This window comes from Taibaiella lutea, from assembly GCF_008629695.1.
Classification (GTDB): Bacteria; Bacteroidota; Bacteroidia; order Chitinophagales; family Chitinophagaceae; genus Taibaiella; species Taibaiella lutea.
The window spans coordinates 665,797-723,467 of the sequence record NZ_VWSH01000002.1; the positions used below are offsets into that span (position 1 = coordinate 665,797).

At 38.0% G+C, this 57,671-nt stretch carries 44 protein-coding genes, 1 tRNA gene and 1 pseudogene (2 of these 46 only partly in view); 24 read left to right on the forward strand and 22 right to left on the reverse strand.

Annotation, left to right across the window (positions count from 1 at the left end):
* The 4 genes from rseP to F0919_RS09995 form a co-directional block, all read left to right on the forward strand.
* Positions 1-1,096: the 3' portion of an RIP metalloprotease RseP gene (gene rseP / locus F0919_RS09980; RefSeq protein ID WP_150032598.1), read on the forward strand. The gene continues 260 nt to the left of window position 1, outside the view; the window shows 1,096 of its 1,356 coding nt (coding positions 261-1,356); its start codon lies off the left edge, out of view; the stop codon is at positions 1,094-1,096.
* A gap of 106 nt (positions 1,097-1,202) precedes the next feature.
* On the forward strand, positions 1,203-3,071 hold the full coding sequence (locus tag F0919_RS09985) for a tetratricopeptide repeat-containing sensor histidine kinase (RefSeq protein ID WP_150032599.1): 1,869 nt from the start codon (positions 1,203-1,205) through the stop codon (positions 3,069-3,071).
* Positions 3,072-3,080: 9 nt separating this feature from the next.
* A complete protein-coding gene (locus tag F0919_RS09990; protein WP_150032600.1) occupies positions 3,081-3,809 on the forward strand; it encodes a LytR/AlgR family response regulator transcription factor in 729 nt (242 codons plus the stop codon).
* A gap of 217 nt (positions 3,810-4,026) precedes the next feature.
* A complete protein-coding gene (locus F0919_RS09995) occupies positions 4,027-5,124 on the forward strand; it encodes an SMI1/KNR4 family protein (RefSeq protein ID WP_150032601.1) in 1,098 nt (365 codons plus the stop codon).
* Between the two features lie 242 nt (positions 5,125-5,366).
* Here F0919_RS09995 and msrA read toward each other — a convergent pair whose 3' ends face one another.
* Positions 5,367-5,915, reverse strand: coding sequence for a peptide-methionine (S)-S-oxide reductase MsrA (gene msrA, locus F0919_RS10000; protein ID WP_150032602.1), 549 nt, complete (start codon positions 5,913-5,915; stop codon positions 5,367-5,369).
* 268 nt (positions 5,916-6,183) lie between these two features.
* On the opposite strand from msrA, the gene F0919_RS10005 reads away from it, so the two are divergent.
* From F0919_RS10005 to F0919_RS10035, 7 genes are all read left to right on the forward strand, one after another.
* A tRNA-Ser gene (locus F0919_RS10005) sits at positions 6,184-6,268 on the forward strand.
* Positions 6,269-6,498: 230 nt separating this feature from the next.
* Positions 6,499-9,984, forward strand: coding sequence for a leucine-rich repeat domain-containing protein (locus F0919_RS10010; protein ID WP_150032603.1), 3,486 nt, complete (start codon positions 6,499-6,501; stop codon positions 9,982-9,984).
* A gap of 575 nt (positions 9,985-10,559) precedes the next feature.
* Positions 10,560-11,432 (forward strand): hypothetical protein, encoded by an 873-nt coding sequence (locus F0919_RS10015; RefSeq protein ID WP_150032604.1) that lies wholly within the window; start codon positions 10,560-10,562, stop codon positions 11,430-11,432.
* A gap of 1 nt (position 11,433) precedes the next feature.
* Complete coding sequence (locus F0919_RS10020; RefSeq protein ID WP_190277338.1) at positions 11,434-11,895, forward strand: hypothetical protein; 462 nt, start codon at positions 11,434-11,436, stop codon at positions 11,893-11,895.
* A 65-nt stretch (positions 11,896-11,960) separates the two neighbouring features.
* Positions 11,961-13,964 (forward strand): AAA family ATPase, encoded by a 2,004-nt coding sequence (locus F0919_RS10025; RefSeq protein ID WP_394349711.1) that lies wholly within the window; start codon positions 11,961-11,963, stop codon positions 13,962-13,964.
* Between the two features lie 50 nt (positions 13,965-14,014).
* Entirely contained in the window at positions 14,015-14,806 is a 792-nt protein-coding gene (locus F0919_RS10030) for a S1 family peptidase (RefSeq protein ID WP_150032607.1), read from the forward strand.
* Between the two features lie 78 nt (positions 14,807-14,884).
* Positions 14,885-16,780: an alpha/beta hydrolase gene (locus tag F0919_RS10035; RefSeq protein WP_150032608.1), complete on the forward strand. Its 1,896-nt coding sequence runs from the start codon at positions 14,885-14,887 to the stop codon at positions 16,778-16,780.
* A 274-nt stretch (positions 16,781-17,054) separates the two neighbouring features.
* On the opposite strand, the gene F0919_RS10040 is transcribed toward F0919_RS10035, so the two are convergent.
* A complete protein-coding gene (locus F0919_RS10040; protein ID WP_150032609.1) occupies positions 17,055-17,363 on the reverse strand; it encodes a hypothetical protein in 309 nt (102 codons plus the stop codon).
* Positions 17,364-17,670: 307 nt separating this feature from the next.
* Positions 17,671-17,841 carry a phosphatase domain-containing protein gene (locus F0919_RS18730; protein ID WP_449459608.1) on the reverse strand — a complete coding sequence of 57 codons (171 nt, stop codon included), beginning with the start codon at positions 17,839-17,841 and terminating at the stop codon, positions 17,671-17,673.
* 811 nt (positions 17,842-18,652) lie between these two features.
* Between F0919_RS18730 and F0919_RS10045 the strand changes: the two genes are divergently transcribed.
* Positions 18,653-24,418 carry an Ig-like domain-containing protein gene (locus tag F0919_RS10045; RefSeq protein WP_190277339.1) on the forward strand — a complete coding sequence of 1,922 codons (5,766 nt, stop codon included), beginning with the start codon at positions 18,653-18,655 and terminating at the stop codon, positions 24,416-24,418.
* Positions 24,419-24,644: 226 nt separating this feature from the next.
* Here F0919_RS10045 and F0919_RS18435 read toward each other — a convergent pair whose 3' ends face one another.
* Entirely contained in the window at positions 24,645-24,794 is a 150-nt protein-coding gene (locus tag F0919_RS18435; protein WP_190277340.1) for a hypothetical protein, read from the reverse strand.
* Between the two features lie 369 nt (positions 24,795-25,163).
* Here F0919_RS18435 and F0919_RS10050 point away from each other — a divergent pair, with 369 nt between their 5' ends.
* The 7 genes from F0919_RS10050 to F0919_RS10080 all read left to right on the forward strand — a co-directional run bounded on the left by F0919_RS10050 (position 25,164) and on the right by F0919_RS10080 (position 32,337).
* Positions 25,164-27,545 (forward strand): hypothetical protein, encoded by a 2,382-nt coding sequence (locus F0919_RS10050; RefSeq protein ID WP_150032611.1) that lies wholly within the window; start codon positions 25,164-25,166, stop codon positions 27,543-27,545.
* A gap of 307 nt (positions 27,546-27,852) precedes the next feature.
* Positions 27,853-28,542 carry a helix-turn-helix transcriptional regulator gene (locus F0919_RS10055; protein WP_150032612.1) on the forward strand — a complete coding sequence of 230 codons (690 nt, stop codon included), beginning with the start codon at positions 27,853-27,855 and terminating at the stop codon, positions 28,540-28,542.
* Between the two features lie 171 nt (positions 28,543-28,713).
* Positions 28,714-29,211 (forward strand): DinB family protein, encoded by a 498-nt coding sequence (locus F0919_RS10060; protein WP_150032613.1) that lies wholly within the window; start codon positions 28,714-28,716, stop codon positions 29,209-29,211.
* Positions 29,212-29,487: 276 nt separating this feature from the next.
* Positions 29,488-30,375, forward strand: a complete 888-nt coding sequence (locus F0919_RS10065) for a helix-turn-helix domain-containing protein (RefSeq protein WP_235903489.1) — start codon at positions 29,488-29,490, stop codon at positions 30,373-30,375.
* 243 nt (positions 30,376-30,618) lie between these two features.
* Positions 30,619-31,050, forward strand: a complete 432-nt coding sequence (locus F0919_RS10070) for a DUF983 domain-containing protein (RefSeq protein ID WP_150032614.1) — start codon at positions 30,619-30,621, stop codon at positions 31,048-31,050.
* An 88-nt stretch (positions 31,051-31,138) separates the two neighbouring features.
* Positions 31,139-31,891, forward strand: a complete 753-nt coding sequence (locus F0919_RS10075; protein WP_150032615.1) for a HEAT repeat domain-containing protein — start codon at positions 31,139-31,141, stop codon at positions 31,889-31,891.
* Complete coding sequence (locus F0919_RS10080) at positions 31,891-32,337, forward strand: hypothetical protein (RefSeq protein WP_150032616.1); 447 nt, start codon at positions 31,891-31,893, stop codon at positions 32,335-32,337. The genes F0919_RS10075 and F0919_RS10080 overlap by 1 nt, the downstream gene beginning before the upstream one ends.
* A 31-nt stretch (positions 32,338-32,368) precedes the next feature.
* Here the strand turns inward: F0919_RS10080 and F0919_RS10085 are convergent, their stop codons facing one another.
* The 5 genes from F0919_RS10085 to gyrA all read right to left on the reverse strand — a co-directional run bounded on the left by F0919_RS10085 (position 32,369) and on the right by gyrA (position 38,642).
* Positions 32,369-32,950 (reverse strand): TMEM175 family protein, encoded by a 582-nt coding sequence (locus F0919_RS10085; RefSeq protein WP_150032617.1) that lies wholly within the window; start codon positions 32,948-32,950, stop codon positions 32,369-32,371.
* A 143-nt stretch (positions 32,951-33,093) separates the two neighbouring features.
* Positions 33,094-34,866 carry an ABC transporter ATP-binding protein gene (locus F0919_RS10090; RefSeq protein WP_150032618.1) on the reverse strand — a complete coding sequence of 591 codons (1,773 nt, stop codon included), beginning with the start codon at positions 34,864-34,866 and terminating at the stop codon, positions 33,094-33,096.
* 356 nt (positions 34,867-35,222) lie between these two features.
* Positions 35,223-35,414 carry a cold-shock protein gene (locus F0919_RS10095; protein ID WP_150032619.1) on the reverse strand — a complete coding sequence of 64 codons (192 nt, stop codon included), beginning with the start codon at positions 35,412-35,414 and terminating at the stop codon, positions 35,223-35,225.
* An 83-nt stretch (positions 35,415-35,497) separates the two neighbouring features.
* The gene (locus F0919_RS10100) at positions 35,498-35,743 is read right to left on the reverse strand and encodes a hypothetical protein (protein WP_150032620.1); all 246 of its coding nucleotides are present in this window, start codon (positions 35,741-35,743) and stop codon (positions 35,498-35,500) included.
* A gap of 172 nt (positions 35,744-35,915) precedes the next feature.
* Positions 35,916-38,642, reverse strand: coding sequence for a DNA gyrase subunit A (gene gyrA / locus F0919_RS10105; protein WP_150032621.1), 2,727 nt, complete (start codon positions 38,640-38,642; stop codon positions 35,916-35,918).
* A 284-nt stretch (positions 38,643-38,926) separates the two neighbouring features.
* Between gyrA and F0919_RS10110 the strand changes: the two genes are divergently transcribed.
* Complete coding sequence (locus F0919_RS10110; RefSeq protein ID WP_150032622.1) at positions 38,927-39,475, forward strand: glutathione peroxidase; 549 nt, start codon at positions 38,927-38,929, stop codon at positions 39,473-39,475.
* A gap of 80 nt (positions 39,476-39,555) precedes the next feature.
* Here F0919_RS10110 and F0919_RS10115 read toward each other — a convergent pair whose 3' ends face one another.
* From F0919_RS10115 to F0919_RS10130, 4 genes are all read right to left on the reverse strand, one after another.
* Positions 39,556-39,909, reverse strand: coding sequence for a hypothetical protein (locus F0919_RS10115; RefSeq protein WP_150032623.1), 354 nt, complete (start codon positions 39,907-39,909; stop codon positions 39,556-39,558).
* 299 nt (positions 39,910-40,208) lie between these two features.
* Positions 40,209-40,478 (reverse strand): hypothetical protein, encoded by a 270-nt coding sequence (locus tag F0919_RS10120; RefSeq protein WP_150032624.1) that lies wholly within the window; start codon positions 40,476-40,478, stop codon positions 40,209-40,211.
* A gap of 41 nt (positions 40,479-40,519) precedes the next feature.
* Positions 40,520-41,284 carry a 5'/3'-nucleotidase SurE gene (gene surE / locus F0919_RS10125; RefSeq protein WP_150032625.1) on the reverse strand — a complete coding sequence of 255 codons (765 nt, stop codon included), beginning with the start codon at positions 41,282-41,284 and terminating at the stop codon, positions 40,520-40,522.
* A gap of 32 nt (positions 41,285-41,316) precedes the next feature.
* The gene (locus F0919_RS10130; protein ID WP_150032626.1) at positions 41,317-42,090 is read right to left on the reverse strand and encodes an ABC transporter permease; all 774 of its coding nucleotides are present in this window, start codon (positions 42,088-42,090) and stop codon (positions 41,317-41,319) included.
* 163 nt (positions 42,091-42,253) lie between these two features.
* On the opposite strand from F0919_RS10130, the gene F0919_RS10135 reads away from it, so the two are divergent.
* Positions 42,254-42,814, forward strand: a complete 561-nt coding sequence (locus F0919_RS10135) for a hypothetical protein (protein ID WP_150032627.1) — start codon at positions 42,254-42,256, stop codon at positions 42,812-42,814.
* Positions 42,815-42,863: 49 nt separating this feature from the next.
* On the forward strand, positions 42,864-43,520 hold the full coding sequence (locus tag F0919_RS10140; protein ID WP_150032628.1) for a hypothetical protein: 657 nt from the start codon (positions 42,864-42,866) through the stop codon (positions 43,518-43,520).
* Positions 43,521-43,605: 85 nt separating this feature from the next.
* Here the strand turns inward: F0919_RS10140 and serC are convergent, their stop codons facing one another.
* From serC to radA, 3 genes are all read right to left on the reverse strand, one after another.
* Positions 43,606-44,673: a 3-phosphoserine/phosphohydroxythreonine transaminase gene (serC, locus tag F0919_RS10145; RefSeq protein ID WP_150032629.1), complete on the reverse strand. Its 1,068-nt coding sequence runs from the start codon at positions 44,671-44,673 to the stop codon at positions 43,606-43,608.
* A gap of 66 nt (positions 44,674-44,739) precedes the next feature.
* A complete protein-coding gene (locus F0919_RS10150; protein ID WP_150032630.1) occupies positions 44,740-45,159 on the reverse strand; it encodes an aspartyl protease family protein in 420 nt (139 codons plus the stop codon).
* A 43-nt stretch (positions 45,160-45,202) separates the two neighbouring features.
* Positions 45,203-46,576 carry a DNA repair protein RadA gene (gene radA, locus F0919_RS10155; protein ID WP_150032631.1) on the reverse strand — a complete coding sequence of 458 codons (1,374 nt, stop codon included), beginning with the start codon at positions 46,574-46,576 and terminating at the stop codon, positions 45,203-45,205.
* A 139-nt stretch (positions 46,577-46,715) separates the two neighbouring features.
* Between radA and F0919_RS10160 the strand changes: the two genes are divergently transcribed.
* Positions 46,716-47,345, forward strand: a complete 630-nt coding sequence (locus F0919_RS10160; RefSeq protein WP_150032632.1) for a hypothetical protein — start codon at positions 46,716-46,718, stop codon at positions 47,343-47,345.
* Positions 47,346-47,658: 313 nt separating this feature from the next.
* Here the strand turns inward: F0919_RS10160 and F0919_RS10165 are convergent, their stop codons facing one another.
* Together F0919_RS10165 and icd are read right to left on the reverse strand one after the other, a co-directional pair.
* Entirely contained in the window at positions 47,659-48,648 is a 990-nt protein-coding gene (locus F0919_RS10165) for a potassium channel beta subunit family protein (protein ID WP_150032633.1), read from the reverse strand.
* A 187-nt stretch (positions 48,649-48,835) separates the two neighbouring features.
* Positions 48,836-50,149 (reverse strand): NADP-dependent isocitrate dehydrogenase, encoded by a 1,314-nt coding sequence (icd, locus tag F0919_RS10170; protein ID WP_150032634.1) that lies wholly within the window; start codon positions 50,147-50,149, stop codon positions 48,836-48,838.
* A gap of 571 nt (positions 50,150-50,720) precedes the next feature.
* Here icd and F0919_RS10175 point away from each other — a divergent pair.
* Positions 50,721-51,680, forward strand: a complete 960-nt coding sequence (locus F0919_RS10175) for an MlaD family protein (RefSeq protein WP_150032635.1) — start codon at positions 50,721-50,723, stop codon at positions 51,678-51,680.
* Positions 51,681-51,762: 82 nt separating this feature from the next.
* Here the strand turns inward: F0919_RS10175 and F0919_RS10180 are convergent, their stop codons facing one another.
* From F0919_RS10180 to F0919_RS10200, 4 genes and pseudogenes are all read right to left on the reverse strand, one after another.
* Positions 51,763-51,957 carry a cold-shock protein gene (locus F0919_RS10180; protein WP_150032636.1) on the reverse strand — a complete coding sequence of 65 codons (195 nt, stop codon included), beginning with the start codon at positions 51,955-51,957 and terminating at the stop codon, positions 51,763-51,765.
* Positions 51,958-52,102: 145 nt separating this feature from the next.
* Positions 52,103-52,705: a 2OG-Fe(II) oxygenase gene (locus F0919_RS10185; protein WP_150032637.1), complete on the reverse strand. Its 603-nt coding sequence runs from the start codon at positions 52,703-52,705 to the stop codon at positions 52,103-52,105.
* Between the two features lie 290 nt (positions 52,706-52,995).
* A pseudogene (locus F0919_RS10190) lies at positions 52,996-54,666 on the reverse strand (DUF4419 domain-containing protein).
* Positions 54,667-54,792: 126 nt separating this feature from the next.
* A protein-coding gene (locus F0919_RS10200; protein ID WP_150032640.1) for a DUF7619 domain-containing protein crosses the window boundary here: on the reverse strand, positions 54,793-57,671 show its 3' portion. Its footprint extends 469 nt past the window's final position; 2,879 of the gene's 3,348 nt are visible here — the last part of the coding sequence; its start codon lies off the right edge, out of view — the gene reads right to left on this strand; the stop codon is at positions 54,793-54,795.

Here is a 57,671-nt window from a genome sequence, read left to right on the forward strand (position 1 = left end):
AAGCATGGACAAAGAACAATTGGCCAAGCCACCGGAACCATGGGAATTTCGTTCTAAAAAGCCCTGGCAGCGATTATTGATAATGCTTGGCGGTATTATTGTAAATGTGTTACTGGCATTCGTGATTTATGCCATGATTTTATTTGTGTGGGGAGAAAAAAGATTACCGCTTTCAGAAATGAAAAACGGTATAATGGTTACGGATTCTTTGGGTTATGAAATAGGTTTTAAAGACGGCGATAAAATTGTTTCCGTTGACGGCAAAACATTTAAATATTTTGATGAAGCAAGATCTGAATTGCTTTTTGCAAAAACAGTAGAAGTAAACAGGAATGGTGTTTCAAAGACTATTCAAATGCCTGAAAAATGGATTGGCAAGCTTAAAGACAATCCTGTAATTGCCGTGGCTTTTCCTACAGTCATAAGTAAAATAACATCAGGTACCGGCGCTGAAAAAGCAGGCTTACAGCCGAAAGACGTTCTTGTAAAAATTGACACTGTAAATACGCCTACTTTTATTGCTTTTAAAGAAGAACTCAGAAGGCATAATAAGCAAATCGTAGATATTTCTTTTATCAGAAATGGTACGATGCAAACTGCAAAAGTACAGGTAAGTGATACCGGAACACTTGGTTTTCAGACTACCAATGACATGGATGACTTTGTTAAATTGAATCTTTTCAAGGTGGATACCCGTAAATACGGTTTCTTTGAGTCTTTTCCTGCCGGCGTCAACCTTGGAGTTGAAACTATTCAAAAATATTGGAGGCAATTAGGATTAATTGTTCATTTTAAAAACGGTGCTTATAAACAAACAGGTGGTTTTGCTTCCATGGCAAAAATCTTCGGAACGGAATGGGATTGGCTTCATTTCTGGAGTATTACCGCTTTCATTTCTATCGCATTAGCCATCATGAACTTATTACCAATTCCGGGACTTGATGGTGGTTATGTAGTATTTACATTAATTGAAATGATTATAGGCAGAAAAGTAAATGAAAAAGTAGTGGAAGTAGCTACCACAATTGGTCTGGTGTTATTACTCATTTTAATGGTACTGGTGAATGGTAATGATGTTTTAAAGATGTTTAAGTAACGATATAATATTAATAATAGTGTATTTTAGGAATCCTGCCGCAAACGGCAGGATTTTTTGTTAATAATGATTAATTTAGCTTGAATTGAACCACCACTTTAATCGAATGCCATCTACTTTAAGATCCTTTTTGGTGCTTTTATTTCTTGCTATTGCTTCTCATGCAACTGCACAGGACTATGCTGCCACCTTAAACGAATTGAGGAATCAGAAGAGTACAGATGCCATGAATCAGCATAATCTTCCATTGTATCTGAAATTAGCACATGAAGAATATGATTTAACGAGCCGGCATTATGATACGTTGGGTATGATAAGGGCTTATGTAAAGTTAGTAGATTACTATACCAACATCCGGTTAAACAACGATTCTGCTAATCTTTACAGAAACAAAGGTCTCTATTGGGCCAGATTAAATAAAAATATTGAATACGAAGCAGATCTCAGATATATGCAGGCTGCTCAATATGTCGCAAATGGAAAGTACGTGGAAGCTTATGCTTTGTATCAGAGTCTTGATTCAGTTGTTTTAGCTAATAATTTTGATTTTGCACCTTTCTACAATAAGTCCTATGCTGAATTACTGTTATTTTTGAAGGAAAAAAAGAAAGCTATTGTCAGGATGCAGATGGCAGCTTCAGGTTTTGAAAAACAGCAGGATCCTCAAAGTGTAGCCGTAGTTTACGTAAATGTTGCCGGACAGTATTTTCAACTTGGGCGAACAGATTCTACATTTTTCTATTTAAATAAGGCACTTAAAATTAATCAATCGCTTAAAGATACGGTTGCAATTGCAGAATGTTATACACGTTTCGGCCTTGTATATGCCAAAGAAGGACAACCTGAAAAGGCGAGAACGTATTATAAGCTTGCTTTTGATTTAAATCCGGCCAACCCAAGCAATCAGTTAGTAACAAATTATACAGAGGTTTTAATATCAGAGGGGAAATTCGAAGAAGCAGAACATTTACTTTTTGATTTAAAAAAAACTGAAAATGTTGTAACACAGTTGTCGGCGCTTAAAAGTCTGATCCGGTTGCGGGAAAGTGAAGGAAGATATAAGGATGCTCTTGCACTTTCAGAAGAGTATAATGAAAAAAATCAGGAGCTGCTGGATGTTGAAAAAATCAGGCAGATTGAAGAGCTGCAAACTCAATATGATGTTGCCGAAAAAGAGAATCAAATTAACTTATTGCATGAAAGGAATGAACACCAGGCAAAGACACTTTTTAAAAACAGAATAATTTTATATATAAGTCTTGGTTTGTTTTTAATGGTGCTACTGACCGTTTTTTTAATGTTCAGAAACAAAGCAATAAGGCTTAAAGCCGAACAGATTTTGCTGGAACGGCAATTGTTGCGTTCACAAATGAATCCTCATTTTATTTTTAATTGCCTCAGTAATATACAATCAACTGTTTTGCAGAAAGAGCATATAAAAGCAGCCAGTTATATTGCTACTTTTTCAAAACTGGTGCGCAATATTTTAGAAAACTCTACGCAAAGCCACGTTACTTTTTCAAATGAACTTACTACACTTAACGACTATCTGGTTTTACAAAAAATAAGATATAATGACAGATTTGACTATGAAATTACGGTAGATGAAGAAATTGAAGAAGATATGGTATCCATTCCACCAATGTTATTCCAGCCTATTGTTGAAAATGCCATAGAACATGGCATCGTTGAAAAGACAGACGGATTTATCAACATTCATTTTCAGCAACATGACAATTACATTCATTGTACGGTGATAGATAACGGAGTTGGTTATGGTAATAATATTAATGTATCAAAATCGGAATCTGCAAATAAAAAAGTATCCTTGTCAACACAAATTACCAAACGAAGATTAGTTATATTATCAAAGTACCTGAAACAAACTTTAGATTATAAAATTACTGTCTTGAACAACGAAAAAGGTGAAGCAGCAGGAACTAAAGTTGAAATTGACATACCTATTTTATCATAACTCCAAAAGATGAACGTAATAATTGTAGATGATGAACAGGAAATAAGGGAAGGTCTGGAGATTTTACTTCAGGAATACCCTTTTGTGACAGTGGTGGAAAAAGCTTCAAATGTAATAGAAGCAAAACATAAAATAGAGCTATACAAGCCCGATATTGTATTTTTAGATATTCAACTAAAAAACAAAACGGGTTTTGATTTGCTGGACCAATTGGAATATCTTGATTTTCACCTGGTATTTGTTACAGCATATAATGATTATGCGCTGAGAGCCTTTAAATACAATGCTTTTGATTATTTACTGAAACCGGTTGATCCTATAGAGCTGGCCAGTACATTATATCGACTGAAAGATACTACGTATTCCGGTAAGCAATTAATACAGCAATCATTGCAAAATCATGACATGAAAAGAGTTGTGGTTAAAACCACAAAAGAAATTTTTATTATTGAATTAAGCGATATTGTAAGATGCGAAGGCAAGCAGGGTTATACCTATTTTTACCTGAATGACAATAAAAAAATATTGAGCTCCAAGACGCTTAAGGAATATGATGACATTATGCCTGACGAAATATTTGTCAGGACGCACCAATCTCATCTTGTTAACCTGAATTATGTAGCGCTTTATAGTCGTGATGGTACCATCATTATGAAAAACAAGGAAGAAGTTCCGGTTTCTGTAAGAAAGCGCTCTGAATTTATAGAACAATTCAGGCAGTTTAAAGCTGCACAATAAGAATATTCAGCCTTTTTTCTACGAATATTAGATAGAATCAAACGAATATTGATTCTGTCATTGCTATCGGCTCCCCATATTCTACTTTTACATCAGTAAACAAAACACGGCCTGATATTAACCGCAAGAATTTTCAATATGTTTTCATTTCGGGAAATCTTAAAATTCAACCGGCAGAATATAAGGAAGTATGAACCAGGTTTAACCGATGTGAAATATGATAAGCCAATCATTTTTACTGCCTTTTAATAAAGCAGTTCAAGAAATTACTGACATAGAATATTTGAATGTCAATACGAAAAACCTAATTGTTTTTCCTTTGTCTGCCAATGCAGCGCAACAGGAAATTGCAAAGAAAAATATTTTCAATTCGTTTAAGGCCCTTTTGCCATCTGATATTAAATCAAAGCCGGTTCAGCTCACATTATTTTGGGATAAGAGTCAGCTTCAGATTTGCAATCGTGGTATATTTTATTTTAATGACGAGACTATATTGCCGGTTCGGTTTACTCCTTCTGAAGCATTGAATACATGGCATAGTGAATTGCTTGGGGATAAAACAGGGACTTTCTACTTTATTATGAATGGGCATCAGTGCAAAAAGCATGTTTATAATGAGATTTATCCGGAAAAACATCCTTTTGATGACATGGGAGCATGGATATATAAGCTTGCTCCTCTGGAATATAAAAATTCAGGTGACGCCAGTCTTAAAGCAACTTTTGTTGCACGGTACAGAGAATTGAATGTGCAGCAGGCAAGTGTAAATATAGAAAAGTTAAAAAAGCAATGGTCTGAACTTTTATTTACAGCGAATTTGAAAGGCAATGCTGCTTTGGAGTGTAAAGAGGTTTATAATACTTTTCAGGAAGAAACCGGCCTTGCATTTCCTGAAGAATTAAAGATGATGCTTGATAACTGTAATGGCGTAAAAGCGTTTTTAAATAATACCGAATTTTTATCCGGCGACAAGGTATTGGAAGAGTGGAAAAACTGGAAAGCCATTTATCAAACTTCTAACTACATGAATCTGATAGATGAATATCAATATAAAAACAGGAGCGAAAAAACAGTGCCGATGTATGTAAATCCATTCAGGATTCCATTTATTACTGATGGCGGAGGGAATTTTATCGGCATAGATATGTTACCGAACTGGGCAGGAAAAATTGGTCAAATCATTGCATTCGGAGTTGATGAAATGGCAATAAGGTATGTGGCATCCGACATGAATGATTTCTTACAGCAATTTCTTGATGGTAAGAATCCTATGAATAATGATAAACTGAAAAGGCCTGTTACTATGTATGTTTAGGTAATACCTTTTAAAAATATAATTGCTTATCGTTCTTTATCCGGTTCGGTAAGTTGAAAGATAAAGCGTGGTGGTTCGCGTTTTGGGTGTTTGGTTTATAAGAGTTGTCCCAATTCATTTGGGTTGGGCGCTCTTTTTTTTGTCGAAGAAAGGATGTTTATAATTCGATTTATGCCCTCTTGATTGTTTTTGTATAATGGTTAAATGAAATCCTGAACTTTTCTAAGTTTGGGATTTTCCTTTTATTGGATTTTCAACTTATCTGTAAACACTTTTTTGAATTTATCAAGCTTGGGCTTAATCACCATTCTACAATAACCTTGCTCATTGTTTTCGTTGTAATAATTCTGATGGTAATCCTCAGCCTTATAAAAAATAGTATATGGTCGCACTTCGGTTACTATCGGGCTACTATAAGCATGTTCATCATTCAGGCGTTTGATATAATAATGCGCTTTTTCTTCTTGTTCAGGAGAATGATAAAAAATAGCAGAGCGGTATTGAGTGCCCATATCATTACCTTGCCGGTTAAGCTGAGTAGGATCGTGCACGGTAAAAAATACGGCTAACAACTCATCATAAGAAATCACAGAAGAATCAAAAGTAATATTGCAAGCTTCAGCATGGCCTGTAGTGCCGTTACAAACTTCTTTATAAGTCGGATTGTCGGCATGTCCGCCTGTAAATCCTGACTCTACTTTTGCCACGCCTTTTAACTGTTGGAATTGTACTTCGATACACCAAAAACATCCTGCCGCAAAAGTTGCGATTTCTTTGTTCTGTTCTGTCATTTATCTTCCCGTTTATTATTTATTTCTGCAAAAGTACTTTAATGCGCAATATTTATTTTGGCAGAAAATAGCAAAGCTAAAGGCACTATAGATAAAGTTGATTTTAGAAGTTGGTGAAGTTCAACGACGATTTTGTTTATTGAAAATATGAGATTATTTCGTTATTGAATTGTCTTGAAAATAGCTGTGGCAAAGGCTTTTGAAAGATTTTTTAAAATAGTTTCACTTTTTTTTTGCGAATTGAAATGAATGCACTTATTTTGCGCCCGGAGAGATGGCAGAGTGGTCGATTGCGACGGTCTTGAAAACCGTTGACTGTTACAGGTCCGGGGGTTCGAATCCCTCTCTCTCCGCTGAAATGATAAAACCCGCTACCGTAGCGGGTTTTATCATTTGATTCATTTTGATGAATTTTCTTATTGCATTCATTACGAAGCATTTAGGGTTCGAATCCCGTTGGCTGAAAATATCTATCGCATCAGTTTTTCTAAATACTGTTTACATATACCAAAGCTCGTTTGGTAGTATTAAATATTACATTTCTTATTTTACCTTTGAAAATCAGTTAATATACTAATTTTCTATGAGTAACTTTCAATTTGCAAAGCCTAAAAATATTATTGAATTAGAAAAGAAGCTAAATATAGTGATTACTGCCGGCGGTTATTCCAAAGACAATGAACATCATTATGTGCAAAATGCCGATGGGCAGGTTGTTGAACTTCATCTACATGGCATAGACGGAAAGTATCTTCCCAATCTAGTTGGATTTAATTCTTTAGTCAAACTTAGTCTTGAACATTCTAGTTTCACTAACATAACATTCATAATTAAATTGGCTCAGAATTTAGAATACCTAAGCTTAGCCGGTAATCAAAATTTGGAGCAAATTTGGGAAATTGGACGATTAACTAAGCTCAAGCATTTAGATATATCAAAAACAAAAGTGTGGGATCTAAGTCCACTTTACGACTTATTGCAAAATAGTTCATTCAAGGTAACATGTGATTATGAAAATATAATCTATCCTCAATTGCTAAATGGTTCTTTTACCTCACAAGAGTCAATGGTAGTTTGGTTTAAGAAACATTATGATCTTGCAAACTCGATTATTGATGAATGTTATGTTGCTGGTTCGAAGACAATAGATTTAGGCTTTTGTGGTATTACGGACCTAACACGCTTCCCCCAACTATTCCAATGTACGCATTTAGAAGAATTAATTTTAAGTAATGAATATGCTAATTATAATGACAATAGTTGGTATAGGGTTGTTAGTAGCAATGCAAATATCGGCTACCCAAACAATATTTTCCGAATTCCCAACAAACTTAAGCTTTTGAAAAATTTAAAGCGAATATACTGTAGTGGGGATTGGAAAACTGAGGATGGCAAGTGGAACCGTTGGCGACTTCGTTATTTTAGAATCTTCACTAAACTAACTCAACTAGAGTTTTTAAATGTGAGCAATAATGAAGTAAATAATATATATAGGCTAGACCTACTTCAAAATTTAAAAACGCTCCATGCAAATAATAATAATATTAAAGAGGTGAGTGTTAATGGGGAACTACCCCAAATGACTGAATTGTTTATTAGCAACAATTTTATTCAAGACGTTTCATTTCTAAACTACTGTCCAAACATTACAACAATTGATCTTCACTCTAATCAACTTAAAAATCTTCAAAATATCAGGAATCTAATTCAAAGGCTGCAAATAAGTGATTCAAAATGGGCTCTGAAGACTATTGGAGTAGCAGAGAACAAGAAATTACGCCTTCCACCACTTGATGTTATTGCCAATGGAATGGATGCTGTAATGGATTATTTTAATCGATGGGAACAGGAACAAGAACTAGATTTACCATTGGTTATCAATAATGACATAAAGGTGATTTTGGTAGGAAATAGCGGTGTAGGAAAAACGACTCTCGCTCTTTGGTTAACTAGTGGAGGTAAAAAATTAAATCAGTTATCAACAACTTGGTTTAACAGAATACCATGGCAAGAGACAATAAATGGCCGAAAATATAATCTTCGTCTTTTTGACTTTGGTGGACAGGAATACTATCACGATACACACTATTTATTTTTCACACAAGACGCAATCTATCTCACATTATGGGATAATAATCCATATGAATTGACTAAAATCGGAGAACCAGGAAATGAATTAATTGGATATCCGGTCGAATACTGGCTTGATTCAATTTCCTATTTTACGGGCAGAAGAAAGATAGCAAGTGGAGAGGCACAAGTACGGAAGTTGGTACTCGAAAAGGAGAAATTACAATCTGGCAATGTTGAAGTAAGTAGTCAAATTTTGGAAGATGAATCGTCAAAGAAAAATCAAGAACGGAATACATTAGTTTTCCAAAGCAAGGTTGATACATACAAGAATATTGAATTTTTAAACCAACAAAAGCTTTCAAGAAAATACGGTTGGATTGCGGATTTTTCAAATTTTTCCGTTAAAGAGGATCGTGGACTGAAGCATGTCAAGGATAAGATTTTTGAACTAATTGACGATATGCCAATAATTCAAAGACCACTATTGGGAACTTGGGGTGCCATTAAAGAGCATATAGAAAAGCACGGTAATAAACGAAAAAATGAATTGACAATTCGCAGATTTCAAAACTATTGCAATAAAGTTATTAGGCAAATGCCAGAGTTGGAAACGGCAAGTAAACAGAAAATTGATAGATTAGTATTCAATCGCCAAAATACAATTAGCTTTATTCAATATCTTAGTACAATAGGGTTAGTGCTGTATTTTCCTGAAAATAAAGAACTCGCAGATAGAGTTTTCATTAATCAAAATTATCTTGTCGAACATATTCATAATATTCTTTTGCAGCTTGCTCAAAAAAATGGTGTAATTGAGAAATCTGAAATTACTGCAACTAAGCCTAAAGTGCTTAATGAAAAGGAGATTCAGACTCTAATAAATGTAATGACACATTTTAAAATTGTTTTTAGTCACCCAGTTAAAACAGATCTTCTAATTGCGCCTTTATACCTACCATCGAAGCCGTTATCTGGAATACAACTTTTTTTGTCTCAGTTTAAAAAGCCGCTTTTCCGGTATCAATTCAAGGGCTTCATCCATCGCTCAGTTGTATTGGAGTTCTTTAGTAGTTTCGGTTCGAAAATCTTGAATGGAGGCTTAGATAATGCCCCATATTATTTTTGGAAAAACGGTGTTGTCTTAAAAGATAATGTTTCAGAAGAGATTATTTTGGTGTCTTTCAATAATGATAACGATTCAAAAGAATATAAAGGCTACATAGATGTTTGCTCTCTCACTGGTAAAAAGGGCAATTTTAGTGATGAAGTTTTAATTGCACTGGACTCAATCACCAAAGACAGAAATGTTGATAAGGCCGTATTTGCATCAAATGGAAATTGTGTGCCGCTGAAAGATATTATCGAAGCTGCAGAGCTGCAACATTACGTTTTCAAATATAACCACAACTATTATAAGCTTGTGGATTTTAAAGAATACTTAGATAAACCCTTAAAGATGAAAAATTTATTTATTTCATATTCTAAAGATGACTTAACCATGGTCGATGAATTCAAAAAACATCTTAGTGCGCTTCAAAGAGATGGAAAAGTTGGACATTGGTATTGTACAGAATTAATTGCTGGTGAAGAGTGGAATGCCTCTATACAGAGACATTTTGAAGAATCGGATATTATTTGTTTTATGGTTAGCCCAAACTTCATGCATACAGATTATATTTTTGAGTATGAAATTAAAAAGGCCCTTGAAAGAAAGAAAACCGAACCTCAATTAAAAATTGTTCCGATTATTCTGGATTTCTGTAGGTGGACAACTGAAAAATATAATTTAGGAACTTATACAGCATTGCCTTATACCGCTAAGCCAGTCTCAGATTTTCCGAACAAAAATATGGCTTGGTATATAGTCGCAGAGGCGCTTCGAGTAATGATTGATGATGATAAAATACCACCCGGCGCAGAATTTTACACAAGCGAGCGTTTGCCAAAGGATGTACAGGAGATTTATAGAAGGATAAGTAGAAAAGAAATAAGCTAAATCAATTTTATATTTTCATCCTTTTGAACGCTTTTGGTATGTATTGGAGATTCGATCAAGCGAAGATTTGAGGATACGCATTTTACCGAGATGCATGTTTAATCAGGTATTGACTGAGAGCTATGTTCTCAATACGGCAGAGGCTCTACAATCTCTAATCAGTTACACTAGCTAGCTCAATAAAGGTGATCATAGCGGTAAAACTTCAACGATAAAGTCAATAACTATATTCATCTCAAAAAAAATCAATTTCCGCCAAATCCCTTACCAATTGGTTCGAACATTGATACATTCCCCCGCAGAAATGAATAAAACCCGCTCTAGTAGCGGGTTTTGTCGTTTAAGCTACTTTGCTTATTTCTCTTATCCCATTCATTATAAGACATTTAGGGTTCGAATCCCGTTCACCCTATATATTCCGTTTTAAAAAACTACAGATAGGCATTTGCATCAAAAAAATTTACATTGTTTTGTTAATATTTTTATCTTTACGACGATATAAACCATTAACCAACTTAGACTTAATGTATAATACACGGTTCGGCTCGTTCGATGGAGATTCGTGGGAACAACTAATGCAAATTTGTTTCCGGCTTAAATATGAATCAGAACATTACCAACCTATTCCAGCGTCTTCTGGGGATTGCGGAATAGAAGGATTTACCAAGACAGGTAAAGTGTTCCAATGTTATTGCCCTGACAATAACATAACTTCAACTGCTTTATACGAGAAGCAAAGAGATAAAATCACAAGGGATTTAGGAAAGCTGTCCGTTTATGTAGACAGGTTAGGACGTTTTTTGAATGGAGTAAAAATCAAAGAATGGATATTTGTAACTCCCGAATATAGGATGAATGATCTCATACTGCATTGTAATAATAAAAAGAAAGAACTCTTAGATTCGAATTTGAATATTATCGACCCTTCTTTCCAAGTTTTAATCCATGACATTGATAATTTCATCGCCCAAATACCGATAGCTCTTAACAGTAATGCACAAAAATTGACCATTGGCCCAGACATTACTCCTGTTTCTGCTATTATTACTTGGAGAGAACAAGAGATTGATTTGGTAGGTAATGCTATTAGGAAACATAATAAAAGATTCTCTGATAACCCTCCCAATTTAGAAGACAAAGTTAACCAACTCACAGAAGCAACTATCAAAAGTTATTTTGACAGAGAATCAATATTGCGAAGATGGCAAAATTTGCATCCACAGGATTACGACCGCTATTTGACTTTAATATCCCAAATTGAAGAAGAAGTTACAGAGTTATGCATGTTCCCTACTCAAAACAACAACCAGCTATATCTGAGCTTTAGAACACTCGTAAAGGAACGTCTAAAAGATAATTTCGCTTATTTAGACGAAACAACTATTACAACACTTATGAATGGCGCTATTGCAGATTGGCTGCTTAGATGCCCATTAGACTTTGAATAACATGGAAGGCATTATTAAGCATTTAAGTTTTACCAAGCGAGATATTCCACTACCGGCTGACTACCGTTCTCTGTATAAGATCGGCCACATTTTAATGATATTGTCACTGAGTTGTCGATCCGGAAAGTCGTCAATGATGAAGTTACATTTTCTTTGTTGGTCTATTAAAAACAAAAAGAATATTGGTATTGTGTCTAATTGGATCAATACAGGATTTAGAGGAGATATTCATATCTGGGGAGTTGAGCCGACTGTTAATAGAGCCATTGCATTTGCCATAGGCGACAACTTAATAAATAATATTGGCGGAGAATATACTATAACAGAAAGAGGCGATTCGCTTTTCAAATTGATGAAAAAAGAAAAAGATCTTTTTAATAAAGAAAAGGAATTCCTCATTTGGCTTGGGAAAAACACAATAACTGAACAAAAAGTCAAAGAATTGGCAAGCAAATTTCAATAAACCATGCTTCAACTACAAGCCCTTCAACTTGAAATAAATACAACAAACGGACTTTACGGGTCACCATTCCTTTTGCTCCTGGTCTCAATATAATAAGAGCGAACAATACTTCTGGCAAAAGCACTTTGTTTCAATCCATATTATACGCCTTGGGATTTGAAGAGCTCATTGGGGGAAAGAATGAGAAGACAATGCAATCCGTTCTCAAGGATGCAGTTGTTGATGATGAGATCAACCATAGAGTTACCCAATCTGCTATTTTGCTCCAAATTTCGAACGGGCAATCTTCAATAACGATCAGACGAAGCGTTATCATGGAACATAGAAAATCGCAACTGGTTGATGTTTTCTATGGTCCACAGATCACAAGCTCGGAAGATTATGAGTTGCGGCAAATGTATCTTCATGACAAAGGAGCGGCATCTGATGAGCTTTATGGGTTTCATGTATTCCTAGAAGAGTTCTTGGGTTGGAAATTGCCAGATGTACTAGATACTATCGGTAATCGAACTAAACTTTATCTTCCGCTCATCGCCCCTGCATTTATCATCGAACAAAAATCAGGATGGTCATCCTTTTTTGCCACCATTCCTTATTATGGTGTCAAGAATTCAGAAGAAAGAGTCATTGAATTTCTTTTGAATCTAGATGTTTTCAAAAATGAGCAAGACAAAATTCTACTTAATATAGAAAAGCGCGTTTTACAGGAAAAGTGGACAAACTTATATTCTGAATTTAAGCGTATGGGAGAGCGTTCAAGTGGTGAATTGCAAGGATTGGAAAGTGAACCCAAAATAATCAACAATCTATATGAAATATATTTTCGATTTCACCGCAATAATAAATCTTACCTGATCTCTGAGTTAATCAACGAACTACAAAACGAATTTGAAGAATTGAGTACTTCGACGGAAACTACTGTAGGAGCGAATTTGAATAAGAATCAAGATCGCCTCAACGAGCTTACCACTAGCTTAACTCGTGGCAACCACAGGTATGAGCAAATGGAAAATGAAATTCTACTAGAAAAAGAGCGTTTAAAACAATACATTCAGCAAAAGAAAAACGTAGAAGAAGATTTAGCAAATAATAAATCGGCAGATAAAATGCTTAAATTGGGTGCTACTATTCAATCGCCTTTATCAAGTGAAACTTGTCCGACCTGTGGGCAAGACGTAGATGGAGCATTATTGCCAAGTAATATTCATCAATCACCCATGAAAATTGATGAGAATATCAGTTTTTTGACTTCGCAACTCAAAATGCTGGAAGTATTCATTGCTGGTCAAAGAAAAAAGATACTTGAGAAAGAGACAACAAATAGTGAGTATGGCACTTACCTTTCAAATCTAAGACAACAAATTCGTAGCATTAAAAGAGATTTGATTTCCGACGAAAGACTTCCATCTGAAGAGTTGATCGAACGTAAGATTAATACTAGGCGCCTTCTAGCTCTTTACACAGATTTGAACAGCAATATAGAAGAATTGAAGAAACAATTGAAGCAACTTTCTAATGATTGGGAAATTATAAAAAGGACAGAAGGTAATCTTGCGGGCGATTTCTTTAGTGCTCTTGATAGAGAAAAAATAGGATATTTGGAAACGACATTCTTATCGTTACTTTCAAAATTTAATTATAGGAGTAAGGCTAAGGAGGCAATTAAAATTTCTATGGAAAAATATGTTCCAGTTATTGAAGTACGTCTTCCGAATGAAAAACCTAAGTCCTACGATATACGATTTGATTCTTCAGGAAGCGACCATATACGTTGCATGTGGGCTTATTATATCGCCTTGCTTATTACATCTAATAGGAAGAAGGGTAATCATCCTATGCTTCTGCTATTTGATGAACCTCAACAACAATCCGCTTCGACTGGAGACTTCCATGAATTCTTAAAAGAGTTGTCACTCCAGCAGGACTCACAAAGTATTGTCTTCGCTTCGTTTCAGAATTCATTAACCGATTTCAATGCCGCAACAGCAGGGATAAATTTTCATCATATCGAGGGAGATGGACGATTTATAAAAAAGCTGGCCGATCAAAATCAAATTGACCTAAAATAGCTTCTTTTTTTAGATACATCTCTTACTACTTTATTATAATCTGAATATTTATGAAAGCTTCACTAAAGCCTGGCCAAGTTCTTTCATCAACTACTGTAAGAATTGAAGCAAACTCTAAAAGTATAACAAAGGCAGGAACAGGTTTTTTCTATTCCATTGGTGATAAGGATAAGTCTGAATATGTTTCTGTTATCATAACAAATTACCATGTATTGGAAGGCGCAGAAAATATTTATTTAGTTTTTACTCTATCTGATAAGTTGGGAAACAGCACAGGTAATTTCACCAAATATAAAGTCAATGATATTCAAACAGCGATTGTAAGGCATCCAGATCCCGCTGTCGATTTATGCGCAATATCTTTATATCCAATTGTTGAAGATATGCGTACTAAATATTCGCAGGAAATTTACACCCATTACATTACCAAGTCGATAATTCCAAGTTCGCTTGTACTTCAACAAATGGATTCTATCGAGGAAATTATCATGATAGGCTATCCAAATGGATTGTGGGATGAACAAAATAATTTACCAATTTGCAGGAAGGGTATTACAGCTACTAGTCCTCAGATTGACTACAATGGTAAACAGGAATTCTTAATTGATGCAGCTTGTTTTCCTGGATCTTCAGGCTCTCCAGTGTTTTATTCAATGAAGGCTGATGGAAATATGATAGGGGAAATCATATTACTTGGTATTCTTTCTAAAGGTCCCAAAATGACGTTCAAAAATTTATCAGTCCCCATTAACTTGGGACTTGTAATCAAAGCTTCGCGATTAATTGAATTAGAAGCCGAAATAATTAAAATGGTTGAATTTGATGCTCAGAAATTCACCTAATAATCTCTTTCACATCTTAGCTAAGATTCATATTTTACCTAAACTTCCTCTCGTTCGTTTTTATTAATTTTATGTTCAATGAAAAATCGGCTATTAGAATATATAGTAAGATCTACCCAACAAATTCTTAATTTATCAATTACAGACTGTGAACCTATTGGCTGCGGAAATGGATGTTTAATTGTCTATCAAGATCGACAGTTCCTGATTTCCGTTCAACACGTTACAGAGTTAAAGAATAGTCAGTCAGCAATTAATTTGTATACAGAAATGGGGGGAGTATCGAAATTTTATTTCCCCGGAGCTTTCAACTATGTAGATATGTACTCATTGGAACTTGAAACAGAGAATCCTGAATTAAAGAAATTAGAATCTTTAGATATAGGATATTTAGAGTTAGGCGAGTATCTAGACATTAATCAGCCCCAGGTAGTCTTTAAAGAATTGACGATCTCAGGAGGCAAAAAAACTCCTGTTCCTACCAATCTTAGTTATGATTTAAAGAAGTGCGAAAACTATTTTCTTTACGGAAGAGTGGTAAATATAGATAGGGATAGAGAAATTTTACATTATGAAGAAAGGCTTGAACAAAATATAAAATACGACGGAAAATTTGGCCCTTATGAGAGATTTGTAATAGATCGTCCTATTACACAAGATTCGGAATTTAAGGGTATGAGTGGTGCTCCTATCTTTTCAGAAACAGGGGAACCTGTTGCATTTCTTACCAATGGTTTTTTAGATGAGAACTACATTTACGCATTTTCAGCAAAGGAAATAAAAAGATATCTGGATATCCACATAGATAAAATAGGTCGAACAGAACACTTAGATCTTGTTTTTGACGAACCAAATAAATTAAATGAAGATTGGGAAGATTTCAGTACTGAGTGGGATTTAAACGATCAAAATTTGGCCAATGAAAATGATTTTAGAAAAATTAATTTCAACAAGCATACTGGATTAGGCGATTCAACCCGAAAGAGATTTGTCGAATATGCGGTATATTATTCTACAAATCGTCGTCTCAAGTCTGAATCACCTGTCTTATTCGACAACAAAAGAGGTGAAAGATTGCATTTGGGCCATTGCGCTGTAAGTATTCCATATAATCATAAGGTTGGTACAATTGACGGCCTTGCACCATTAATAAAGAATTTTTTTATTGCAGATCCAAATAAGGATATGATTATTTTATCAAATGATCTATTCGATAGTAATGTGTTTATTCAAAAGATTTCAGAAAAAATTAGAGTAAATAATGATAAAGATATCTTGCTTTTTGTTCATGGATTTAAAGATTCTTTTGAAGATGGCATTCTTAGAGCGGCTCAACTTGGTTACGATTTAAACTACAAGGGCCCAGTTATAAGCTACTCCTGGCCTACAATGGGGTCCTTCTTTGGCTATGTTGCTGATAGTGATTCTGCTGAAATTTCTTCGAATTATTTAAATGAGTTTCTTACTTACTTAATTGATAATATTGGAGAAAATAGGATTAATATTATAGCCCATAGCATGGGTAGTGTTGTTTTGTCAAAAGCTCTCTTGAAATTAAAAAAACAAAACCTCTTCCCAAGTGCAATTAATCAAATTATCCTTGCTGCACCCGATATTGATCGGGACCTCTTTATCAACCATATAATGCCAGAAATACAAAGCCCACAGCACTTGACTTTATATGTATCTAAAAATGATTGGGCAATGAAACTATCTAGGTTTATTAGACATAGTTACAATAGATTAGGAGAAGCTGGGGAAGAAATGGCAATAATTGAAGGAGTAGATACTATTGATGCCTCAGGAGTTGAAACGGATTTAATTGGGCATAGCTATTTTTCTCAAAAAGAATCATTGATAAATGATATCCATATGACATTCCTAGGACACAAGCCGCCACAACGCAGGCTGGATCAGAAACAACTAGTAATTAGAAATGAACATAAAATTTACTGGACATTCAAAAAGATCTAATCATTCAATAATAGACTACTATCTTGTAATATCATTAGAGTGCAAAGAACTCGATGTCACTCAAATCATTCATCAAAAAGTTCGAAATTTGACACATCCCTCCCGCTGAAACAATACAACATATGTCCAGTCTTTATAAGGCTGGCATTTTTGTTTTCTGAATCAGGCAAACCTGATTTGAAACTGATCGGACCCAAAAGTGACAATTGGATCCGGTTGTTTCTTTCTTGAAGAGCTGTATAATTCGATTATTTTAATTCGGGAAGTAATGAAACTATTTGACCTGAAAAGACTGTATAGCAAGGCTTCCAATATAAAAACAGAACTTGCCTGTACCTAACTTTTTGGTAGGAATATAAAATGTTTTGTCGCTTTTTACTTGTCCTTTATAAACAATAGCTCCGTTTTGATTTTTAATTAGATAGCTGGCGCCAACTGCATTTGGAATAGTAATGCCAATTGATGGATTTGAATTTATTTCATAAACAAGATTGTCTTCCTGCGCATTTGCATTGAATGAAGATGTTACAACGGCAAAGATGAAAGCGGCTGCGATGGCGGTTTTGCGAATGATAGTTTTCATAAAATTTGTTTTGTTTGATGTTAAAAATGTTTTTGTTTCGATTTCTAATGCAAACATACTATCGTGCCGGAGCCTGTTTCTTGAGCATTAGACCTATGTGTTAAACTATTCGACATTCGGGCAGTCGTCATTGGTCGAAGAAAATATTGTATTGGTCGAAGGCTGTTGTTTAAAAGCCTTTGTGGATAATAAAAAAAGATATGCCATATTATTAGGGATATACCTTTTACTATAAAATTTTATGGAAACTACTCAGCTTAAAATCTCCGTAATAAACCTGAAAGCAAAGTAACTTCAAATCATCCCGTCACATATTCACCACCTGATTCCTGTCGTCCAGGATAAACTCAACAAAGTATTGCTCTTTTATTTCAGCATCGAATATCTCACGTTTGATGATGACATCTTTCCTGCTGTAGCCTGCTTCGTGCATCAATAGTTTATCATAAGCAATAGCATGTTGTTCCGGAAATTTCAGCGTTGGTTTTTTGTGCCGCCAAAATCACAAAGGGTTGCTTTGGATATTGATGTATTCTGCTATAGAAATGTATGAAGGTGTTGGGGCCAAAATTTCTGGCATCGCGAATTAAGAAACGTTTGGAGAAGAGCGTAGAAAAATACAGGCAAAAGGAAGAATGATTTTAGATACAATTCAATAAACCAAAAGGAGCAAACAAATCAAATGTTTGCTCCTTTTTTGTTGCAGGATATTTATGTTCTGTTTTGATATACCCACATATTTTTTAATGTAAAAATTCTAACTGCTAAATAGCATTTTAACTATCTTTTTATGAAATAATTGGCCTTAAGTAATGTTAATTTTTATTTTTTAGCTACTATATTTCGCGTTTAATTCTTTCTAAATACTTTGAATTTAACCGCTAAAATGACGATTGCCATTCAGAAATTCAAATCATAATTAAGTGTTTAATTAATTGTAAATGTTTGTTTTGTGAATTTTTATTTTTTATAACGTTATTTGAGATTTTTAAATTTTCCTTTCTTCTTAAAATTTTATTACGTAAATTATTTTTTAATAATATTAATTTTTGTCAATAAATGATAGATATACACTAAGTGTAGTGTGAATGATTTAATATTGCAAATCTTGTTTTTATGTAAACCAAATAGAAACCTACTACAATATGTTTAATTTCTCCAAACCCATTGTGCTCTTTTTTTTATTGAATTTTTTGCTCGCCGGCAGGAATCTTTCTGCACAAACCTGGACTGTTGATATGTGTTCGGGCGGGCCGCCGTCCTTGACCACATCGAACACATACGGGCCCATGTATTCGACCAGCACTGCGAATGCCACGAGCAGGATTGCGGTAATCTATCCGGCAAGTCAGCTCAGTACAATAGCCGGGTCCGCTATTTCCAATATTTACTTTAATAAGACTACTGCGTCTGCCATGTCCGGCACGCCAAGCTTTAAAATATACCTGAAAGAAGTTAGTGCAACAGATTGGGGCAGCAGTGCCATAACCTGGGCTACTGAGATTGCAGGTGCAACATTAGTGTTCGACGGCAACCCTGCTTCAATAGTAGGTTCCACAACAGGTTGGAAGAACTTTCCATTGACTGCTAATTTCCCTTATTCCGGCTCGCAGAATCTTGCCGTTTTTATGGAATATCAGAATACGACGGCAAGTAGCAGCATTTCATGGTCTTACGATTATACAGGACCATGTGTAAACACTTCGAATAATAATACAACTAAGTATATAAATAATACTTCAGGAACGTTGGGTGCTTCATTGAGCTCTACCAACTACCGAAGGCCTTATATAGGCTTCGATTATGCCTTTGCAAATTGTGCAGGTATTCCGGCAACTCCTGTAATTGCAGGTCCTGTATCCAGCCCTTGTCCTGCTACGGCCTTTACGCTTACTTCTACCGGAAGCAGTATAGGAACAGGTATTACGTACGATTGGCAATATTACAATACGGTAACCAGTACCTGGACGTCAACCGGTGGTACTGCCGCTTCTTATATTGTTGCTTCGGGCATAACAGCGCCTACGCAGTACCGATTGGTAAGCAATTGCAGCTTCTCCGGTCAGCAAAGCATTTCGAACACTGTTTCAATAGGCGTTTCATCGGGCCTTGCAGGCGGCACTTATACCATTAATAACACTGCGCCTACTGCCGGGACAAATTATCACTCCTTTACGGAGGCCATTGCTGCAATGCATTGCGGTATTTTGGGTTCTGTGGTTTTCAATGTTACTCCGGGAACTCCTTACAATGAAATCGTGTCTGTTGATAATATACCGGGAACGAGTCCTGCCAATACCATACGCATCAACGGTAACGGGGCTTTGGTACAATATGCCAACACGGCTAATGATCGTCAGTTATTGACTATATCGGGTACTAAGTATTTAAAGATTGACAGTCTTAATTTCAAAGCATTGGCTACGGATTACGGCTGGGCTGCGCTTATTACCAATGGTGCATCTTATGACAGCATTACGCGTTGTAAATTCGATTTATCAGCGGTGACAAGCATTTCTTCCGGAAATACAAATGGTATTACTTTTTCGGGTTCAAATACTGCCGCAACAACAGCGGGTGTAAATGGTACACATTGTTTCATTGATCGTAATTACCTGTTAAGTGCAACGGGTACAGGGGGTATGTATTATGCTATCTCTGTTGCCTCGGGCGGCAATGACAGCAACACGATAAGTAATAACATCTTTGAGAACTTTTACTACTACGGTATTTATATAAGTACTGCTACCGGAACAAAAGTGCTGGGTAATGATTTGCATAAAACGAATAAAACCGGCTCCCTTACTACTTTTTACGGTATTTACCTCACAGGGTCAATGCCGGGAACGATAGTTAACGGTAACAGGCTGCACAATCCGATTGCGGCATCTGCAAGTTCGACTTCATCTTTTTACGGCATTTATAATCTGGGAGATGCCACTGCTGCCAATCCTATGCTTATTGCCAACAATGCACTGTACAATATTAATCAGGGTGGTATCATCTATGGTATCTATAACAGCTCGTCTCCTTATACCGGGGTTTTCCACAACACCATCAGCATAGACAAGGTACTTACCGGTACGTCAAGCAACTATGGTATTTATGCAACGGGAACCAATCCGGGAACAACCATCAAGAATAACATCGTAAGCATTACAGCAGGAACTTCAGGCGCCAAATATGGTTTCTATTACTCCACTGCGGCGAGTATTGACGATGCCCAGAAGAATAATATTTACGTAAGCTCTTCCCAGTCGGGAACGCAGTATTATGGTTATTATACGACTGCTTATGCTACACAGGCTGCATTCCAGACTGCTTATCCTGCGTTGGAGGTAAACTCTCCGTTGGAAAATCCGCAATTTGCTTCACCTGCAACGGGCGACCTTACACCTAATAACGTTGCCTTATTCGGAACAGGCACCAATCTGCTGTCGGTAGTGCCGAGGGATATTATAAATGTGCCGAGAAGCCTTACGCCGACACCGGGTGCGTTTGAACTGACAAGCACGGCAACAAATGATGCCGGTACATTGTCGCTTGCAAATCCTTCGGGAAATGTGTGCGCAGGCATCCAGCAGGTATCTGTAAAAATAATGAATGGTGGTATTAATGTCATCAATAACGTACAGGTGCACTGGTCTGTTAACGGTACTGCGCAAACTCCTGTTACTTATACCAATCCCATCAATACGCTGACGAGCCCTGCGGGTAATATAGCGACAGTAGTGCTTGGCAATGTAAACTTTACCACCACTCCTACAAATTTAAAGGTATGGACTTATCTGCCCAATGGTGTTGCAGATACGGTAACCATAAACGATACGCTCAGCGTAACGGTCGCAGCTTCGCTTTCGGGTACATTTACGGTCAATTCAGCCGTGCCGACGGGTGGTACTAATTATCAGACTTTTACGGCACTTGCAAATGATTTGAATACTTACGGTGTTTGCGGTCCGTTGACGGTCAATGTAGTAGCAGGTTCCGGCCCATATAACGAAGTGGTTAAGTTCAATGATATTTCGGGCACAAGTGCAACGAATAAAATAAGGATCAATGGTAATGGTGCTACGGTTCAGTTTAGCAACACAGCGACCGTCACGCAATTGCTTACATTAAACGGTACCAAATATATGACTATAGACAGCCTGAATTTCAAGGCTCTTGCCAGCGGCTTTGGCTGGGGTTCTCTGATTACAGGCGGTGCGGCTTTCGATACTATCAGGCGTTGCACATTCGACCTTACTTCGATAACGGCAACTTCTTCAACGTATTCCAATGGTATTACTTTCTCTGCCTCTGCCACATCTGCAACGTCAGCGGGAACGAATGGTTCCAATTGTTACATCGGTTATAATAAAGTGCTTGGCCCTACAGGCGCGGGCGGCCCTTATTACGGATTGACTTTAGCGGGGACCAATACGGGAAATGTTTTAGACCATAATGAAATCCACAATTTTTACTACTATGGTTTGTATGTAAGCGGTGGGACCAATAACAGCATACTTGGTAATGATATTAACAGGTCTGACAAGATTACGGTTACTTCCACTTTCTATGGCTTGTACCTTACCGGAAGTATGCCGGGGGCAAAGGTGCTGAATAATCGTATTCATGATCCTGCGGATCCTTCTGTAAATTCAGCGAATTCCTTTTATGGCTTATATGCTTCTTCTGTTGCAGGGGATGTAAACAACCGCAATCTTATAGCCAACAATGCAGTATATAACATCAATCAGGGAAGCTCACTGTATGGCATATATTTACCTACTACAAGCTATACCGATGTATATCACAACACGGTTGTAATTGATAAGGCTGTTTCAGGGAGCGGTACTACTTATGGTATTTACGCTTCCGGCTCTACGAGCTCTACAAATATCAGGAACAATAACGTGAGCATTACGGCAGGTAATACAGGGATTAAGTACGGGTTCTATTATTCCAGTCTTACAACTATTGCAGATATCCAACGGAATAATATTTATATGAATTCTTCGCAGACGGGAACTCAATACTACGGATATCTGGCTGCCGCATATAATTCTATAACCGCTTTCCATAATGCTTATCCTGCATTGGAAGCGGGGTCGCTTGATGTAGATCCTCAGTTCATTGCGCCGGCAACGGGGAATCTGATTCCCGGCAATTATGCTTTGCTTGGAAATGGTTTGAACCTTACTGCAACAGTGCCGAATGATATTATTGGCGTAACAAGGATGACTGTACCGACACCGGGGGCATTTGAGATTGCACCTGTGGGTACCAACAATGCAGGTTCTGTAAATATGCTTACACCGAAGGGAAGCTTCTGTGCAGGCCTGCAACCTGTGAATGTATCTGTAGTAAATGCCGGAACGAATAACATTACCAATATGAAGATTCACTGGCAGGTGAATGGGGTAGACCAGCCGGTTTATAATTATACAGCTACTTTAAATTCTATTCTTAATGCAGGGCAGTTTCTTGATACGGTTCTTTTAGGAAATGCAAACTTTGCTGCGGGCAGCCCGACAACTATTAAGATCTGGACTTTCCAGCCAAATAACAGTGCTGATAACTATAACGGAAACGATACGATTACGTTTACGCTGGAGCCTTCCGTTTTTACGATAGATGCGGTAAAGGACACTTTATGTCCCGGCGGAAGCACAACGATCACGCTTGACCCTTCAACAGGATATACTCCGGGTAATCTTAACTGGCAAAAATCGACGAACGGAACCGTATGGAATGACATTAATAATACGGATGTTGTTACTTATAACACCGGAGCATTAACGGCCGATAATTTCTTCAGAGTAAAGGTGAGCGGTGGGGTAAATGCATGTTATTCCGATTCTTTGAAAATACTGGTAGTCAATCCGCAGCTGCTGAATGTGGATGATACGGCAAGATGTGGCGAAGGAGCGGTTACTTTAACTGCTGAAGTATCGCTGAATGCATTGGCTAAATGGTATGACAGCCCGACGGCGACAACACCCGTTGCAACAGGTGCATCGTTTGCCACGCCTTTCCTAACTGCTTCCACTACTTATTATGTTGCCGCGGGCATTGGTAGCGGTCCTGCCACCTGTCAGACGGCCATGACGCCTGTTACCATTACAATTAATCCGATGCCTGTGGTAGATCTCGGTTCTAATATTAATGATTGCGTGGATTCGGGTTATGTGGGAGTATTGGATGCAGGCATTCATCCTTTCAATGTAACTTATCTCTGGGATGATAACAGTACTGCTCAATTACGAGCTTATAACGCAAGCGGTATCTATGGGGTGGCTGTTACCAATCAATACGGCTGTGTGGGAAGCGATAGTGTTAGTGTTGTATTGCGTCCCAATCCTGTTGTTGAGCTTGGTAACGATACTTCCATCTGCAATGGCGCTACACTTACGTTGGATGCCGGCGATGAAGGGATTGAGTACTACTGGAATACGGGTAATACTTCTCAAACCCTGACTATAACTCATGCAGGCAGTTACAATGTGTTTGTTACGAATGCCGAGGGTTGCATAAAATCAGATACCATTTTTGTGGATATGCAGGGAGAGCTTCCTGTTGTTGACGGCATTTTGGTAACAAACAACGGAGACCGCAGTTTTACATTTACGGCGGTAAATCCTCAGAATGTAATAGGCTATGACTGGGACTTCGGCGATAATACACAGCATAGTTTTCTGAGCAGCCCGACGCATACGTATGCTGACAACGGAGACTATATCGTTGTGCTGAAGTTGAGCAGTACCTGCGGTTACTTTACCGATTCCTCGGCGGCACATATTGTCGGTATCAATCAGATTAATGTTTCGAACGATGAGCTGAATGTTTATCCTAATCCGGCTACAGATGCGGTTACCATCCTTAATAAGGGTGCGCTGAGCATGAAGCAGATTGAGGTGATAAATATTCTGGGCCAGGTAGTTTATAAAGCAGCTGCCGATAGTAAAGACAGGCATACATTGCAATTAAACGGATTGTCATCGGGAATATACACCATCGAAATATTTACCGATAAGGGAAATGTTGCAAGAAAACTTGAAGTGAGAAGGTAAAATAATGCTGAAATCTGATAAGAGAAACAGCGGGAAGGCATTGCCTTCCCGCTGTTGTTTTATGTTATTGTGGAGGAGGTATATTTTATTGAATATACCCGCACCGCTTATTGACCGGACCCAATAGAACTGAAATTGATGGCAATTTCCCGGCGTTCAGAGGTGTTTTCTTTTCGTCATGAGGTGTTCGCATGAGCGACGGAGGTGTTCGATTTTGTGTCAGCTATCATTGCTTCGCCGTCAGATGTGTTTGCTTTTGTGCAAGTGATGTTTGATTTTGTGTCAGCAATATTTCTTTGCTGTCAGAGGTGTTAGATTTTGCGTCAGATGTGTTCGCTTTTGTGTAAGCGTTCATTTCTTCTGTGTCAGAGGCCATTTCTTCTGGTTATATTAAAACCGATTATATGCATGAGGCCTTCGCACGGTTGTAAGAGGGGTTCGCACAGAGGTAAGAGCGGTTAGATTTGTTGTAAATGGTTGATTATTAATTGTTGTACTGGCTCGCTTCTGAGATGGTTCGGTTCACATGGTCGTAAAAGAGGTTCGCATAGATGCGCGCGAGGTTCGCTCAAGTGTCTCAAACCTTCGAGGTGTGGCACACTTGAATAGATTGGAATGTTGAGGAAGTTGTCCCACACCTCGAAGGTGTGGGACAACTTTATTTAAGCAAATAATCTATAGTAGTGTGCCCACTTTTGGCACACACCCAACCTAATTTTACATTTTAACCAAAAAACTAATTAACATGAAAAAGATTTTATTACAGCTGCTTATTGCATTTACCTGTTGTGTACCTGCTATTGCACAAGGCACTGATTCATTATTTGTCGGAACACTTGCAGATGCAAGATTAAATGCCGGTAATTATACTTCTGCAATAATAACGGACTACGGAGGAGGCACTTTTTTTTATGATCCTTCAGATGTAACGAGTGTAGATAATACCGGCACTGTTTTTGTTACGTCAGGTGGTGAAAGATTTAAAAGGATTTATAACAGTACAATAAATGTAAAATGGTTTGGCGCTGTTGGAGATGGTGTAACCGATGATGCCGATGAAATCAATGATGCGGCAAATGCTGCCAGAAATGAACACAAAGAACTTGCATTTGCCCAGAATGCTAATTACCTCACCTCAGAACCATTAGATCTTTCTGATCTGACAGTAGATGCAAACAATGCAACTATTGTCGCTAGTAATTCGGCATCGCCTTCAGACAAAACTGCTATAAAAGTGCAAGGGCAAATAACGAGTTATTATAACCTTACTACTGATGCGGATAAGTACAAATCAGTTTTGAAACTTAGTCCTGCCGACCTTGCAAGCCTGAATCTTGCCAAAGGCGATTTGGTGAAAATCATTTCAGATTTAGATTTTGCCCCTTCTTCAGGAGAAAATGTTAGCCAGGGCGAAATACAGAAAGTGTACGGCATCGATGCGGGCAGTGGAAAGTTATTTCTTTTCGGATATCTGGAAGACTCTTATAAGGTATCTGATAATGTGAGGGTTGCCAAAGTAACGCCGGCTACATTCAAAACTAAGGGTATTCTTAATATCCTTCAGGATGGGAGTTCCGGATCACAAGGAGTTATATTTAATCTTACGGAAAAGGTAAATTGCAATTTGCAGATTACAAACGCTTATATGCGATCTGTTGTTTTGGGAAATAGTTATGCTGCAAATATCAATATAAAATCGTTCGGTTCAGAACAAAATGGTTACGGTTACGGCGTCATTATATCCAATGCAACAATGTATTCGGTTATAACAGGATTGGTTCAATCGGCAAGACATTGCGTTACCACAGGAGGTGACCCTTCGGGTGGGGTTAGCTGGGGTAATAAGGTGGTTGACATGACAGGAAGTGATATATTTCCCGCTGATGTCTTTGACAGCCATGCAAGTACCGGTAGTATATATTTTGAAAATTGCAGGGCATTAAATGGTTATAAATTCAACGATACTGTGCTTGTATGTTCCGGATTTAAAATAGAAGCAAGGGAAACCCATATTACAGATTGCTATGTCGACGGACCATTTTCGCATGCTGTTGTGAGCGATAGCCCGGACCCTCAAAGGATTTATATAAATGGTTTGACAGTTAAAGATTGTTTTGCCGGTGTTTCTATGGGAGATAGTACAGATCTGGACATTCTGAGTGTGAAAAACGTAGTTGCAACAAGAAATGATGCAATCGGCAATATTGTTGTTTTGTCAGGGAGTTATGCAAATCTGTTTTTAGATAATTTAAATAGTGTGAATATGGGCGGGCTCCTTATCTCTCCGAATGTCACTTTGCCGAATATTGTTACTTTGAGTAACTCTTCTGTAAGGTTCACAACACAGCAGACAACTTCTACTACCGGTTTTTCTTTTGCTTATGTACGGTCCGCAGTTAATGTACTTCGGTTTGTCAATTGCAGCTCAGAAAATGCGTCTTATTTCATCAGAGCTTCTCAGACGGTAAATTTATATGAGGCTATAGGGTGTGCTGCTTTAAGTTGCCCAAGCACAATCAACTATTTTGAAAAATTAACAGGTAATATTAATCTTATTGGGGGTAATTACGGTGATGTTGTCAACAATGGTTACTTTATTTATTGTCCCTTAGGTGTGGGAGGACTAACACTATCGGGCGGAGTAACTACTTCCGGCCTTACTCATTTAAGAGGCATTTATGTACTTACCAGTTTTTCTACTTTTTTCAATGGAGGAAACCATTTAACCTTTACAGGAGGAGTATTTCATAGTGCAAGTATATTGCCTGTAACTGATAATTCACCTGTAAATGCAGCTACGCTTCAATCCGGGTTAGCGACAAAGCAAAATGTTCCGGTCAATGTTCCTGTAACTTCATCATCTTATTCTATTCCACTTAATTCAGGATATTACACATATAAAAGTTCGGCTGTTTCGACATGGACACTTCCAGCTGTAGCCGGACATACGGGATTAAGTTACAAAATTATGAATCAAAATACCGGTGGGTTCAATCTTACAATAAATAGCAATACAGGCGGTAACGATATTTATAATTCTACAACTCCTGTCAATACGCTTATAATCAACCCAGGTGATAATCTGACCTTTTATAACAATGGCGACTATTGGACAGTTATTAAATAGCTATTAGTATGTATGTCGATTCTATCAGAGTCTATCATAGGGTGGCTCTGAGATGAGAAATTGTAACATCTTATACTAAGGGCAAAAAAACCGCTACTGTAACAAGTCGGCGGTTTTTTCGTGAAACGTTTCTGCTTAGTTCCAAGATATTAATTTCATTGGTTTAATATTTTCGTTAATTCCATAGTATTGCCGGGATAATTCTTAACCTTACAGGAGGCTTTTATATGAGATGGCGTAAGAAGTTTATAACAATTGATGTTTTCCCTGAGCTTTTATTTTAAAATTTATTGACCATCTTTGTCGCATGAATCGTATCGACCGGCTGTTGGGAATGCTTACCCTGCTGCAATCGCGCAAATATATACCTGCCGAAAAGCTGGCAGAAAAATTTGATATCAGCGTACGTACCGTGTACCGCGATATCAAGGCGCTTTGTGAGCAAGGCATACCGGTAAGTTTTGAACCTGCACGGGGATACTTTATCGTGCAGGGATATTTCCTGCCGCCTGTTTCGTTTACGAATGAAGAAGCCAATGCTATGTTGCTGACGGAAGCATTGGTAGCGGGCTTTGCGGATAAGTCGATACGTACGCATTTTGCTTCTGCGCTCAATAAGGTAAAGTCTGTGTTGCGGCACACTCAGAAGGAGCAGATAGAGCAGATGGATGAACAGATAAAAATGCAGGTACCACAACGATTCTTAAACGATTTTGAATATCTGTCGGTTTTGCAGAGCGCCATTTCTGCCAGGCACATTATATGCCTGCATTATAAAAATAATAAGGAAGAGCTGAGCGAGCGGAATATAGAGCCGATAGGCCTTATATTCTACGCATTCAGCTGGCACGTTATAGGTTGGTGCCACCTGCGTGCGTCTTATCGTGATTTTAAGGTAGAGCGTATTACCCGCGTCAGGAATCTATACACATCCTTCACAAAATCCGACCATATCTCCCTGAACGAATACAGCCAGCAATTGCCTGTAAATTATTAAACATCTTCGTTTACTCATTGCACTGTTAATGGTGGTGGGACATTCTCCGCTAAAAGCGATACCCATCACTGCTAAATCTTAAAAAAAATTCGGGTCGTAAAAAGTGACTGCCATAGGGTTGTCAGTGGGTGCGTGTTACTTTGCCTTATCAACAAAAAAACACTATATTTTATGTCAATGATTGAAATGTTTCGCAAAGAATTACAACAGGAATCGGCAATAACCCGCAAAATGCTGGAACGTATTCCTGACGACAAGTATGATTGGAAGCCACACGAAAAAAGCATGAGCATCCGTCAGCTATCCACACACATTGCCGAATTGCCCACCTGGATGCCTATGGTGCTGAATACGGAAGAACTGGACTTTGCCACAGCTCCCTATGAGCCAAAGCAGATTGATAATACTGCAGACCTGATGAAATATTTCGAACAGTCGCTGCAGGAAGGGCTGGCAGGCCTGGTTCCGGAAAATGAGGAGAAGGTAAATGAGATGTGGGTATTGCGCAACGGTAATGATATTTATAGTAAAACTACCAAAGCGGAATTCCTCAGGATTACGATGAACCAGATTACGCACCACCGTGCACAAATGGGCGTGTTCCTTCGTTTGCTGGATATTCCGATTCCGGGCAGTTACGGACCGAGTGCGGATGATGTGAGTTTTTAAGCAATCATTTATCCTGAAAAATAATAGCGGCGATGAACAAAGTTCATCGCCGCTTCTCCCTCTCATTTATTCTTTTAAGAGAAAATAACTTGCTATTACATGCGTTTCACGCTCCGAATCCTGTATCTTTTATTGAAGATTGTTTATTTCACTTTTCGAAGTGTGTGCTTCATATTCCAAATAGAATGATCGGCATTCAGTTACGTCCAACTCCTTTTTGGATGGCTTAATCGTATTTATTACTTAACTCCGGCTTTTGCATTAATTTTGAAATTTATGACAAAAGCGCTTTACCCGACTTTCGACATCAATAACCTGGACGCGAATAAGCTTTCGGATGAGATGCTGAATGTGGATCATTTCAAAATATACCTGTCAAAGAACCCGCACCTGAAAGTGGTGCACAAACATTCTTTTTATCATCTGGTTTATTTTACAGAGGGCAGCGGCAGCCACACTATCGATTTTGAGTCTTTTCCCGTCAAAAAAGGAATGATCTATTTCATGCGGCCGGGGCAGGTGCATCAGTGGAACTTTAAAGGAAATGTGGATGGCTTTATCATAAATTTCTCACCATTGTTCATCAGCCGTTATTTGCATGCGGGTATCATGGAGCAGTTTTCTTTTTTTAATGGCTACGCTACCGATCAGGTAAAGGTTTTAGATGCTATACATAGGAAAGAGGCCGAAGCACTGTTTGAAGCTATTCTAAAGGAAAAGGAACTGGAGTTAAGGCAGTCGCCACTTATGATTGCTTCGTTGCTGATTCAATTATTTATTGCCGTTCAACGCAGTGTTGCTGATGCAAAGCCTGAGATTGCCCGTCCAAATTATAATACCACTATCCTGCGGAGTTTTCAGTCACTTATAGAAAAACATTTCCTTGAGCTTAAGCTGCCCAAGGATTATGCTGCTTTGCTTCATGTGACACCAAGTCAGTTAAATGCTATTTGCAAGGAACAGCTCGATGTATCGGCGGGCGAGTTAATCCGCAACAGAATTATCCTTGAAGCAAAACGGCTGCTTGTCAACTTTGAATTATCGGTAAATTTTATCGCGTTGGAACTGAATTTTCCTGATGCTTCTTATTTTGTAAAGTTTTTTAAGAAATATGTGGGCAGTACGCCGGATGTGTTCAGGAAGCAGCAATTCAATAATGGGTAACCGGGACAACAATGCATAATTTTTAGGAATAAGGGATTCTACTGAGGGCTGAGTTAGTAATACGTCCGGGAGATCTACCTTCGGTGAGAAAAGTTCTCCGCTACATAAAATCATTTCGTTGCACTTTATGATTTTATTCCGGTCGAGATGACGGCAAGGACGCTTTTAGTACCATAGATTCTACGTTTCGCACCATAGCGGACAGTATGGGTTTTATAATTTTGTGTTTATAAAATCTATATAATGAAACAGTCTGAAACCAAAGCCCCCGGCATGATATGGAGTATGCTTCAATGCAAATGTCCTCATTGCAGAAGAGGTGATATGTTTAAAGCCGCTAATCCTTATAAGCTAAAATCCACATTGGAAATGCACAAGCACTGCCCGGTTTGCGGTACTGATTTTGAACCGGAGGTAGGTTTTTATTTTGGAACGGGCTATGTAAGTTACGGTTTATGTATTGCGCTTACGGTAGCTTCATTCTTATTCTGTTTAACCACATTCGGTTTTTCCATTAAAGACAACAGTCTGTTCTACTGGCTTGGCGGTAATGTCTTAATGTTGATTGTACTGCAGCCTGTCATCATGAGGTTATCAAGAGTGATATGGTTGTCATTTTTTACAAAGTATGAAAGCAAAGAGATTGCCTGGAAGCATTCAAAACATCGGAACTGATTTTACTGAACTGAAACATCGGGGGATGTTGTCATCTTTCAGGGATTGAGCCTACATTTGATTTGTCTTCTAATAAACATGAATCATAATGGGTTTCTATGATATACCAAAGGATGAAAGAGTGGCTTTGGTTAAGGAAATGAAGGAAGAACTTTTGCAATACCTTCAATCAAAACAGGGTGGTGCATTGCGGTATTTTGAAGACGAGGATACTTATATACGCAAGGCATGCTACCTTAATATAGGAAGGCTCTATTCTGAATATCCTCTTTTACAAAAACAAATTATTGCACTGTTAAAATCATTGTCTGCGCATCCTGATTTCAAAGTAAGGCAAACGGTTATAAATGCTGCAGGGGAAATCGGCAAAACAGCTTTTGATATAGTGCGGCCTTTTTTCGACGCGGGTTTATTTGATACACATCATTCGCCGCGCAATGCGGTTATCGGCTCTGTTAAAAAAATGGGTGAAGTAAATCCCGGCCCTGTTTTGGAATGGGCACAATCCTACCTTCATCATCCGGATAAGGAAATACGACGCGAAATATGCCATGGGATTGAATTAAGAGGGCGTAAACATCCGGAGGATATCTTACCTTTATTACAAGCGTTAGAGCATGACAAGACTGCAAGGGTACGTAACACGTTAGTACATGTCATTGGCCAGATTGCTTATAAGAAAGGCTGCCTCGAAATAGTAACGGCGCATCTGAAGCATTGGGTTAATAAGGATTTGGTAAAGGATGCGCTGGCAGAAATTATTGACGTGCATTACCGTTACCGGAATTTTTCGTTTTACACGCAGGATGAAGCAAGATTGTTTATTGAAAAACTTTTTTAATGGAGCAGCATTTTTTAGTCAGGGGTAACAGCATTAAGGTTGAATTGGAACAGGGTGTTATTCATATAAGCAATGATAAAGAGCTTTGGGGGCTTCTGAATGAACAGACGGAAGCTTCGACGGATGATTTTGTTGATTTGCTTAAAAAGGAATACCAGCGTTTGTTCCATGTGCCTTTAGATATTTCAGATGCTTCTCTTGCTGTAGAAATATGGGGGCATGTTTATTTTGAATATTTTGCGCTCATTTTCGAGAAGATGTTGAATATGAACCTGATTAAAAAGGTGACCCATAAAATAACTGATTACTGCGAAATGATTGACTGCGGCGAATCGGAAAAAGATAGTAACCGGTTTTTCTGGAATATGCTGGCTCCGTTCAAAAAACAGATTGCTGCTATGCTTCCCGGGCATATTAATGAAAAGAATTTTAAAAGAGAAGATTGAAATCCGATTGTGTGAATCTAAATTCCGGCAATCATTTATTGGGCAAAGTTTTTTCAATATTCTTATCGGGAATCAGCCAGATTAATGACTGCAAAGCCAGTAGCACGCCTGAAATAACGGGATTTACGTAGGCCATAGGAATAGCAATGAGGTCGGCGGCAAAGGAAATGAGTACTTTCATGTTTTGTTTCTTCAGTGCATCCGTAAATTCCGATTGAGCCAGTCCTGATTTGATAATAATATTTTGCAGGATGGCATAGGAAAGGCCGCAGCAAATCAGCAATATGGAATACACGATAATGGTATTCGGTGCAAAATGATTTTCACCCATCCATCCGGTTGCAAAAGGCACGAGCGATAACCAGAATAACAGATTGAGGTTGGAAAGTATAATGGGGGAGTTGACATGCTTTAGGGTATGCAATAAATGATGGTGGTTTCCCCAATAGATGCCTACTAACAGGAAGCTGATTACATAGCTGAAAAAGACGGGCAGGAGTTTTATCAATTCATTCCAGTCAGTTCCATGAGGCACTTTAATCTCTAAAACCATAATGGTTATGATGATGGCGAGTACTCCGTCGCTAAAGGCTTCCAGGCGGGTCTTTGTCATTTTGAAAATTTGTTTGGAATGTTGTTTTAACTTCCTGATTTTTTGTTCTTGTAAGCGTAACAGGTAATGCAAATATGCAACGATTAATCTAAAACAAAAAAATGCAACTCCAAAGGAGTTGCATTTTTTTATCTGAAAGGATATTATGCTTTTTCGAGTTTAATGCCCGGCTCATTTTTTCTTTCACCGATTTGCTGGCGCCACATGGCATAGTACAAACCTTTTTCGTCCAAAAGATTCTGATGGCTTCCGGTTTCTACTATCCTGCCTTTTTCCAGCACATAAATACGGTCGGCATGCATGATGGTAGATAGCCTGTGGGCAATCATCACGGTTATATGTTCTCTGCGCGAAGTGATATGACGAATGGTATTTGAAATTTCTTCCTCTGTAATGGAATCGAGAGCAGAGGTAGCTTCATCAAAAATCATAAGCTTTGGTGCGCGCAGCAAAGAACGGGCAATGGACAAACGTTGACGTTCGCCACCGGAAAGCTTTAAGCCGCCTTCGCCGATAACGGTATTCAATCCTTTGTCGGCTCTGTCAAGAATGCTTTTGCTGGCTGCTTTCTGCAAAACGTCTTCGATCATTTCATCTGTTGCCGATGGATTCACAAACAAAAGGTTTTCTTTTATTGTCCCCGAAAATAGTTGCGTATCCTGTGTTACAAAGCCAATCTGATGTCTGAGTGCGTCAAAATCAATGGTATCGTCGCCAAAATTATTATAATAGACTTTACCATTGCTTGGATGATACAGGCCTACCAGCAATTTTACCAAAGTAGATTTACCTGCTCCCGACGGGCCTACAAATGCAATGGTTTCACCACGGCTTACTTCAAATGAAACATTCTCCAAAGCTGCTCTGGTGGCAGATTGGTGTTGAAATTTCACATGATCGAACCTTAAGTTTTGAATAGCATCAATGCGGTTAGGATTAGATGGCTGAAATTCCACTTCACGTTTCATCAGGTCCTGTAAGTTATTCAAAGATGCTTCTGCTTCCCTGTAAGAAAGGATGATATTACCCAATTCCTGTAGTGGCCCAAAGATGAAGAAGGAATAGAATTGCATCATTACCATTTTACCCACGTCCATTTTATGATGGAATACGAAATACAGCAAGGCGAACATGATGCATTGCTGAAGGAAGTTTACAAAGGTGCCCTGGATGAAGCTTATGGAACGAAGGCTTTTTACTTTCTTCAATTCCAGTTGTAAAATCTTCAGGGTAGTGGTGTTTAGGCGACGGATTTCCTGATTGGTCAGGCCAAGGCTTTTTACCAGTTCAATATTCCTTAAAGATTCTGTAGTAGAACCGGCCAGTGCATTGGTATCTTTTACGATACTTTTTTGAATGGCTTTTATTTTACGGCTTAAAACACTTGTCAAAAAGGATAAAACAACGGCTCCGATTAAATAAATAAGCGGCAACATGGGGCTGATGTTGAAGGCAATAATGGTAACGAATACCAGACCTACCAAAGTTGCAAAAAGCACGTTCACGAAATTGGTAATAAACTTTTCGCAATCTGCTCTCACTTTTTGAAGTACGGATAAAGTTTCACCGCTTCGTTGGTCTTCAAAGTCCTGATAGGGTAGGCGTAGCGCATGCTTCAGTCCATCGGTATAAAGTTGTGCGCCAAATTTCTGTATGACCACATTTACCACATAATCCTGAAAAGCTTTGGCAATGCGGGAAACCATGGCTGCACCGATAATGAGCAATAGGCCGGTAACCACAAGATTGAAATAATCGTGGCTATTGTATTTATCGGCATGCGTTGCTACAGGAATGATTTTGTTACCCAGAATCCAGGGATTCAGGAGGGAGAAAATCTGATTAATGGCTGCAAGAATCAATGCGAAAAAGATAAGCCATTTGTATTTGCTGAGGTATCGTAAGAGTAGTTTCATAATAGACCGGCAAAGATAGCAGATATTTTAATTGGTATTATTCTGATGGTTCTGTGAGCATGTTACCAAAGGTTTATGAAATATGGCTCCTGTTGCTCAATTAGCGGGATAATTAAAATCAAAATCATTTTAATTATGGCAGTATAAATTGTTTAATTGTTTTATGGCTGAATGGTTTGGGGTAAGGTTAAGTACGGTGGTACTTTAAGAATTTGGATTGAAGGATAAATAAAAAGAACTTTAAATCTACATAAACCTTATGCCAATTTGCAATAAAACCATACAACGATTAAAACAGGCACAAAAACAAAGCGCACTGAAACCAGTGCGCTTTTTGAAAGACTTTATACCTAAAATTAGATAACTTTCACTTCTACTGCATTCAATCCTTTTGGACCGTCTTTAGTAGTAAAGGAAACTGTATCTCCTTCGCGAATTTCGTCGATTAAACCAGTAACGTGAACAAATAAGTCAGCGCCGCCGTTTGATGGTGTAATGAAACCAAAACCTTTAGTTTCATTGAAGAATTTTACTTTTCCTTCTTGCATTGTGTAATAAATAATAAATGATTAAAGAGCAAAGGTAAGGTAAACTTCCATACAAACATCATAAATATTTTTTTTCTTGAAATTTATTTTGAAAAACTAACAGAGTAAGCCGATTTGAAACTCTTATTTCGTTTCATATACATTGGAACAAGGTTATTGCGCTTTGCCGGTTTTAATACATTACTAACCTGTGCTTCAGCAAAAAGCAGTGCTATTGTATCAACAGCCTGAATAAACATATCATCATTTGCAACTAAACAAAAATGTTCCCATGAATGAAAATTCCTTTCTTGTGCGTATGTAGCTTTTATGTGGTTTAATGATTTCATAATACCGGGAGATTGTGTTGTTATTGATTATGGTTTCATTAAAGCTAACAAGAATAATGTTTGAAGGTTTCGGCTTCTAAATTATTTAACAGATTCTGATGTGGTAATACAATGTGAAAAGCCCACCTCAAAGAGATGGGCTTTTATTTCCGGAAATTAATTTCAGATGAGATTATTCTTCAGCAGGAGCTTCGGAATCTTCATCCGTTTCATTTTCGTCATTTTCATCAGAGCCTTCGTCATTTGCTTCATCATTAGTTGCAGGTGTTTCTCCATCTACGATTTCGGCATCAGTTATTTCTTCATCCTCTTCCTGTTCCTGAATACGTGCGATAGCAGAAATTTCATCACCTTTATCTAAGTTGATTAGTTTCACGCCTTGTGTAGCACGGCCTGCTTCTCTTATGTTTTTCACCTTCATGCGAATGGTGATACCGGATTTGCAGGTAATCATCAGGTCTTCATTTTCTTCAACAGCAAGCAAGCCAACCAAACCTCCCGTTTTCTCAGTGATGTTGATGGTCTTAACACCTTTACCACCGCGGTTTGTAATACGATAGGAAAGTGTATATAATTGTTCTACGCCTTCTTCATTTGTAATCCTGATTGCCTTCGATTTTTCTTCTTCAGAAGCATCTTCTTCCAGTGGTTCCAGGAATGATGTACGCTTGCCTAAACCTTTTTGAGATACCACTAAAATTTGTTTGTTGATATCTTTTTTAGGCACACAAATCATTCCGACTACTTCATCCTTTTCATCATCCAGTTCAATACCATAAACACCAATTGCACCACGGCCGGTCTCTCTTACTTTTTCTTCAAGGAAAGAAATGGCACGACCGGACTTAACTGCCATCATGATATAACTATCTCCATCGGTTAATGCGGCATCCAATAAACGGTCGCCTTCATTGATGGTAATAGCATTTACGCCACTTTGACGCGGACGGCTAAAGTCTTTCAGTTTTGTTTTCTTAATGATACCTTTTTGGGTACAAAGAACAATGGAATGACTGTTTACAAATTCTTCATCATCCAGTCTCGGTACATCAATAACGGTACGTATTTTATCGTCTTGCGGAATCTGCATCAGGTTCTGAATAGCACGTCCTTTGGCATTTTTGTCTGTTTCCGGAATTTCATAAACCTTCAGCCAGAAACAACGGCCTTTCTCTGTAAAGAATAAAAGGGTATGATGGGTAGATGCAATAAACAGATGTTCCAGGTGATCTGCATCGCGTGTTTTGCCGCCCATTGCCCCACGACCACCGCGGCGTTGTGAACGGTAATCATCCAACGATGCACGTTTGATATAACCTAAATGGGAAATGGTAATCACTACATCTTCTTCTTCAATCAAATCTTCAATGCGCATTTCACCTGCAGCATATTGGATTTCAGATTTACGTTCATCACCAAATTTTTTCTTAACCTCAGCCAATTCTTCTTTGATAATGTCGAAGCGCATTTCTTCACTTGCCAGAATAGATTTCAAGTGTGTAATGGTCTTCATCAATTCTTCGTATTCTGCTCTGATTTTATCGATTTCAAGGCCGGTCAGTGTTCTTAAACGTAGTTCAAGAATAGCTCTGGCTTGAATTTCAGATAAACCAAAGGCTTCAATCAAACCTTCTCTTGCCAAGTCAGGCGTGTTGCTTTCACGAATGATTTTGATAGCGCGGTCCAAATCATCCTGCGTACCAATCACTTTCATGTAACCTTCCAGAATATGCGCGCGTTTCTCTGCTTCTCTCAATTCATATTCGGTACGTTTCACTACTACTTCATGACGGAAGTTCACGAATTCCGAAATCAAATCTTTCAGGTTCAATGTACGCGGACGGCCTTTAACCAGTGCTACGTTATTAATACCGTAAGATGTCTGAAGTTCACTGTATTTGTATAATTGGTTGATGATAACGTTTGCCACAACATCTCTGCGGATTTCCACTACAACGCGTGTACCATCTTTATTTGATTCGTTCGCAACGTTTGTAATACCATCAATTACTTTATTATTTACCAGTGCGCCAATCTTCTCTGTCAATGCATCACGGCTTACCTGATAAGGCACTTCTGTGATAACGATTTGCTCTCTGCCTTGTTTTGTAGTCTCAACTGTAACTTTACCACGTAATACGACACGACCACGGCCTGTATGCATGCCTTGTTTGATGCCATCGATACCGTAAATGATACCGCCGGTTGGAAAATCAGGCGCTTTTACATACTTCATCAAATCATCTATCGTGATATCTTTATCGTTGATATAAGCAACGCAACCGTCAATAACTTCGGAAAGATTGTGCGGCATCATATTGGTAGCCATACCTACGGCAATACCACTGGAACCATTCACCAAAAGCTGCGGAATCCTTGTCGGAAGCACAGTTGGCTCCTGAAGTGAATCATCGAAGTTCAGCTGGAAATCAACCGTTTCTTTATCGATGTCTTCCAGCATGCTTTCGGCATATTTATGTAATCTTGCTTCGGTATAACGCATTGCTGCCGGACCGTCGCCATCCTGAGAACCGAAGTTACCCTGACCGTCCACCATCATGTAACGCATGCTCCAGGGTTGCGCCATACGAACCATGGCATCATATACAGAACTATCACCATGCGGGTGATACTTACCTAAAACTTCCCCAACCACACGGGCAGATTTCTTATAGGCTTTATTATGTGTCATGCCCAATTCATTCATGGCAAACAGCACACGACGGTGAACCGGCTTTAAACCATCACGAACATCAGGCAAAGCACGGCCTACAATTACCGACATGGAATAGTCGATATAGGCCGTTTTCATCTGTTCTTCAATATTTACCTGAACAATGCGACTGTCTTTATTTTCACCACCTTCATTCGGTGTGATATCATTTGTGTTTTCGTCCATTTGTAATGTTTAGAAAAGGAACGCAAATGTAAGCAAAATAGCCTGAAAACGGGCTTAAATTCCAATTATTTTCAATGCAAAAACGGATTGTTTATGGCGTGTGGATAAGTTTTTCTCTGATAGTCGGGAATTCTTTAATGTTTGATAAAAAGGGGCGATTTATAAATGCTTTTCTTCATTTACAAAGCAGCCGATCCTACCATTACATGTTTTTAAGGTTAAACGAATGTTGTATTGAAAAGATTAGAAACGGAATGTATTAACTTGCACAAAAAATTAAACTAATGAGAAAAATAATTTCCCTGATTATTTCCCTTTTTGCATTAGGAGCTCCAAGGACCAATGCACAGGATATTCCAAAGTCTATTTACGACTTTAAAGTAGAAGGTCTCGATGGTGGGACCATAGATTTTTCGGCGTTTAAGGGCAAGAAAATTCTGATTGTAAATACGGCTTCCAAATGCGGTTATACGCCTCAGTATGCTGATCTGCAAAAATTGTATGAAACTTATAAGGACAAACTGGTTATTGTAGGTTTTCCTGCCAATAACTTTATGTTTCAGGAGCCGGGAGATAACAAGAAGATTTCGGAATTCTGTAAACAGAACTATGGCGTAACTTTTCCGATGGCGGCTAAAATTTCGGTGAAGGGAAAAGATATGGCGGCTATATACCAATGGCTTACTAATAAAGATTACAACAACTTTGACAATACAAGCGTTGGCTGGAACTTCCAGAAATACCTTATTGATGAAAAGGGAAACCTGGTTGCTATGTTCCCTTCCAAGGTGAAGCCTATGAGCGATGAAATTGTGAATGCAATTACGAAGTAAGTTTAGATTTTTACATCTAAAATTAAAATTGACAAAAAGCGGTGAACTAATAAGTTTCACCGCTTTTTTTATGACTACAATTACTTTCTCTTTGTCTTCAGTCTGGCTTTCTTTTTAATCAGTCTGAAATGCACATCATTTACATCTGTATCATAATAATAAACAACACCACCTTCTTTTAAAATTCTGTTTTGAAGCTCGGCATCTGACATTTCATTACATGCTGTTGGAATCAGAAATGGTTCTATTATAAGCTTCCATGCACCATCAGCGTAAGTGTATGTGGACATTTCGTAAGTGCAACCATGCAATGGAGGCCCATAAACAGTTATTTCATCACCTCGAATATTATTTAAATCTCCTTCATTGATGAGGTATATATCTTCTCTGTTGGGATTAATATTCAGTGGCTTTATTTCAGAAGAAGAAAACAAAATAGATATATGGAAAATTGCATCTTCCCCTTCGCTTTTCGATGATATTTTTAAACTTGTTTTTTCTTTTAATCCATCACCATTAAAATCACCTGTAATTGAAATTCCAATTTTGCTTTTTGATAAATTTTTATCAGTTACATCATCGCTTTCTTCTGAAATTTTCCATTCACCATTACGTTGTTTATTAAAGATTAAATATCCATTTACATTTATGAATTTACCTGCAAATCCGGATTGTTTCCTGAAGGTTGATTTGTATTGATACTGATTAATTTTTGTTGTTATTATCTTCCCATTTATTGTTTGCGTAAAATCATTATTTTTTTAATAAACGATTCTTTGAAGGAAATTGCTTCTGCGTTCGTTTTTAAATTCCCATAGATAGAAACAGAATCAGCATATAGAACAGCCAGCTTTATCATATCATGCGCTGCAATAGATTTATTCCATTCAATCGTCAAACTTTCTACTTGCTGAGAAATAGAAGTTTCTATTGTCTGACTATAGCTATAAAAACCTGTAATAATAGTCAATATTAAGACTGTAAGATGTTTGAGTATCTTCATCGAGTTTTATAAATGGGCTTTAAGAATCAAAGCGCATTGGTTCAGAATTTCTTTTCCAGCCAGCTTTTCAATTTCTCATCTGTAAAATCTATCCGGACAGGAACAATGGACGCATAGCCGTTATCCAGGGCTTCGACATCTGTATCCATGCCTCTGTCTCTGTTTACGAATTTACCTGTCATCCAAAAATAGTCGCGGCCACGCGGGTCTTTACGTTTTATGAAATTTTCAGACCAGTGTGCATCTGCCTGCCTGCATATTTTTGTGCCTTTAAAATCTTCTTTTGTAACTTTCGGAATGTTGACATTCAAAAGAAAATGTTCCGGCATACGCTCTGCCAGCATCTTTTGTGTAACTTCTCTTACTACTTCTTTAGCTACTGAAAAGTCAGCGTCGAAATTAAAATCCAGTAAAGAAAAACCTGCCGATGGAATGCCTTCGACAGCCGCTTCCATGGCGGCACTCATAGTGCCGGAGTATATAACATTTATAGCTGCATTGGAACCGTGATTAACGCCGCTTAAACATATATTCGGCTTGCGATGCAGGATTACATCATGGGCAAGTTTTACACAGTCAACCGGTGTACCGCTGCTTTGCCACGCTTTAATGCCTAAATCATTGAATACATCTACTTCGTCCAGTCGTAAAGGTTTGCCAATGGTGATAGCATGTCCCATGCCGGATTGCGGACTGTCGGGAGCCACTACAATTACTTCACCCAAATCATGAACGGCTTCTATCAGACTTCTTATGCCCGGAGCTGTTATGCCATCGTCATTTGTTATTAATATGATCGGTTTCATTCTGAATTTAAAAGAATATTTTTTTGCCGGAGTTATAAATCTGATTTTGAAAGTTTGTATCTGCTGATAATATAATAGAGCACAATGTAAACGCAACTTGCTATTACGAAAGCGCTGACAGCCGGCCCTTCTGTTTCGCCTCCTGCCATCTTCATCAATTGTTTAAGCGGTGTGAAGGGTAACAATTCATCGCTGCTTTGCAGCGGTAAATAGCTGCTGAAAGAATAATCGCGCAACTGCCATTTTATAATATTTTCGGCAATGAAGGAATACAGCATGAATAGCCCGATTGCAAGGCCGCTTCGTTTTACAAGAAAAGCAATCATGGCCGCAAAGCCGTAATAATTGAGGCTTAATAAAAACAGATAAGCTAATTTATCCATGCCTTCGGTGGCTCCATCAAAGTTGCCGCTATAAATGCGACCCAAAATCAAACCCCAGATGCCGGCATAAGCTGTTGTAAAAACAGCCAGCAATATTATTATCAGACATTTTGCATGAAAGGCTTGCATGCGTGTCCAGCCATCAATTATATTCTGTCTGCTGGTTTTGTAACGGTATTCGTTAGTAATAAGGATGATGATTAAAAAAGCAATGAACAATACAAGCCAGCTCGTTAAAAAGCCTAATATGCTCCAGACATTGGGAAACCCAAAAAGTTGACCAAACAATTGTGCGCCATTTACGTGGCCGCTGCTGAATTGATAGTTGAATAAAGGCAGAAGCAATGCAAATAATCCTAACAAAATCCAGAATGTGGGATAGTTTTTTACTTTAAGCCATTCGATTTTTAATAGATGGAGCATAATAAGCGAAAGATTTTTAAGGATAATAGTTAAGGTATTCCAAAGATAAGGTATTGCAAAAAGAGGTTTGGTTATTTTTAGCGTAAAATTGCATTACGAAAACAACAGGATTATGCATTCTCTTCATTTAAGATTTTATATAATAGCATTTACATTATTACTAATGCCTTTTTCTGTTTTTACGCAAACGGGAAAATCCGCCATGCCTGTTGATATTACCATTCAGTTTAAGAATAAGGCTGATAATTCCGATTACATATTGTACAATGTGAATAATGATTTGAAGATAGCAGATTTTAAAGGAAGGCCTGATATGAATTCGAATGGTGTCGGTGCAACTTATAGCGGCATTCAGGTGTCTATGGAAGGCAAATCTTTTAATGGTAAAATGGACGTGAATGTTTCCATGATGGTTTATTTTGATAAATCCAACTCATGGATGAAGCCTGAAGGAAAGGACGAAAGGGTATTGAACCATGAACAAATTCATTTTGACCTTACGGGAATATATGCCTGCAGGATGTATCATGCCATTATGAATGAAACATTTAATTCAAAGAATGTAAAGCAAAAGTTGCGTGATATCCAAAGTAAATACACGAATGAGTTACAATCACAGCAAGCATTGTATGATAAGCAAACCAGACACGGCACAATTGCGGACGTTCAGAAAACGTGGGCGGAAAAAGTTCAGCAAATGAAGTCGGAGATTGATTGTATGTAAAGAATGTAATATTGATTTATAATTCGCATTTCTGTATAACTTTGCGCCGATGCAAACAAAATTTCCCATAACAGATTTATCGGCACATAAGGGCCTCCGGTTTCCGGCCAAGGTTATTTCTTATTTATTCCACCCGATGTTTATGCCGGTAGTAATGGCTATTGTTATAAGCTACCTGAATAAATCTGAATTTGTGGGAACAACTCCTGCGGAACGCGGCAATTTTCTGCTGAATATAGTACTCAATACTATCTTTTTCCCGTTGATTACTACATTGTTATTGAAGGCCTTAGGCTTTATAGAAAGTATTCAGCTGAGGACGAATAAAGAAAGAATCATACCGCTTATCGCAACGATGATTTTTTACTTCTGGAATTACTGGTCTTTAAAGCATCTCAATACGCCGTTGTCGCTAAAGGTATTAATGTTGGGTGCATATTGGGGTGTGATATTGGTTTTCATGGCTAATATCTTTATCAAGGTAAGTATGCATACTGCAGCGGCAGGCGGCGCTATCGGTATCGTTATCGTACTGATGATGATTGGTAACTTTAATTTATTGATTCCTCTTTTATTGACAATGTTGATTGGTGGCATTATCGGTACTGCAAGAATGGTGTTGCAGGCACATAAACCGGGAGAAGTCTGGTTAGGTTATCTGATTGGTACTTTAGTACAATTGGGTGCTTATTGGTATCTGAAATAGGGAAAATTGGATTCTTGTTTTATAGATTTGACAACTTTTTAAAAGTTGTCAAATCTTGAATAGCTAAACTGAAAAAGCGGTAATATTAATTTACAGTATTTTCATATTCCTTTATAACACTTACCAACCGCTGAACGTCTTCCACTGAAATAGCATTATACATGGATGCCCTGAAACCACCAACGCTGCGATGACCTTTGATTCCGACAATATCCCTTTCTTTGGCAAAATCAAGGAACATTTCTGTATGCTTGTCGTCATGCGTCCTGAAACACGCATTCATCATACTCCGGTCTTCTTTTTTTGCAACACCGTAAAATAATTTACTTTCGTCGATTGCATCATACAGCAACCTTGCCTTCTCTTCATTGCTTTGCTGCATGGCATCCATTCCGATTGCTTTTATCCAGCGCAATGTTAGTAAGCTACAATAAATTGGAAATACCGGTGGGGTATTCAAAACGGAATTGTTTTTAGCCATGTCCCTGTAAGAAAGGATTTCAGGTAAAACACGTTTTTGCTTTTCCAATAAGGATTTACGAATCACGATCAATGTTACACCTGCGGGACCTATATTTTTTTGTGCTACTGCATATATCAAACTGAATTTGCTATAGTCCAGTTTTCTGCTGTAAAGCTCTGAACTCATGTCCACGATTAATGGAACTTCTGTTTCAGGAAATGAATGGAACTGTGTTCCGTAGATTGTATTGTTACTGGTAAAATGCAAATAAGACAAGTCTTCGGGGGTATCACCCCATTGAGGAATATATTGGAAATTATCTGCTTTTGAACTTCCTAAAACATTTGTATTGCCGTATAGCTTTCCGTTCTTCAGCGCTTCCGATGCCCAATGCCCGCTTTCAATATAACCGGCAGTTTCATTTACAGCAAGGAAATTCATAGGTATCATGCTGAATTGCAAACGACCGCCACCTTGCATCCATACTGCTTGATAATCATTTTTATCCAATCCCAATAATTCCAATGCTAATGTATTGGCTTCTTCAAGAATAGCTTCAAACAATTTGCCTCTATGTGGGATTTCAAGAATAGACAGGCCGCTGTTATTATAATTCAAAATAGCTTCAGAAGCCTGTTGCAATACTTCCTTTGGTAAAGCGGCAGGACCCGCATCGAAATTTATCAGCATTTTAATTTGTGAATAGTCAATAGTGAATTGTCAACAATAATCCGGAGCCTGAAGATTGAGGTTTTATTATTTTACTTTCATTTGAGCGAAGTAGGGATGTTCCGGGTTAACAATTAATTCCTGCTTCAAAGGATGAATTAAAACATCCATGTCTTCCAAAGGAATGGCTCCTAATAATGGTTCGCTATCTCCTGGCAGTACCATAGCATTACAAATTGTGCGTCTGTTTTTGAACTTTAGTTCCACCATACTTACAACATCACATTCTACTATCTGACTATTAGCTAATTGTGCTTTTCTTTTTTCTACAACCGGAAACTGAAGTTGTTCTTGTATGCTTTCATTAATGCAGAGCATATAGCTTCCTGTATCAACCAGAAGATTCAAAGACATTCTTCTGATTTCATCTTCTCCAATTATAAATCGACGAGATAATACAATGTCTTCTGCGTTTATGATCTCAATATCAGCATATACTAATCCCATATCTTATTGTTTTATTCAAATTTACGAATTTTCATTAAGTGTGTCACCCGAAAAAAGTCTGGTAAACATCGCTCACTTTATTCGCTAATTTTATTTCAATATTGAAGTTTTTGGTATCTAATCCTTTTGCATTTGCCTTTGGTATAACAATCACATCCATTCCCATTTTTGCAGCTTCTGCTATTCGTTGTTCAATACGGTTCACCGCACGGATTTCACCGCTTAAGCCAACTTCACCGACAAGACAAACATTGGATGGCAAGGCATTGTCTTCGTAAGAAGAAAGCAATGCACAAACGATGGGTAAATCAATAGCGGGATCTTCAATCTTCAAACCGCCTGCTATATTCAGGAATACGTCTTTCATTCCAAAATGGAAGCCGCCTCTTTTTTCCAGAACAGCCAACAACAATTGCAGGCGACGTAAATCAAAGCCATTGGTGGTTCTTTGCGGCGTTCCGTAAACTGCCTGTGATGCCAAAGCCTGCACTTCAATCATCATAGGTCTTAATCCTTCAATGGCTGCGGCTATTGCTATTCCGCTTAATGGTTCATCATGTTGGGTCAGTAATACCTCTGACGGATTGGTTACACCACGCATGCCCTGGGATGTCATTTCATAAATACCCAATTCGGATGTAGAGCCAAATCGATTTTTGAGCGTCCGTAAGATTCTGTAAGCGTAATGACGATCGCCTTCAAATTGCAAAACGGTGTCTACCATGTGTTCCAGAATTTTCGGTCCCGCTATATTTCCATCCTTGGTAATATGCCCGATAATACAAACAGGCGTTCCGGTCTGCTTGGCGAAACGTTGCAGCTCTGCAGCACATTCCCTGACCTGCGAAACGCTGCCCGGTGCGCTTTCGATAGAGGATGATTCTAAAGTTTGTATGGAATCAATAATGACCCATTGCGGTTTCAGTTTTTTTATTTCCGAAAAGATGACATTTGTGTCCGTGGCCGTAAGTAAATAAAGATTATCATTTTTTACACCAACCCTTTCTGCCCGCATTTTAATCTGATGCGCACTTTCCTCGCCTGATACATAAAGTGTTTTTGCTCCCTGCCATTGCATGGCACATTGTAGAAACAAAGTGGATTTACCAATACCCGGTTCTCCCGCAACCAACACAACAGAGCCCTGCACCAAGCCGCCGCCAAGCGTTCTGTTCAGTTCTTCGTCAGGCAATAACATTCTTGATTCTTCTTCGGCTACAATGGATTCTATGCTTTTGGCTTTACCGGTTTCTTTTTTTTCTTCCGTCCATAAGTCAGAAACATCGTTCTTATTGGAGGCTTTCGTTACTTTTTCTTCTACAAAGGAATTCCACGCGCCGCAACTTGGACATTTCCCTGCCCATTTAGGACTTTCAAATCCACATTGCTGACAAAAGAAGGCTGATTTATTTTTCAAAAGAAGGAGGGATATTTTATTAAGTTTCTGAATTGGAATGCAAGTTATGCAAACCTTATAGGTTTTGAAAACCTATAAGGTTTTATTTTGACAGTAATATTTGATGCTTATTTTTGAGTATTGTTTTAAATTATTACTTATGAAGTATGTGGAAAAATTTAAACCCGAAAGCTACTATCATATTTTTAATCATGCCGTAGGCAATGACAATCTGTTTAGAAATGAAGATAATTATTATTATTTCCTGAAGAGGTATGTGCATTATATTCTGCCGATAGCAAAAACGTTTTCCTACTGTTTATTGCCAAATCATTTTCACCTTTTTATCCAATTCAGAACAGAAGCAGAGATATTGAGCCATTATTGTATCTTAAATGAAGGAGCAATTATTCCTGACAATGAGTTTGATTTTCACAAATTTCTGATGCAACAGTTTAGCAACTTCCTGAACAGTTACACAAAGTCTATAAATAAAAGATACAATAGAAAGGGCGCGCTGTTTTTAGATTATACCAGAAGAATTGAGATTGTGCATCCTCAATATTATAGAAATCTGGTTCATTACATTCACAATAATCCTGTAAAGCATGGGTTTTGTTTATATCCGGAAGAATGGAAGTTCTCCTCTTATAGTGCTCTTTTTCGTATGGACATTTCATCGAGAATAGAAAGAGAGCAAATGATTGAATGGTTTAACGGAGATATTTCAGTGAGCAATTATAATAACACACATAATAAGTTTATGCCTGAATTGTATGTAATTGAATAAACCAAAAATAGTATCCATGTCTGCAAACCTTATAGGTTTTTAAAACCTATAAGGTTTATCATCCGCCGAACAGACATTGAGTAAGGTTCCTTACAATTTCCATCCATAAATATAAACAAAAAAATACCGTCCCGATATTATCAGGACGGCTACTTACTTACTAACCCATTATTATCATAAGTACCCCACAAAAATAAGTCGCAAAAGGCTAAAAATGAAATCGAATTTATCAGTTTTGTCTATATCCTGTTTTGTTCTTTAGCGCATTTTCGTGTCAAATATGCTAAATAAACGTTTGATTTTCAGATTATAATTAAAATTGTGGCATTGTAGGTTTCGTGTTCATAATATTGTCTATCCGCTCCTTTATCTCATTTGTTATTTTTGGATATACGTCCAGCGCTTTTAAGTTTTCCAATAATTGTGCTTCTTTGGTGGCACCTAAAATGGCAGTTGTTACATTCGGATTACTAATGCACCATGCAATAGATAATGTTGCAAGTGTAGTATCCAATTCTTCAGCCACTTGCTGCAATGTTTTAATACGTTCAATTCTGTCTTCCGTAAAAGTTCTGTCTTTCAGCCATTCAAAACCTTCCAATGCCAGACGTGAATCATCAGGAATACCATTGTTGTATTTACCGGACAATAGGCCGGATGCCAAAGGACTCCAGATCGTTGTGCCCATCCCGATATTTTTGAAAATGGTATAATATTCCACTTCCATTTTCTGGCGTTCCAGCAAATTGTATTGCGGTTGTTCCATTGCCGGGCCTTCCAAACCTAACCTTTGTGCTACCGCGTGTGCTTCCATGATTTCAGCGCCGCTCCATTCGCTCGTTCCCCAATAGAATATTTTACCTTGCTGAATCAATGTATTCATGCTCCGCACCACCTCTTCCATCGGAACATTCTTATCTGGACGATGGCAAAAGAACAAGTCCAGGTATTCCAGTTGTAACCTTTGTAAAGCCTCGTCACATGCTTCCATTATGTGTTTGCGGCTTAGTCCGTGTTGGTTAGGCTTGTTTTCCTTGCCCCTCCATCCGAAAAATACTTTGCTTGAAACCGTATAAGACGAACGTTCCCAATTCTTTGATTTCAATACACGGCCCATCATTAGTTCAGATTGGCCTGATGAATATACTTCGGCATTGTCAAAGAAATTGATGCCATTTTCATAAGCAATGCTCATCAACCTGTCCGAAATGCTGTCATCAATCTGCTTTGCAAACGTTACCCACGAACCATAAGACAAAGCACTTAATTGCAGGCCTGTATTGCCCATTCTACGATATTCCATATTTCTTGTTGTATTAGTTTCTCGCAGCGGCGCAGCGTCACTGTGGGAAAATAGAATGTATTATTGAAATTCTTGTCAAATTTAGGGAGCTAAAAGCAAAAGGACTGCAAATAATGCAGCCCTTTTATCTGATGGTATAATCAATGTTTCTTATTAAACCTTAATGCTCAACCATTTTACTTCACAATTAATACTGCTCTGCTTTTTTCAAAATAACAGGAGAAATATTCAGTCCCATGTTTCTGATAATTTCATTGCCGAATTCACTTGTCTTCAATAAAGTAGCATCCGTCATCAAATTATAGAAATCAATTGTAACGGTTTTGCGCATAATGGTTGCGCTCAGGCCACCTGTAATCAGTTCTGCAGCTTCATGCCATCCAAGATATTCCAGCAACATTACGCCGCTCAGAATCAGGGAAGAAGGATTCATGGTATCTGTATTGGCAAAACGTGGCGCAGTGCCATGCGTTGCTTCAAAGATGGCATAACCCGTTTTGTAATTGATATTTGCACCCGGTGCAATACCAATACCACCAACGGCAGCAGCCAATGCATCGGAAATATAATCGCCATTCAGGTTCAGCGTAGCAACTACGGAATAATCTTTAGGCGCCAGCAAAATCTGTTGTAAGAAATTATCAGCAATTACATCATTGATAATGATTTTGCCTGTTTTCTTCGCTTCGCGCAATGCCTCGTTTGCATCCTTCTCACCTTTCTCTTTTTTGATAGCTTCCCATTGGTCCCATGTGAAAACTTTATCGCCATATTCGCGTTGCGCCATTTCATAACCCCAGTTCTTGAAACCACCTTCTGTGTATTTCATGATATTGCCTTTATGTACCAGGCTTACCGTTGGTTTATGATGCTCGATAGCGTAATCGATGGCAGCGCGGATAAGACGCTCAGAACCGTCTTTGGAAACAGGTTTTACCCCAAAGGAAGAAGAATCAGGGAAACGGATTTGTTTCACACCCATTTCCTCCAATAAGAATTTCTTGAATTTTTCAGCTTCAGGCGTACCTGCCATATATTCAATACCTGCATAGATATCTTCGGTATTTTCACGGAAAATAACCATGTCTACCCATTCAGGATGCTTGACAGGGGAGGGTACACCCTGGAACCAACGCACAGGGCGCAAACAAACATACAAATCCAATGTCTGCCGCAAAGCCACATTCAAAGAACGGATACCGCCACCGATAGGCGTTGTCAAAGGCCCTTTGATGGAAATCAGGTATTCCTTAGCCATTTCCAAAGTCTCTTCGGGCAGCCATTGGCCTGTTTGATTAAATGCTTTTTCGCCGGCTAATATTTCTTTCCAGTGAATTTTACGGGTACCGTCATAAGCTTTTTCTATAGCTGCATCCAGTACCTTTGCAGATGCCGACCATATATCCGGCCCGATGCCGTCACCTTCAATAAATGGAATAATAGGATGATTAGGAACTACTAATTTTCCGTCGGCACCCATTGTAATTTTTTCGCCTTGCATGTTATTTTAAAATTTTTATGAACGTCGATTGCTATAACCGATGTTATGCTTTTTTGATTTTTAAAATTGAGGTGCGAATTTAAGCAATTATAGGCTTTAAATGTTATTATCATAAAGAAAACATTGGCTTAAAGATGTTGAATGCTTAAGCCGGAAATACTTTTAAGGATATTATTATCCGGTCAGCTTTTCCCACTTATGTTATCAGAATAATTTTAATGTCTTTGATATTACAGAATGGCTTCCCTGATGCCCCTTGCAACCCGTCCAGTACACTGGAAAGCCTCCCTGATGCTGCGGTCTCTCATCCAGTACACTGGAGAGCTTCCCTGATGCTTCCGGCAACCCGTCCGGTATGCTGGAAAGCTCCCCTGATGCTCCGGTCTCTCATCCAGTACACTGGAAAGCTTTCCCCGACCTTCCGGCTCATAACTCAGGCTGACGGATGGCTTGTATTATTGCCTTAATTTCAGGTATTGCTTCAATAGTTTATAATATTATCAGAATGACAGCACAACATTATTGATTAGTAATTGTATATTATTTACTTTTGACAAAACAATAATGATTTATGGCGTCAGCTAAACCCAGAAATGAGATAAAGATTGGATTGATGGTAGCAATAACGATAACGTTATTTATACTCGGTATTAATTTCTTAAGAGGTAAGGGGCTTTTTTCGTCCGATCAGGGATTCAGCACCATTTACAGTGATATTCAGGGATTGCAGGAATCGGCGGAAGTCAGGCTGAACGGCCTGAAAATCGGTCAGGTAGATAAAATTGAATTGCAGCCCGACAGAAGAATCAAGGTTCATTTTTTATTGAAGAAAGAAATAAAGGTTTCTAAAGGCTCTGTGGTGCAGCTTACAGCTGCCGATTTGATTTCAGGTACCAAAATCCTGAATCTTGAAATGAGCAATGACCCGCAGATATTACCTGAAAACAGTTTTATTCAAAGTAAAGAAGCAGAAGGCTTGTTAGGCAATTTAGGTTCTCAGGTTTCACCTGTCTTAGAGACCGTTACACATACGGTTGTTTCTTTAGATACGCTTTTGAATACAATAAATAATATTATTAACGATGATGCGCGCAAACATTTGAATGCGAGTTTTGCTTCTCTGGAAGTTGGCCTGAACCAATTGTCAGGATTGGCTACAGAACTTAATAAGCAAAGCGGCCAGTTGGCAGGCGTGATTAAAAATGTGAATAGTGTTACCGGCAACCTTGCCTCCAATAATGAGCAGATCAATAATACATTGAGCAATCTTCATGATTTTTCCACTTCTTTAAAAAACGCTCCTGTTCAGGAGACTGTGGATGATTTGCGGAAAGCAGCAGCAGATTTGCAGAGCCTGGTGGCAAAGGCAAACGACAGCAACGGCAGCCTTGGTTTGTTGCTAAACGATAAAAGACTTTATAATAATCTGTCAACTACTTTAGGCACTTTAGATACTTTATTGGGCGATGTGAAAGCGCATCCCGGCAAGTATATTAATGTTTCCGTTTTCGGAAGCAAAGCAAGACAATAACATTATCGTTTTCTATATAACAAAAGTGCAGTTTCTGAATAAGAAACTGCACTTTTCATTGTGTGGTAGTAAATGTGTTACATTAGATAACCGTTATATTTACTGCATTCAATCCTTTTTTGCCATTTTTAACTTCAAAGGTTACTTTGTCGTTTTCACGAAGTTGAAGACCGTTAAGATCAGAAACATGAACGAAAACATCAGGACCTCCGTCATTTGGTTTAATGAATCCAAATCCCTTGGATTCATTGAAAAATTTTACTGTACCTTCTTGCATTTGAGTTTAAATAAAAAAATGAATAATAACCGAAAATAGAAATAATTCAGCAAAAAAGTTCATAAGTTTCTGAAAATTATCTTAAAATAAGTTTAATTCCATGAAAATGTATCAATAAAGAGAATTTGTCTTACAAATTCACAGCTCAGACCGTATCCGATTTTAACCATCCGGTAATACTCATCCGTGGTCTGTGATTCAACAGAACCTCATGAGGCAGTTCATTGCTTTTGAAAAATACCATTTTGCCATTCAGCGGAGCAATCATTTCTACGGTTTCGTTGGCATGATAAATACATAATTGACCTCCATCTTCGCTTTTCCAGCCTTCATTCAGATATATAATAATGGAAAACTGACGACTGTTGTTATGCTGGAATTGATCAACATGCTTTTTGTAAAAAGTATTGGTTTCATACATGGTATAATGGAATTCATAATCTGAAATACCGGCATAGCAAGTAGTGTTCAGATGCAAAACAAAGGCATCCATCACATCAAAAAAAGCATTTTCAAACGGATCGTTATGCGACCTGTCCAGCCAGTAAATGATATCGCTCCGGGTATCTTTATTAAGCAAGGCATGCTGGTTACTGCCTATTCTGGCAGCATGTAATTGGTTTCCGGAGTATAGTTTAGTTAAATTAGTCCTGAGGTTATCTAATAAAGACAGACTTAAGAATTGTTCAGCTATTCCAACCTTCTCATCGATATATTGATCGATAAGGGCATTAAAAATTTCTTCCAATAAAAGGATATGACAGCTGTATAGGGCAAATTGCCGCTAAGGCGAAGGTAGGGTTATTATAGTGTAATATTACTTGTTATCCGGTTATTCGTAATTGTTGGTAGTACTTCTCGTTTTAATATTTAGCTTGTTTGCGTTAAAATCTTAATAGCTGCCAGACTCTTTTCTTCGTCAAGGCCAATCATTGCATCAGTTAGTATAAACTTTGATTTTATTGCCGTCAATGTCGAGTAAAAGCTTCATCTAACAAGTGATTTAGAGAAATTAAAGTGCGAAAAACAAAAGTGGAATCAATCAGGGTTGTTAAGTTTCCAATGTTCATATCTTTCTTTTCTTTTTTTTGCAGAAGAATGATATTGTTGATTCTCTATTCTTACATCATTAATTGTAAGATAGCTGTTGGGAAATTTGTCAATAATTTTTTGTTTATTTTCAGGTGTTAGGTCACGGCAATCAATATTTATTCTATCTATTATTTTATTTGCAAATGACTCAGGTATGACTACCTCTTTGCCTGATATGTAAAGGTCAACATATTTCCAATGTTCTTGCGAAATCTTATCAATAGTATAAAACCCATAATCCGTTTTATTGCCAAATTCTGAATGAATTAAGTGGTTGCTGGTGCTAACAATTGTATAAGGAAATAATGAATCAATTTTATTGAGTTCCTTTTCACTAATATCCCCTTCAAGTGAAAGGTAGCTTATGTCTATAAGTGAAAGTTCTGCCGGAATTTTGATGGAATCAATAAATTCAACCGATAAACTATTGATTCTTGGTAGTTTTAAAATTTCTCCCGGTATTTCACTGACTCTGATACGTATTTCACTATTATATTCCTGATCATGTGCAATTTGTGAGGCATATTTATCTGATGTATCTTTAGGCATTACTAACCAGCCGATTTGTGGTTCCAGGGCCTGTGTTTTATGATTTTGCTTTAATCCAAAAAAACCGGCAACAAATTGCATCGGAAAAGTTTTTGAATGTCCGTCAGGATATAAATCAATCCTTTTAAAATCCACAACAGCCCGTTCGTCAGGAAGGCTTTCCGAGGAGTATAGCATTTTAAAATCATTTCTTTTCCCTGTTTTGTCATAAGGATAGAATTTAATAGCCCATCCGTCAATAATTTTAGGGGCGCCATATTCTTTTTCAGTATGATATTTAAACATGTTACGCCAAAATGCTTTATCAAACTTACCGTTGGACGCATTTATAAACTCATCTAAAATCGGGTCAAGTTCATCAATCCATCAATCTAATTTGTATTTTCTTAATGTATTTGTTTTATCTTTCAATAATTGCCAATCTTGTGGCGTTCCTTTAATAGTTATTTCCGGAATGCCGCACATTACTCTAAGTACAATGTACTCAAAATATGGATGCATCGCCTCCATTGCAGTTATTTGAGTTGCTATTCTTTCATTTGATGTTGTAGTAGAAAAATCAGGTGTTAAATTCGCCATTAATTCTTTGCTCGTATTATCAGAAACTTGCTGAACAAACTGAGGAATGACATTTTCCCATGTAGAAAGGCTGCTTAAAGATTGTTCGTTGCCAATTTGAACAACCAAGCTTTTTTTTCCGTCAAAATTTACAAACATATTGCGAAGTGCCTCTGCATTATTATTTACATGATGCGAAAATCCCTGACAAATCAGTAGCCAAATCATATCAGGAGATATTACAAATGGCCGATGTTCTGAATATGCCGTATGCACCCCATCGAAGAATGGATGTGCGAGTATATCAACCATCTTTTGGGGCATGTGGCTATGAACTATTTGTTGTGGGGCAAATTTATCAATGACATCATTACTGTTCCATTCGGAGAGTAAATTGTCAGGCCGTTTCAATTCTTCTATTTTAAAAGTTTTTCCGGAATCTGGCTGGGCGAAAACAAAATTGGAAGCAAAAACAAAAAATGCAAAGGACAGGATAAATTGTTTTATCATGGGATAGGTATTGATAACGAGCTATAAAAAATAAGACGTACAAGAAAGCCCTCGCATTTGGTTGCGAGGGCTTTCTTTACAAAGATGATTTAAATGGCCTTCGTTTTCCAACTAAATTGGATAATGTTATTTCACCAGCACTATTTTTTGTTTACCGAGGCTTTGTCTTTCATCTTTCAACACTTCCACAAAATACATGCCGTCACTCAGCATATTCAGGTTCAAACTGCAGCTTTTACCTGATTGCAGGTTTTGCCGTTTAATAAAGACCTTAGTTCCTGCTATGTCATAAATGTTGACCGTGACGGGACCATGTACTTCTTTAGTCAAAAGAATACTTACATTTCCTTTAGATGGTACAGGATAGCAGCGGAAAGCAATTTCCTCTTCCTGAACATCAGGTGCATGAATGCCTGTAGGTTGCAATGTAACGGTTGCTTCTGCAACCGGTGTTTTGTGTTCCCTGTGGCCTACTGAATCGACTGCTTCAATATAAAAAGAGTATTGATGCCCGTATTCACCATGAAAAGAGGCATTATTTATAATTTTACGTGATTTTTCATAGGGCGAGTTATCTTTTGATATATAAAGGTCATAATAATACACTTGAGAGCCATTCATGTCATCCCCATTAATATTAAAACTAATTACTGTGTCATTTTGTACAGTAGTACCTGCGATTGTTGATTCCGGTATGTGAAGATCCAATGTATTTATCCAAGGTTCTGTTTCGATAGCTTCATTATTGTCAAAAACAATACTTGCCTTATTTGAAATAATAGTTTCATCAGGCAAGTTCTCTTTTAATCCTATTGTATAATATACGAAGCCTTCGCCATTTGGTGGTATAACATTTGGTGGCAAAAATCCACCTAATGGGTCACTCAATACTTCTCCGGTACTATCTAATGAAAAGAAGCTACAGGAAAGAACACCAGTCAAAGTATCAAACTTTAAATTTGCGCGTATATAATTGTCAGTAGCTAATTGGTAATTTGAGGTAAACTCTTTTCTGTTCATAGGTATATAAAAACTCTTGGTTCCGATACCAAATCCGCCTAATGTAAATGTTGAAAAATCGAACACATTGCTGTCAAGCGTATCAATAACTACTACTTTTTGTGCAGCTAAAGTGGCACTATCCACATTTTCGAAAAATATTGAATAATCAAGCTTTTTATCTCCTTTAATAAAATGTGCTTCACCAAATCCCGATGGACCGTATATAGCATTAGGGTCAAGTGAAGTCCTAACAGATGTATTTTTCCTATCCTCATTGCTTTCTTCTGGACAAGCTTCCTGCATCGTAATATAGGCAGAACTTATGTCAGCTAAACCTGCAGTTATATCATAAGCAAGTTCGACACCAAGTCCCACCGGAGTTGAAAATTCTCCTCCGCATTGAGCCGCCATTGAAGCTAAATTTTTGACTACAGAAGTTGCTGCAACTGCGGCTTCTCCATTGCTTAATCCTCCTTGTAATAGACCGGAAATACCAATATTTGCGCCATCGAAAAGCGTTTTTAACCCTGCTGTAGCACAATCAGCAACAGGAATAGCCAATGCTACACTTGAAACAATAGTATAACCTAAAGAAATTTTTGCCTTCCAACAATCGTCTATCCAGGGGAACCATGGAGATCCCGAATAAGGACCGGAGACACCTGCATAAATGCTCTTATTACCTAGTGAAAAATTTAGGGTAAAAGGTAAATCAACATATCCTCCGGCAGGTATGTTGTATACGATATATTGATATAATTTTCCGTCAGTTGATACGCCGTTTGCAGTTGTCAGAGCTATATATTCTGGTATAGTGTCCGCACCGAGGGCAATTGCTGAATCAGAAAGAAGCAAAGTGTCAAGATAGGTTAGAATAACACCATTTGGTATATTTACGCTTACCATCGCAGAGCCAGCGTTTGTATTGCCATCATTATGAACCCGTACTGTATAAAAATTATCTACCAACCCACGTACCACTCCCCTGCCAAGTATTTGTGTACGTAGGCTTGGAACAAACTCTTCCAGTGTAAAACCGTTTGCAAAAATGAAAGTTGAATCCTCAGTCTGAATTTCTAAAGTGTAAATTCCTGTATTTGCATTGTGTAGGTCTACAACGCAACTATAGTAGGTTCCTTTTTCAGAAGCTAATTTATCAAATGGTTCATAAATATTCCCTACATTATCAATTAACCTGAAAACCATACCGGTATCCAGATTTCCTCCAAATACCTCAAAAATACAATTTCCCTTACCTGACATGGTTGGAGTATAGTATTCTATGCCGGAAACACTCAGGTCAATACTATCCTCGGCATAATGACAGGAATTTTCCACTCTTTGCTTTACAGTAAAAACACCCGGATGTGGGAAATCGTGCAACGGGTTACTTACACTATCCGTTGTGCTATCGCCAAAATCCCACAAATAGTTTTGCGCATGTTTCGAAGTATCTATAAAGCTAAACGTATTCCCAAACCTCACTTTATCAAACCCAGCCACTGGTGGCAATACTGAACATATCTTCACCGTATCCGCCATATAAGTACTGTAATTGCCTGCATTGTCTTTGGTGCGGACATATAGAATATGGTCTGCTGCTGAAAGACCTGACGGGACAGTAATGGTGAAAGTAGTATCTACTTCCGGTGCAGCATTCAGCGCTACCTGTGTGCCATTTCCAAAACCGGGGTCGGTGTCAAAGAAAACCTCTGCAGAAATAATACTGTCGCTGCTGCTCCCATCCATAATCATAAAGGAACGCGACTGGTAATGTGAATACCAGTCAGCATCATTACGTACTCTGGTATGCAAAGTGTGCAATCCCACTTGTGAACTGCTGAAGTTCAGGTGAATGGTATCGTCTATACTTCCCGCGGCAGGTGTGACAGGCAGGCTGGTCCAGGTGTTGGATGTATCCAGCGAATATTCCAGCGCCGTGATATTGGCCATCTGGCTGTTTACCGTTCCCGATGTAAGAAAAACGGGTTTTGCTACATAGT

Coding starts and splice junctions, on each gene's coding strand:
- serC (WP_150032629.1), bottom strand. CDS start 44,673: ATGCTGATAAATTTCGATGCGGGTCCTGCCGCTTTACCAAAGGAAGTA.
- F0919_RS10030 (WP_150032607.1), top strand. CDS start 14,015: ATGAAAGCTTCACTAAAGCCTGGCCAAGTTCTTTCATCAACTACTGTA.
- F0919_RS10035 (WP_150032608.1), top strand. CDS start 14,885: ATGAAAAATCGGCTATTAGAATATATAGTAAGATCTACCCAACAAATT.
- F0919_RS10070 (WP_150032614.1), top strand. CDS start 30,619: ATGAAACAGTCTGAAACCAAAGCCCCCGGCATGATATGGAGTATGCTT.
- F0919_RS10015 (WP_150032604.1), top strand. CDS start 10,560: ATGCAAATTTGTTTCCGGCTTAAATATGAATCAGAACATTACCAACCT.
- F0919_RS10100 (WP_150032620.1), bottom strand. CDS start 35,743: ATGAAATCATTAAACCACATAAAAGCTACATACGCACAAGAAAGGAAT.
- F0919_RS10040 (WP_150032609.1), bottom strand. CDS start 17,363: ATGAAAACTATCATTCGCAAAACCGCCATCGCAGCCGCTTTCATCTTT.
- F0919_RS10160 (WP_150032632.1), top strand. CDS start 46,716: ATGAAGTATGTGGAAAAATTTAAACCCGAAAGCTACTATCATATTTTT.
- F0919_RS10045 (WP_190277339.1), top strand. CDS start 18,653: ATGTATTCGACCAGCACTGCGAATGCCACGAGCAGGATTGCGGTAATC.
- F0919_RS10090 (WP_150032618.1), bottom strand. CDS start 34,866: ATGAAACTACTCTTACGATACCTCAGCAAATACAAATGGCTTATCTTT.
- F0919_RS10080 (WP_150032616.1), top strand. CDS start 31,891: ATGGAGCAGCATTTTTTAGTCAGGGGTAACAGCATTAAGGTTGAATTG.
- F0919_RS09990 (WP_150032600.1), top strand. CDS start 3,081: ATGAACGTAATAATTGTAGATGATGAACAGGAAATAAGGGAAGGTCTG.
- gyrA (WP_150032621.1), bottom strand. CDS start 38,642: ATGGACGAAAACACAAATGATATCACACCGAATGAAGGTGGTGAAAAT.
- F0919_RS09995 (WP_150032601.1), top strand. CDS start 4,027: ATGATAAGCCAATCATTTTTACTGCCTTTTAATAAAGCAGTTCAAGAA.
- F0919_RS10055 (WP_150032612.1), top strand. CDS start 27,853: ATGAATCGTATCGACCGGCTGTTGGGAATGCTTACCCTGCTGCAATCG.
- F0919_RS10010 (WP_150032603.1), top strand. CDS start 6,499: ATGAGTAACTTTCAATTTGCAAAGCCTAAAAATATTATTGAATTAGAA.
- msrA (WP_150032602.1), bottom strand. CDS start 5,915: ATGACAGAACAGAACAAAGAAATCGCAACTTTTGCGGCAGGATGTTTT.
- F0919_RS10065 (WP_235903489.1), top strand. CDS start 29,488: ATGACAAAAGCGCTTTACCCGACTTTCGACATCAATAACCTGGACGCG.
- surE (WP_150032625.1), bottom strand. CDS start 41,284: ATGAAACCGATCATATTAATAACAAATGACGATGGCATAACAGCTCCG.
- F0919_RS10085 (WP_150032617.1), bottom strand. CDS start 32,950: ATGACAAAGACCCGCCTGGAAGCCTTTAGCGACGGAGTACTCGCCATC.
- F0919_RS10150 (WP_150032630.1), bottom strand. CDS start 45,159: ATGGGATTAGTATATGCTGATATTGAGATCATAAACGCAGAAGACATT.
- F0919_RS18435 (WP_190277340.1), bottom strand. CDS start 24,794: ATGGCCTCTGACACAGAAGAAATGAACGCTTACACAAAAGCGAACACA.
- F0919_RS10020 (WP_190277338.1), top strand. CDS start 11,434: ATGGAAGGCATTATTAAGCATTTAAGTTTTACCAAGCGAGATATTCCA.
- F0919_RS10180 (WP_150032636.1), bottom strand. CDS start 51,957: ATGCAAGAAGGTACAGTAAAATTTTTCAATGAATCCAAGGGATTTGGA.
- F0919_RS10110 (WP_150032622.1), top strand. CDS start 38,927: ATGAGAAAAATAATTTCCCTGATTATTTCCCTTTTTGCATTAGGAGCT.
- F0919_RS10165 (WP_150032633.1), bottom strand. CDS start 48,648: ATGGAATATCGTAGAATGGGCAATACAGGCCTGCAATTAAGTGCTTTG.
- F0919_RS10130 (WP_150032626.1), bottom strand. CDS start 42,090: ATGCTCCATCTATTAAAAATCGAATGGCTTAAAGTAAAAAACTATCCC.
- F0919_RS10120 (WP_150032624.1), bottom strand. CDS start 40,478: ATGAAGATACTCAAACATCTTACAGTCTTAATATTGACTATTATTACA.
- F0919_RS10075 (WP_150032615.1), top strand. CDS start 31,139: ATGGGTTTCTATGATATACCAAAGGATGAAAGAGTGGCTTTGGTTAAG.
- icd (WP_150032634.1), bottom strand. CDS start 50,149: ATGCAAGGCGAAAAAATTACAATGGGTGCCGACGGAAAATTAGTAGTT.
- F0919_RS10050 (WP_150032611.1), top strand. CDS start 25,164: ATGAAAAAGATTTTATTACAGCTGCTTATTGCATTTACCTGTTGTGTA.
- F0919_RS10060 (WP_150032613.1), top strand. CDS start 28,714: ATGTCAATGATTGAAATGTTTCGCAAAGAATTACAACAGGAATCGGCA.
- F0919_RS10135 (WP_150032627.1), top strand. CDS start 42,254: ATGCCTTTTTCTGTTTTTACGCAAACGGGAAAATCCGCCATGCCTGTT.
- F0919_RS10175 (WP_150032635.1), top strand. CDS start 50,721: ATGGCGTCAGCTAAACCCAGAAATGAGATAAAGATTGGATTGATGGTA.
- F0919_RS09985 (WP_150032599.1), top strand. CDS start 1,203: ATGCCATCTACTTTAAGATCCTTTTTGGTGCTTTTATTTCTTGCTATT.
- F0919_RS10140 (WP_150032628.1), top strand. CDS start 42,864: ATGCAAACAAAATTTCCCATAACAGATTTATCGGCACATAAGGGCCTC.
- F0919_RS10095 (WP_150032619.1), bottom strand. CDS start 35,414: ATGCAAGAAGGAAAAGTAAAATTCTTCAATGAAACTAAAGGTTTTGGT.